Below are 56,882 nucleotides of genomic sequence, written 5' to 3'. Positions count from 1 at the left end.
CCGCGTGCGCACGCCTGGTGGACCTGGTCAAACAGCGCCTACCCATGTGGAAGCACCAGCTCTTCGCCGACGGCACCGACGAATGGGTCAACTGCCCCTGACCTCGCGCCGCGCCGCGCGATGGGCGTTGCGCTGGGCGTCGCGCGCTGGGCGTCGCGCGCTGGGCGTTCGTGCAGTTTCGGGGAAACTGCACGAATCTTGGGCCGGATTACCGCAGTTTCCCCGAAACTGCACGTAAAATCGCGCCCCACCCGGTTGACCGAGTGGGGCGCGATTCATGTCTTGCGGGCCGTCAGCGGTTGGCGGTGGCGGCTTCGCGGGTCGGGACCGGGGCGGCCTGGCGGGTCTGCGGGATGCGGACCGCCACGTGCCCGAAGGCGGGTTCGGCGCCGGGCCGCGACGGCAGTGCCGCCACCAGCACGATCAGCGCGATCGCCAGCGAGTTCTCGGCCAGCATGCCGAACAGGCCGTCGGCGTAGTGGGAGACCGCCGGGAGCTGGTGCTCGTACGGCCAGATCGGAGAGATCAGGAACAGCAGGTAGAGCGCGATCGCGGCGGCCGCGTGGCGGGCACCGGTCAGCCACGGGAACCAGATCGGCTCACGCAGGCCGGGGGTGACCCGGGCGCGGGCCAGCAGGCCCCGGCTGGCGGCGCGGCGGCGCAGCGCCTGGTCGCCCAGCGCGATGATCGCCGGGACGACCCAGACCAGGTGGTGTGACCACGAGATCGGGCTGATCACGTTGGCGGTGAGGCCGACCAGCGTGAACGCGGTCAGCTCGTCGCCCTCGGTGTGCGCGGCGGTGGCTCGGGACAGGCCGACCGCGAGCAGCACCAGCGTGAACGCGATCCACAGCAGGCTGGGCGCGGTGGCGGTGTCGTACAGGCGGGACAGGAGGCCGGCCAGGGACTGGTTGGGGGTCATGTCCGCGACGCCGACGCGTTCGGTCTGCCAGATGACACTGCCGAAGTACATGGTCGACTCGTGCGGCACCACCAGGTACGCCGCGGCGGTCGCCGCGATGGTGGCGCCGGTCGCGGTCAGCGCCGCCCGCCACTGCCTGCTGACCAGGAAGTAGACGATGAACAGGGCCGGGGTCAGCTTGATCGCGGTGGCCAGGCCGATGCCCACGCCCGCCCAGCGCCAGCCGCGGCGCAGCGCCACCATGTCCGCCATGATCAGCGCGAACAGGATCAGGTTGACCTGGCCGAAGCCGAGCGTCTCGCGCACCGGTTCGATCGCGGCGAACAACGGCAGCGCGATCGCCACCGTCAGCCAGCGCGACCAGCCGCAGCGGTCGGCGACCGGGACCAGCAGCACGGTCAGCACCAGGCCGAGCGCGAGCACGCCGATGCCGATGTTGATCCATCCGGCGACGGTGCTGCCGACGGCGGCCATGGGCAGCATCAGCAACGCGGCGAACGGCGGGTACGTGAAGCCGAGCGTGGTGTTCGGTGCGATGTAGTCGTACAGCTCGCCGCCGCCGGCCCACCACTCCACCGCACCGTGATAGATCTTCATATCGAAGAAGTCGTACCACCGTCCGAAGTTCTGCTCGGTCGCCCAGGCGACGTAGCAGACGGCGGCGACGATGCCGACGCGGACGAGGGTCCAGCGGTCCCAGCGGAGGGGTCGCCGGTCACGGAGATTGCGGTGGCGCTCGGTGAGGCGGGGCAGACTGCGCACGCCGAGTGACGGCATGGCGTCGCCACCTCCTTCAAGGTCCCGGGGTTCGGTCTCCCGTTCGTGTCTGCTCAGCAGCCTAGAACGGCGCGGCACTCCAGTACCTCCCGTGTTACCCGACCGTGTCCGATCCCACACGCCTTTGCGACATTTCTATCTGGTTAACGTGTGGTGCGTAGTTCGAGTGATTGGCGTCACACCAGAGCTGTGAGCAGCACTGACGCGCCTTTCACAGGGGCCAACTACCCGGACCGGGACGGGGAAACGCGCCTGAAGGTCTCAGTTTGAATGCAACTGGCCGACGGCCTTCTTCTGCGCCTTCCGGATCGACTTCTGTGCGTCGTGGATGGCCCGATTTGCCCGCCAGCCGAGGCTGGGCGAACCGGCCGTGTCGGCGGCGGCGAGCAGCAGCCCGCCGAGCAGGCCGAGGTTCTTGGCGAACTGCACCAACTCGTCGCTGCGCTGCTGGGAGTCCTTGGCCAGCCAGAACGGGTGATTGACGACGGTCGCCGGGATGAGCGTCCCGGCCAGCAGCGCCGCGGCTGGTCGCGGGGCCGTGCCGGTGGCCAGCAGCAGGCCACCGACGAGCTGGGCCGCGCCGTTGACGCGGACCAGGGACTTCGTCTCGGAGGGCAGGCGCGGATCGACCCGCTCCAGCAGCGGGGCTACCTGCTCCGCCAATGGCGCGGCCTGTTCGGCGTACCGGTCGGGCCTAAGCAGCGCGTGCGCGCCGGCGGCGGCGAAGATTCCGCCGAGCAGGGCGCGCGCGACCCCTCGTACTGGTCTCATATCCCCATTATCAGGGGCGTTTACCCATGCAAAGGACGAAATCCAAACCAGCCAGCTCGCTGTCGAAGAAGTAGTGGTAGCGATACCCCTGCACGCCCTTGCACTCCCTGGTGTCGCTCGTCGCGTCGAACCGGGCCAGGACCTGCAGCGCGCCCGACTCACAGGGGGCCATCACCAGGTCCGGGTCTTCCTCGGTCCCGGTGTTGGCCACACAGTCGCCCGGCTGGGCGAAGCGGGCGGTGCGCGGTGCGGCCGACGGGGTCACCGTGGTCACCGGCAGCGGCTCGGCCGCCGACTCGAACGGGTCGGGCAGCACGCGCAACACGATGAGCACCGCAGCGAAGGCGATCACGCAGACGCCGAGGAGGGCGAGGCCGATGATCGCCGGGCCGCGCCCGCCCATCCGGGGGCGCGGTGGCGCCTGCACGATGGGCAGCATCTCGGTGATGCGGTGGACCGCCGGCGTGGGGTCGTCCGGCTCGTTGCCGGTGCGGCGGTGGGTCGGGGTGTGCCGAGAACGCGCCGCGGGGTCGTCGTCGTGGGTGTACAAACCAAGCTCCGCGAGGGACGAATGAGGGGTGCCTGCCAAGGTACCGTGCCCGCCATGCCCCTGGATTCCACCGTCACGCTGATCTCCGCCGCCGCAGGTGCCGTCTGTGGGGCATTGACACCGAGGATTGCGTACCGGCTGGCCGTCGCCTGGGACGAGCCGCGGCGCGCCGGCTGCGGCGCCTGCGCGGCCGCGTTCCCGCCCGGTCGCGCGGGCTGGTTGAGCGTGGCCGCGCGCTGCCCCGCCTGCGGTGCCGCGACCGGGCCCAGTCCCTGGTGGACCGTGCCGGTCGGCGCCGTCGCCGCGGGCGGGCTAGGAGCGAGCCTGCACGGATGGGTGCTGGTCGCGGCGCTGGTGGTCAGCGTCGCGGGGGTGCTGCTGGCCGCGATCGACCTCGCGGTGCACCGGCTGCCGGACGCGATCACCGCGCCCCTGGCGCTCGCGGTGGTGATGCTGCTGGGGATCGGCGCGGCGACGGGCGGTGAGTGGGCGGCGTACGGCTCGGCCTTCGTCGGCGGGGTTGCGCTGCTGCTGGCGTTCGGTCTGCTCAGCGTGGTCTCCGGGGGTCAGCTCGGGCTGGGGGACGCCAAGCTGGCCGCCGTGTTGGGGCTGGTGCTCGGCTGGTTCGGCTGGCCGATGGCGGTGGCGGGGGCGGCGCTCGGCGTGCTGGTCAACGGGCTGGTCGCGATCGTCGCGTTGATCATGCGCCGGGTCGGTTGGCGGGGTTCGCTGCCGATGGGCCCGGCCCTGCTCGTCGGGGCCTGGCTGGCGCTCGTCCTCACGGCGGCAGCTCCGCTGATCTTCAATCGCTGACCTGATCTTCGGCGGCTGATCCGGGTCGATCTTCGGCGGCTGATCCGAGTCGCCGGATCGGTGGTCGCCGGTCGGTCGCCAACCGCGCAAGTCACCCGGCGTTTCAATGATCGACCAAAGTCGATGGAAACTGTTGTCACTCGGCCGGGTGACGGACTCATCCCGCCGGGTCGCGATGTCGTCCGTCCGGCGGACCGCTGTCGTGAAGCTGACTCGCGGCTCGCGCCGCGGCATTCGCGCCGGAATCCCGCCGGACCACTCAGTGGCGGCATATCCGAATTGTCATTAATTGTGTTTTTAGCGTATCGGCCGATCAAACTAGTCGATGTCACGCCTCACGCGTCGCCGGCGGAGGGGGTCGTTCGAGCCGATCACACATCGAGGGCAGCCCGTCGAAGCACCGCGTGACGTAGATCGCGGTCGGGACTCGACGTGACCGTCGAGTGACGGCGGGTAGGTCACGTGGGCAGGCTCCCTGACGTCGGCCACTCGGCCGGCGATCGTCGTGGACCGGTCGCAACAGACATGCGCCGGCCGTCATTGGGGGTGCTCCCGCACATGCTCAAGCTCATCACCAAGGCTCAGGCTGCCTGGATGACCCGCGACCGGGGCGCCACCGCCGCCGAGTACGCGCTGCTCATCACCTTCATCGCGATCGCCCTCATCGCCGGGGCCACCGTGTTCGGCAACGGGCTGAGCGCGATGTTCAAGACCGCCTGCGCGAAGGTCACCGGCGCGGCCTGCTAGTCGCCGCTCTCCGCGCGAAGTTAGGAGACAGATCGATGGCGAGCAGGCGAGACCGTGGTGCGGCTGCGGCGGAGCTGGCGATGGTGCTGCCACTCCTCATGCTGATCCTGTTCGGGATCATCGACTTCGGCCTACTTCTGAAAGCGCAGATCAGTGTCACCGAGGCGGCTCGGGAGGGGGCCCGAGCCGCCACCATTGACACCACCAGGCCGAACGCCGCGGCAGACCGGGTCGCGTTGGTAGACCCCGCCTACAAGGCGGTCGTCACCGCGGCGTGCGGCAGCAGCCCCACCGCGGGCAGCAATGCCACGGTGGTCGTCACGTACACACACAAGTGGGTCACGCCGGTGGGCGCGTTCATCGCGCTCTTCGGCGGCGGCAGCCTGGGCAGCGGCGTGAACGTGTCGAGCACGGGGGTCATGCCATGCCGAGCCTGAGGATCCCCGCCCCTCGTCGCGAGGTCGGTGGTGTCGCCGCGATCGTCGCGATCCTGCTCGCGGGCGGCGTGCTGATGGGTATGACGGCCGTGGTGATCGACGTCGGGCAGCTCTACGCCGAGCGCGAGCAGCTGCAGTCAGGCGCGGACTCGGCCGCGATGAAGGTCGCCCTCAACTGCGCCAAGCGGAGGGCCACCTGCGGTACGGCCGGGCTCGCCGGCGCCGAAGCGGTGGCGGATGCGAACGCCAAAGACGGCCGTTCGGACGTGCTGGAGCTGTGCGGCCGCGACGTTGGCAGCCGCCTGCCCCTGTGCACGCTGCCTAAACCGGGCGGACTGGTCGACTGCCTGGGCTCCGTGCCCAGCTCCGGCAACTATGTCCAGGTGCGCACCCGCACCGAGGTGGCCGACAAGGACTACGTGCTGTCCTTCAGCTTCGCGCAGACCCTGACCGGGATCGGCAGAGGGACGACCGTCGGGGCATGCGCCCGCGTCGCCTACGGTCCGCCCAGGTCGGGCGTTGCCGTGACGGTCTCGCGCGAGGAGTACGAGTGCGCCATGGCCGACGCGGGCACGGTTACGCCTCCGCCGTGGCCGCCGAACCCGTCCGCGACCAAGGAGGTCGCGCTCGGCGTGCACGGCGGGGCGGCGCGCAGGTGCAACCCCGACGGCCCGCCGTCAGGCTGGGACGTGCCCGGTGGCTTCGGTTGGCTGGACGAGGACGGCGGTCCGTGCACCTTCCTGGTCCAGGACGACCTCAGCTACGGCGGCGATCCTGGTTCGCCCGCCTCGAAGGACTGCAAAGACCAGCTCGCCGAGCTGCGCGACACCCACCGGGTGATCGCACTACCGATCTACGACGGCGAGAACAAGAACGGCTCGAAGGCCGACTACCACCTCTACCGTCTGGCCGCGTTCGTGATCACCGGCTACGCCCTGCCCGGCCTGTCCGCCCCGTCCAACGTCAACCCTTCCTTCGACCCGTGCGACAGCACCGGCAAGGGCATGGGCTCGGACAAGTGCGTCTACGGCTACTTCGTCGACGTCGCGTTCCTGCCCGGCGACGTGGGGCCGGATCCCGGCACTGATCTCGGCCTCGCGGCTGTCAAGACCATCGGCTGACCTCGTACAACGAATAAGGATCCCTCATGACCCGGCGCATTCTCGGCGTGGTGCTCGCCATCGTCCTGGCGGTGGTCGGCACCGCCGCCGTGCTCCTCTACGTCAGCCGCACCCGCGACTCGGTCGCCGAAGGGCAGACCGCGGTCACCGTGCTCGTCGCGAAGCAGCGCATCTCGGCGGGAACCACCGGCGCCGCGCTCAAGGAGCGGGAGCTCTTCGACGAGGTCGTGATGCCGGCCGCCACACTGCCGGACGACACCCTGACCTCGGTGCCCGGGGAGCTGGACGACCTGGTGCTCACCCATGACGTCCAGCCGCGGCAGCTGCTGCTCAAGGGCATGTTCGGCGCGGCCACCAAGCTGTCGGGCGGCATCGCGGTGCCCGACAAGATGATGGCGGTCAGCGTGAAGCTCACGGCCGAGGAAGAGGTCGGCGGCTTCGTCCGGCCCGGCTCGGAGATCGCGGTCTTCTGGTCGTACAAGGTGCTCGACCCGCAGTTCAAGAAGGCCGCCGGCGAGGACAACCACGGCACCCGACTGCTCCTGCCGCGCGTCGAGGTGCTGGCCGTGGGCGCGTACGGCGAGGACGGGGTGACCTCCGCCCGGCAGGACACCGAGAACGAGCAGACCGGCAAGGTGACGCTGCTGGTCACCGTGGCGGTCACGCAGGCCGACGCCGAACGGCTGATCCACGCGGTTCGCAACGCCGAGCTGTACCTCGCGCTGCTGACCGACTCTTCCGAGGTCCGTCCCGGCGCCGGGGTGGACAACAGCACCATCCTGCACTGAGCCGGGCCACGGACATGACGATCATCTACGAGCGGGAGCAGGTTCTCGCCAGCCACCTCAGGACGCTGCTGGGCGATGCCGCTGTGGTGACGTCGGCCGACGCCCTGATCGAGAGAATCAACGCCGACCGGGCCGAGCAGTTGGTGCTGTTCGGCCCGGGGGCTCCGCTGGAGGAGGCCCTGGGCTTCGCCGAGCAGAGCCGCCGCCGACGTCCGCAGCTCGGCGTACTGCTGCTGCGCGGCGATCTGAGCGCGGTCGACCGGGCTCAGGCACTGGAGTCCGGCGTACGCGACGTCGCCGATCCGGCGGACCATGCGGCCGTGCTCCAGGCCGTGGCCAAGTCGCTGGACCTGTCCCGCCGCCAGCTGGCGGACGCGAGCGCGGCGGAGCGACCCACCGGCCGCGCGGCCGTGCGCACTCCCGGCCGAGCCGAGCCGGTCGGCAGCGACGGCGAGCCGCGTGACGGCCAGGTGGTCACGGTCTTCTCCGCGAAGGGCGGCTGCGGCAAGTCGACCGTGGCGATCAACCTGGCGCTGGCGCTGGCGCACGGAACCAAGGCGACTGGGCCGCGCAAAGTCTGCTTGATCGACCTGGATCTGGCGTTCGGCGACGTTGCGATCATGATGCAGCTCTCGCCCGCGCAGACCATCGCCGACGCGGTGCCGGTGGCGGACCGGATCGACGAGACCGGCCTGCGCGCGCTGCTCACCAGGTATGCCCCGAGCGGGTCGGCCGCCCTCGACGTGCTGCTGGCGCCAGTGCAGCCGGCGCTGGCCGAGGAGGTCACCCGCGACCTCGTCACCGAGGTCGTCCATCTGGCTCGGGGATGCTTCGACTTCGTGGTGCTCGACACCGCGAGCGCCTTCACCGAGCAGATGCTGGCCGCGCTGGACGCGACGCATCAGTACGTGCTCGTCACCACGCCCGAGCTGCCGTCGCTGAAGAACCTGCGCGTGGTGCTGGACATGTTCGACCTGCTGGACTATCGCCGGGAAGCCCGCACCGTGCTGCTCAACCGGGCCGACTCCAAGGTCGGCCTGTCGCTGGGCGACATCGAGCGGGTGGTCCGGATGCCCATCGCCGCGTTCGTGCCGAGCAGCCGTGACGTGCCGGTGTCGGCGAACCGGGGCGTGCCCCTGATGACCTCCCATCCGCAGCACCCGGTGAGCGCGGCGATCCGGGAACTGGCCGTGAACCGGTTCCTCGGCACGGCCGAGTCCGCCAAGCGCGGGCTGTTCGCACGAAAGAAGGGCTGAACAGATGTCGTTGCAGGATCGTCTCGGCCAGCGGACCGCGGCCGTCAACGGCGCGGGTGTGCTCACCGAACGTATCGCCAGCATCAACGAGGCGTCCGGCGCCGCATCCCAGCCGGTGTCGGCTGTGCCGGTCAGTGCGATCCAGTACGGGCGGCGCAGCACTCGCCGCGCCTACGATCCGCTCGCCGCGGTGCGCAAGCGCGTCCACCAGGCGCTGCTGGAGCAATTGGGTCCGCAGCTCTACGACACCGTCTCCGATGACGCCGAGCTGGAGCGCCGCGTGCGTGACACGCTGCCCGAGGTGCTGGCGAAGGAGGAGGCCAACCTCACCGCGGCGGACCGGGCGACGGCATACCGGCAGATTCTGGACGAGATTCTGGGCCACGGCCCGATCGAGCCCCTGCTGCGCGACTCGGAGATAACCGAGATCATGGTCAACGCGTGGGACCGGATCTACGTGGAGCGGTTCGGCCGGATCCACGCCGTCGACGCCACGTTCATGGACGAGACGCATCTGCGCCGGGTCATCGACAAGATCGTGTCACGGGTCGGGCGCCGGGTCGACGAGTCGTCACCCATGGTGGACGCGCGCCTGCCCGACGGCAGCCGGGTGAACGCGGTGGTTCCGCCGATCTCGGTGGACGGCGCCGCGCTCACGATTCGCAAGTTCTCCGCCGAACCGTTCGGGGTGGAGGATCTGATCCGGTTCGGGACGATGAGCGAACGCGTCGCCGAGGTGCTGCGCGCCTGCGTGCAGGGCAGGCTCGACGTCCTCATCTCCGGTGGCACCGGCAGCGGCAAGACGACCCTGCTCAACGTGGTCTCCTCCTTCCTGCCGTCCGACGAGCGCATCATCACCATCGAGGACTCCGCCGAGCTGCGCTTGGCGCAGGAGCACGTGCTACGGCTGGAGTACCGTCCGCCGAACATCGAGGGCCGGGGCGAGGTGACCATCCGCGACCTGGTCCGCAACGCGCTGCGGATGCGGCCTGACCGGATCGTCGTCGGCGAGGTGCGCGACGGTGCGGCACTGGACATGCTCCAGGCCATGAACACCGGTCACGACGGCTCGCTGACCACTGTCCACGCCAACTCGCCCCGGGACTCGCTCGCCCGGTTGGAGACGATGGTGCTGATGGCAGGCATGGACCTGCCCGTGCGCGCGATCCGGGAGCAGGTCGCCAGTGCCGTGGACATCGTGGTGCAGCTGACCCGTCTTCGTGACGGCACCCGGCGGATCACGCAGATCACCGAGGTCACCGGCATGGAGGGTGACGTCGTCACCATGCAGGACCTGTTCACCTTCGACTTCCGGGCGGGCCAGGACCAGTACGGCCGGCATCAGGGTGCGCTCGTCAGCACCGGGCTGCGCCCGCGGTTCCTCGATCAGCTCGCCGACCACGGCATCTCGTTGCCGCTCGAGACCTTCGGCAGGGGTATGTGATGCGTCCAAGGATCCTGGCGGGTGTCCTCACCGCGATGCTGCTGGCGCTGGCCCCGGGTCAGGTCGCCGCGGCCGCGGCTCCCACCCTCACCGTCTCCGGGCTGCGGCAGGAACCGGGGCTGATCGAGTTCTACCTGTCGGCCCGGGACCTTCCCGGAGGTTCGCGGCTCGACCAGGTCGGCGTCGCGGCCGACGCGCAGGTCCTGGTGACCGAGGTCGAGCCGGTGTCGGCGGTGAAGTCCGCGAGCGTCCCACGCCGGGCCGTCTTCCTCGTGCTCGACACCTCGGGGTCGATGGCTGGGGCGCCGATTCAGGCTGCCCGGGTCGCCGCCGCCCGATATCTGGCGCAGATGCCCGGTGACGTGCAGGTCGGCCTGGTGAGCGCGGGAGCGCCCGCGACCGTGGTGCTGCGGCCGACCGGGGACCGGGCTGCGGCGACGCGGGCTCTGGCGGACCTGACGGCCAAGGGCGGCACGGCCCTCTACGACGGCATCAAACTCGCCACGGCGGCGCTGTCCGGCGGGGACTGGGCGCAGCGACGTATCGTCGCACTGTCCGACGGAGCCGACACGGCGTCCAAGGCGACGGCAGCCGCGGTCGAGTCGGCTGCCATCGCGGCCGCGGTCGCGGTGGACACGATCGCGTTCCGCACCGCCGACGCCAGCGTCGGGCAGCTGGCCCAGCTCTCGTCCGGCACGCACGGCACCGCCTACACCGCCGCCGACGCGGCGGCGCTGGCCGAGGCCTTCGCGACCGCGAGCGGCTCGCTGACGGTTCAGCTGCTGGTACGGGTAAACGTGCCGCCGTCGATGGCGGGACGTCAGGTGAGGCTGACCATCACCGCTGCCGGCGTCTCGACCGAGGTGCCGCTGTCCCTGGCCGTCGACACGGCGGTGAGCGAACCCCTGACCGGTGCCCCGGCGAATCCGCCCAGCAACACCCTGCTGCTGGTGTCCATGGCGCTGGTGTTCCTGGCCCTGCTCGGCGGTGCACTGCTGCTGATCTCACCGGCCTACTCGGCTGCCGACCGGCGGCGAAGGCTCGCCCAGGTGGAGCAGTTCGTCGCCGCGCCACGGCGCTCGGCGCAGCCGGCACCCGAGAACTCGAGCCAGGTCACCGCGGCCGCGCTCGCGCTGTCTGCCCAGGTGGTCAGGTCCGCCAACGTGGAGAGTCGGCTGGCGCAGCAGCTCGACCGGGCCGGTATGCGCCTTCGCCCGCACGAGTGGCTGCTCATCCGGGCGCTGGTCTGCCTGGGTGCCGCGGCCCTGCTCGCGATGACGCTCGGCGTGGTCGGCGGCGTGGTACTCGGGCCGCTCCTGGGCTGGGCGTTGACCGCGCTGGTGCACCGCAACCGGGCGTCGAAGCGGACCCGCGCCTTCCGTGAGGCGCTCCCCGATGCGCTGCAGCTGGTGGTCGGTTCGCTGCGGTCCGGCTTCTCGCTCGCGCAGGCACTCGACGCCATGGCCCGGGAGATGCCCGATCCGCTGTCGACCGAATTCGGGCGGGCGCTGGGCGAGCACCGGCTGGGCGTGGATCTGGAAGACGCCGTCGAGCGGGTGGCGACCCGCATGCAGAGCAAGGAACTGGCCTGGGTGGTCGTCGCGATCCGCGTACAGCGTGAGGTCGGCGGAAACCTGGCCGAGGTGCTGGCGACCACGATCGAGACGATCAGGGAGCGCGAGACGCTGCACCGGGAGGTGCGGTCGCTGTCCGCTGAGGGACGGATCAGCGCGTGGGTGCTGCTGGCGCTGCCCGTCGTCGTCGGTGCGCTGATGTTCGCCATCCGCAGCGAGTACATCGAGACGCTCTTCACGACCGCGATCGGCCTGCTGATGAGCGGCATCGCGGTGACCCTTGTCGCCGTCGGCGGCTTCTGGCTCTCCCGTCTGACCAAGATCGAGGTGTGATGATGAGCGAGCAGCTCATTCTCAACATTGGTGTGATCGCCATCTTCGCCGCCATCGTGCTGGCAGTGATCACTCTTGTGTCGGGCAGCGTAGGACGTGCCGGAGTGGCGAAGGCCCTGGAGAGCATCGACCATCAGTACGCGCCCGGTAGCGCGGCTCCGTCCGAGGAGAGCCTGTTCCACCGACTCCGACCGGCCTCCCGGCAGTTCTCCTCGGTCGGCCAGCTGGTCGCGCCGAAGGGTACGACCGCGCGGGTGCAGCGGCACCTCGACCTGGCCGGAAACCCGGCAGGTTGGCCGCCGGAGCGGGTCGTTGAGATTCAGGGCCTGGCGCTGCTGCTGCTCGGTCTGGCCGGCGCCGGGCTCGGCCTGCTGCTCGGTCTCTCCGGCGGCGGAATCCTGTTGACGACTCTGATCGCCGCGGCGCTCGGCTTCGGCCTGCCCATGTTCGTCGTGTACGACCTCGGCCTACGTCGCCAGCAGACGATCCGGCACCAGTTGCCCGAGGCGCTGGACCTGCTGACGCTGTCGGTGGAGGCGGGTCTCGGCTTCGACGCGGCGCTGGTGAACGTCGCCTCGACGATGCCCGGTCCGCTCGCCCGTGAGTTCGCGCGCGTGCTGCACGAGATGCAGATGGGGCAGCGCCGCGTCGACGCGCTGCGGGCGCTCGGCACGCGCACGTCGGTCGGCGAGCTCAAGACCTTCTCGACCGCACTGGCGCAGGCAGGCGAGCTCGGTATCCCCATCGCCGGGGTGCTCCGCGCGCAGGCCAAGCAGATGCGGGTCAAGCGTCGTCAGCTTGCCGAGGAGGCCGCGCGCAAGCTGCCGGTGAAGGTCCTGTTCCCGCTGGTCCTGTGCCTGCTGCCCGCACTGTTCATCGTCGTGATCGGACCCGGGGCCATCAACATCATGAACACGTTCTTCGACCGCTGACGCGCGTCAGCGGCGAGTGGCCGCCAGGGCCTGCTCGCGGCTGTGCACGCCGAGCTTGTCGTACAGGCGGCTCACGTAGGTGCGGACCGTCGACTCGGCCAGGCGCATGCGCAGCGCGATCGCGGCGAGGCTGCCCCCGGCGTGCAGCTCCCGCAGGATCTCCTCCTCGCGGGGGCTGAGCTGCTGGGTCGAGCTGCGGCGGCGGGCCAGCACGGCCGCCAGATCCGGGGCGGTGAACGAGGCGGGCGCGACGGCGGCGTGGCGTACGGCGGCCATCAGCAGCTCGACCGGGCCGGTGCGCGGCAGATAGGCCGACAGCCCGGACTGCAGCGAGCGCAGCAGCAGGCTGTCCTCGGCCGGACCGGTGAGCACCACGCCCAGCCGCGGCCGTTCCTCACGCAGCCCGGCGGCCAGGGGCAGGGCGCCGGGCACGGCCGCGTCGACGGTGATGACGTCCGGTTCGCACCCGTGGACCAGCTCGCGCAACCGGACCTCACCGGCGGCCTGGCCGACCAGTTCGATCCCCGGATCGGCGGCGCAGGCGGCCGCGTATCCGACCTGGACCATGGTCACTGGATCCACCGTCACCAGCTTGATCGACATCGGCCACCCCTCGACGCTGCGTAACCTCTTCCTACGTAGCGTCTCGCGAGGGTGCGGTGTCACTGCCGCGACAACGAGGCCACCTCGACAGGTGGCGACCCGGTCCGTTCGTCGTCCGGCGGCAGCCGATCAGATCAAGCGCAACTGCTGATCACGGGGGCGGCGCGGCCCCTGCTCGTTCAGCTGCTCGAGCAAGCCCGCGTCGATGGGCTGCAGAAACGGGGTCGGGCGGGAGTCGCGCTCGCTGCCGAAGCGGGCCCGGCGCGCCGCGTGGCTGACATACAGCCTGCGCTGCGCCCGGGTCAGGCCCACGAAGAACAGGCGCCGCTCCTCGGCGACGTCGGCTTCGGTCGGGGTGTTGCCCGGCATCCGCAGTGGCAGCAGACCGTCTTCGCATCCGGCCAGGAACACCACCGGGAACTCCAGGCCCTTGGCCGCGTGCAGGGTCAGCAGCGTCACCGCCTCGGCGCGCGGATCCAGCGCGTCCACCTCGGCGCCGGTGGTCACGTCGGCCAGGAACCTGGCCAGGTCCGCCCCGCACCGCTGCGCCAGCGGCATGAGCAGGTCCACCGCCGACCACACCTCGTCGGGCTCGGGCGTGGCCCGGCCGAGCGCGGGGCGTTCGATCAGCACCTTGGCGGTCAGCGTCAGCCGGGCCGCGACCGACCCGTTCAGGCCGGTGGCCAGGCGCATCTCGCTGACCAGGGCGTTGACCCCGGCGCGGTCGCGCAGCCGGTCGTGCGAGCGCTTCTGCACCGGCACCCCCGCTCGCGACAGGGCGTCGACGATCGCGGCGGCCTGCGCGTCGGTGCGGTACAGCACCGCGATGTCGTTGAACGAGACCGTCGTCCCCGTCAGGCCCCGGACGTCCGCCCGGGTCCGGTGCGACACCCCGCCGACCAGCTCGTCGACCTTGCGCGCGATGAACGCGGCCTCGTCGGCGGGACTGTCCGCGGCGTACCGGCCGATCAGCGGGGCGTCCGGGTCGACCCGGGCCGGGTCCAGGCGGCGGCCCGGCACCAGCGACGTCGGCGCGATCGCCTGCACCGCCGCGGCCAGGATCGGCGCGGCCGAGCGGTAGTTGCGGGTCAGCCGCACCACCCGCGCGTCCACGAAGTCGCGGGAGAACTGCAGGAAGAACGCGACGTCCGCGCCCCGGAACGAGTAGATCGCCTGGTCGGGGTCGCCGATCGCGCACAGGTTGCCGTCGCTGGGCACGAGCAGACGCAGCAGCGCGTACTGGTCGGGGTCGACGTCCTGGTACTCGTCGACGAACACCCACGGCCAGCGGGCCCGCAGCTTGTCGGCCAGCGACGGCTGGGCCCGCAGCAGCGCGACCAGTCGCGGCACCAGTTCGTCGAGCAGGATGCCGTCGGGGCAGCCGGGCTCGTCGACGACGGTCAGGTTCGGCTCCTGCTCGCGTAGCACCGACAGGGCCAGCGCGTGGAACGTCGACACGGTCACGTCGTCGGCGACCGGGCCGAGCAGTGAGGCGAGCCGGTGGCGCAGCTCGTCGGCGGCCCGGCGGGTGAACGTGATGGCCAGACACTCCTCCGGGTACACGTTCATCTCGGCGCACAGGTACGCCAGCCGGTGCGTCAGCGTGCGGGTCTTGCCCGTGCCCGGACCGGCCACGATCAGCAGCGGTCCGCCCGGGGCGGACGCGGCGACGCGCTGCATCGCGTCGAGCCGGTCCAGCAGACCCGTGCCGACCTCCTCCATCCCGGCCAGCATCGGCTCGAACGGTTCGTGCGGCGACGGCTCCGGCGGCAGTGGCGGCGCGCTGACCGGGCGGCGCGGCGCGGACCGCCGCACCACCGGCTTGGCCGGCGCGGGCGCCTTCGGCTTGCGCGGGGCGGGCACCGGCGCGGCGGGCAGGTCGAACAGGGTGTCCGGGGCGGTGGTATGCGGGCGCAGCTCGTCGGGCTCGAACAGGCGGATCACGCCGTACTCGCCGTCGTAGCCGGGGACGCGGTGCACGGCACCGGCGCGCAGGCGGCGTACCGACTCGCCCAGCAGTTCGCCGCCGACCGCCGCGACCTCGTCCAGCGGCACCTCGGTCAGGATCGAGAGCTCCGAGCCCAGGGCCGCGACCAGCGCGTTCACCCTGCCCTCGACGGTGCGGGTCTTCGGGCCGACACCCTCGATCTCGCCGACGATCTCGGGCAGCTGCACCAGATGCGTCACCGGCTTGGCATGCGTGGGCGCGACCCCGTCGGGCCGGTCGGCCAGCGCCTCGACCCGGGCCAGCACGCCGATGGTCAGCGGTCGCCCGCACACCGGGCACAGGCCGCCGGTCTCGCGCGACTGCGCGGGCGTCCAGTTGACGCCGCAGTCGCGGTGCCCGTCCCCGTGGTACTTGCCCTCCTCCGGGAAGAACTCGATCGTCCCGGCCAGGCCAGGTGCTCCGGCCAGCGCGTTCTTGACCGCGTAGTAGTCCAGCGCGCAGTCGAAGCGGGTCGCCTCGCGGGCCAGGGCCTGCGGCGAGTGAGCGTCGGAATTGGACACCAGGGTGTACGCGTCCAGGCTGGACACCCGGTGGTTCATCGCCGGGTCGCTGGACAGGCCGGTCTCCACCGCGGTGATGTGCCCGGCCAGGTCGGCGTAGCAGTCGGCGATGGCGTCGAAGCCCGACTTCGAGCCCAGCGCGGAGAACCAGGGCGTCCAGATGTGCGCGGGCACCAGGTACGCGTCCGGGCTGGCGTCGAGGGTGATCTCCAACAGGTCGCGGGAGTCCAGGCCCAGGATCGGGCGGCCGTCGCTGGCCAGGTTGCCCACCCGGCCCAGGCGCTCGCGGAACCGTTGCGCCGCGTCCAGATCGGGCAGGTAGATGAGGTGATGCACCTTTCGGGTACGGTCGCCCCGCTTGTAGATCGTGGAGATCTCGACACTCAGCATGAACCGGGCCGGATCCCCTGAAGCCAGGCGCGGCGGCAGTTTCTGCGCCACCTCCCGCTCGGTCTCCGGGCTCAGCCGGTAAAGACCGGGCTCGGCCTCGCGCAGATGAGTGCGCAGATGCTCGAACCAGGCCGGATGAGTCACATCACCGGTGCCCAGCAGTGCGATGCCCTTGCGCCTGGCCCACCAGGCGAGCGTGGGCAGCTCAAGGTCCTTGCTGCACGCACGCGAGTACCGCGAGTGGATATGCAGATCAGCAGTCCAGACGGGGGGCACACGGAATCCTGACACGCCCGCTGCTCCCGTCCCCACCCGCCACGCACATCCGTGACAGTTCTAACGGAAAACCCTGACAATTACGGGGCGCGCAACTCCACGAGGGTGACGTCCGGCGGGGCGCCGACGCGGACCGGCGGACCCCAGTAGCCGGCGCCGTTGGTGACGTAAACGGTCGTGCCGTCGACCTCGCCGAGACCGGAGATCACCGGCTGCTGCAGGGCCGCGATCAGGTTGAACGGCACCAACTGTCCGCCGTGGGTGTGCCCGGACAGTTGCAGGTCGACGCCGTGCTTCGCGGCCTCGTGGGCCTGCACCGGCTGGTGGGCCAGCAGCACGACCGGTCGGCTGGGGTCCCGGCCGTCCAGCGTACGGGCGAAATCAGGCCCCTTGCCCGGTCCTTCGCTCTCGCCCGTCACATCGTTGACCCCGGCCAGGTCCAGCCCGTGGATGGCGAGCCGCTCGTTGCGCAGCGCCCGCAGCCCCAGCCGCTCCACCTCGGCCACCCACTCCTCGGCGCCGGAGAAGTACTCGTGGTTGCCGGTGACGAAGTAGGCGCCGTTGCGCGAGCGCAGGTCACGCAGCGGCGCGGCCTCGTCGGCGAGCTCGGCGACGCTGCCGTCGACCAGGTCGCCGACGATCGCGACGAGGTCGGCGTCCATGCCGTTGAGGGCGGCCACGATGCGGCGGGTGTGCTCGATGCCGGTCAGCGGCCCGAGGTGGATGTCGCTGGCCAGGGCGATCCGGTAGCCGTCCATGCTGCGCGGGAGCTTGGCCAGCGGGATCTGGATCCGCTTGACGACCGGCCCGGACAGCGCGGTCTTCGCGCCGTACGCGGTGATCCCGGTCGCGGTGAGCCCCGCGAAGATCGCCGCCCCCCGCGCGAGGAACAGCCGCCGGCTCTCCGCCTCCCGCTCACCCGCGCCTCCGCTCGCGCCCTCACCCGTGCTCGCGCTTGATCGTCCAACTTGCCTGGCACTCGGGGGTATGACAGCCCCACTTTCGCCCGATTGCCCGGCAACTTCGCCAGCCCCGGCCTCGCCGGGCTCGACGGGCACGGCGGCCGCTCCGGGTACGGCGGCCGCTCCAGCCACGGCGGCCACGGCGGTCATGGTGGCCTCTCCGGTCACGGTGGACTCGTTGGTCACTCCGGTCACGGTGGACTCGGTGGTCACTCGGGCCAGGTCGGCCTGGGCCGTGTTGGGCGCCTTGGTGACGGTGGCGGGCGTGCTTGATCGTTCGAGTTGCCCGGCAATCGGGGCAATGGTGGCCCCGATTTCGCCCGATTGCCCGGCAACTTCGGTGATCTTCGCGCGGCGGCGGAGGGCGCGGTTGGCCAGGGCGCGGGGGATCTCCAGGACCAGCAGGACCAGCAGCAGGTAGAACAGGACCGCGAGCCACAGGTACCCGGCCAGGGGGATGACCGTGCTCGCCTTGGCGCCGATCGCGCGGGGCAGGATGAACGCGCCGAGCAGCAGCGCGACCAGGCCGAACAGGATCGCGGTGCCGATCTTGCGGGCCCGGCCGGGCCGGGTCGTGTCGCGGACCATCCGCTTCCACAGGTACCAGTGGATCGGGCCGACGACGAGCAGCACGATGCTGAAGAAGACCAGCGCCTGGAGCACGGAAGTCCTTTGGGTCGGGGGTCAGCCGCCGGCGAACGGCGGGAGGACGTCCACTGTCGCACCGGCGGGGATCGGCGCGCGGCGGTCGTGCCACGCTAGCCCGTCAACCAGGAAGCTGGCTGAAAGAAGCACCCGGGCGAGACCGTCGCCACGGTCGGCGCCAATCTCCTTGATCAGCTGGGTGAGGTCCAGCCCGGCCGGGTACGACTCCTCCGACACCCCGGCCGCGGCTCGGGCTCCGGCGAAGAAGCGCACTGTGATCACGTCATCCTCCGATGGCGGACATGGGGCGGGCCGGCTGCAGGAAATCCGGGTTGTCGATGCCGTGGCCGGGCAGCTTGCCCCACATCGCGTCGCGCCAGCGCTGCGCGATCTCCTCGTCCCCGGCTCCGCCGCGCAGCAGACCCCGCAGGTCGGTCTCGCCGCGCGCGAACAGGCAGTTGCGCACCTGCCCGTCGGCGGTCAGCCGGGTCCGGTCGCAGTCGCCGCAGAACGGCCTGCTGACCGAGGCGATCACGCCGACCTTCGCCGGGCCGCCGTCGACCAGCCAGGTCTCGGCGGGAGCGCCCGCGCGCTCGGCCGGGTCGGGCGACAGCTCGAACTCGGCCCGCAGCGCGGCCAGGATCTCCTCGGCGGTGACCATGTCGGTACGGCTCCAGCCGTGCTGGGCGTCCAGCGGCATCTGCTCGATGAAGCGCAGTTCGTACCCGTGCTTGAGGGCGAAGCGCAGCAGGGCAGGGGCCTCGTCGTCGTTGACGCCGCGCAGCAGCACCGTGTTCAGCTTCACCGGGGTCAGCCCCGCCTCGGCCGCGGCGGCCAGCCCCGCGACGACGTCGTCGAAGCGGCGGCGGTGCGCGATGGTGGCGAAGCGGTCCGGGTCGAGGGTGTCCAGTGAGACGTTGACCCGGTCCAGCCCCGCCTCGCGCAGCGGCGCGGCCAGCCGGGCCAGGCCGATGGCGTTCGTGGTGACCGACAGTTTGGGCCGGGGGTTCAGCGCGGCCGCCCCGGCGACGATGCCGACCAGGCCGGGGCGCAGCAGCGGCTCGCCGCCGGTGAAGCGCACCTCGGTGACGCCGAGCCGGGTCACCGCGAGCTCGACCAGTCGCAGCACCTCGGCGTCGGTCAGCACCTCGGCGTTGGGCAGCCAGGGCAGGCCTTCCGGGGGCATACAGTACGAACAGCGCAGATTACACCGATCGGTCAGCGAGACCCGCAGATCGACGGCGCGCCGCCCGAAGCGGTCGACAAGGCCCGATCGTGTGGAGGTCACTTCACGACGGTAGCGCGCTTAACCGGAATGCGTGCGCGCCGGTCTACCTGGCAAGATGCCTCGTCGTGCTGCTGACCGTCTCCACCACCCACAGCCCGGCGACAGATCTTGGCTATCTGCTGGTCAAGCACCCGGAGCGGGTGCACACCTTCGACCTGAGCACGGGCACCGCGACCGTGCTCTACCCGCGGGCCGACGAGCAGCGCTGCACCATGGCGCTGCTGCTGGAGGTCGACCCGCGGCGGCTGGTCGACGGCAAGGCGGACGGGCAGCTCAACCAGTACGTCAACGACCGCCCGTACGCCGCGTCGAGCCTGCTCGCCGCCGCGCTGAACCGGGTGTTCCGCACCGCGGCCCGGGGCGTGTCCAAGGACCGGCCGGAGCTGGCCGCCACCGCGATCCCGCTGGAGATCCGGGTGCCGGTGCTGCGCGCCAAGGGCGGCCTCGCGCTGGCTGAGCGGCTGTTCACCCCGCTGGGCTGGACCGTGACCGGCAGCGTGCTGCCACTCGACGAGGCCCGGCCCGAATGGGGCGACAGCCGCTACCTGGACCTGACCATCTCCGGCGAGGTGCGCCTGGCCGACGCGCTCAACCACCTCTACGTCCTGCTGCCCGTGCTCGACGACGCGAAGCACTACTGGGTCGCGCCCGACGAGATCGAGAAGCTGCTGCGCGCGGGCGAGGGCTGGCTGGCCGGGCACCCGGAGCGGCCGCTGATCATCCGGCGCTACCTGGCGCACAGCCGCGCGCTGGCCGAACGCGCCGATGAGCAGTTGGCACCGCTGGCCGAGACGGCACCCGACGACTCCGTCGCCGAGCACACCGCCGAGAAGCCCAAACCCCTGAATCTGGTACGCCGGACGGCGGTGCTCGCCGCGCTGGCCGAGACCGGCGCGTCCCGAGTCCTCGACCTGGGCTGCGGCGGCGGGGCGCTGCTCGGCGACCTGATGAAGGACCGCCGCTACACCGAGATCCTCGGCGCGGACGTGTCGCCCCGGACGTTGGAGATCGCCGAGCGGCGGCTGCGCCTGCACCGGCTGCCCGACCGGCAGCGCGCCCGGATCAAGCTGGTCCAGTCCGCGCTCACCTACGTCGACGAGCGGCTGCGCGGGTACGACGCCGCCGTGCTGATGGAGGTCATCGAGCACCTGGACCTGCCCCGGCTGCCCGCCCTGTGCGCGGCGGTCTTCGGCGACGCCCGACCGGGCGCGGTCATCGTGACCACTCCCAACGTCGAGTACAACGTCCGCTACGAGAACCTGCCCGAGGGCGAGCACCGGCACGACGACCACCGGTTCGAGTGGACCCGGGCGGAGTTCGCCCAGTGGTGCGACACCGTCGCCGCCGAGTACGGCTACACCGTGGCCGTACGCGGCGTCGGCGACCCTGACCCCGAGGTGGGGACGCCCACCCAGCTCGCCCTGTTCACCAGGACCACGACCGCGACGGAGGTGGCGGCATGACGACCCTCGACATCCCCGAGCTGGCCCTGGTGGCCCTGGTCGGCATCTCCGGCTCCGGCAAGTCCACCTTCGCCCGGCGGCATTTCACGCCCTCGCAGGTGCTGTCCAGCGACACCTTCCGGGCCATGGTCCGCGACGACGAGAACGACCAGTCCGCCACCGCCGACGCCTTCGACGTGCTGCACTACGTGGCGGCCAAGCGGCTGCGCGCCGGGCGGTTGACCGTCGTCGACGCCACCAACGTGCAGTCGCACGCCCGTGCCGCGCTGGTGGCGACCGCGCGCGAGCACGACGTGCTGCCCGTCGCGATCGTGCTGGACACCCCGGAGTCGGTCTGCTGGGAGCGGACGCAGGCGCGGCCGGACCGGACGTTCGGCCGGGAGGTGCTGCGCCGCCAGCACCGCGACCTGCAGCGGTCGCTGCGGCACCTGGCCCGTGAGGGTTTCCGCAAGGTGCACGTCGTCACCGACCCTGAGGCCGTCGAGCTGCGCTACGAGCGGCTGTTCAACGACCGCACCGACCTGACCGGGCCGTTCGACATCGTCGGTGACGTGCACGGCTGCCGTGCCGAGCTGGAGTCGCTGCTGCTCACGCTGGGCTGGGAGCTGGTCCGCGACGGCAGCGGCAAGGCCGTGGACGCGAGCCACCCGCAGGGGCGTACCGCCGTGTTCGTCGGCGACCTGGTGGACCGCGGCCCGGACACGCCCGGTGTGCTGCGCCTGGCCATGAACATGATCGCGGGTGGCCGGGCACTGTGCGTGTCGGGCAACCACGAGAACAAGCTGCTGCGCCATCTGCGCGGCCGGAAGGTGCAGCTGACGCACGGGCTGCCCGAGTCGGTCGCACAGCTGGCCGCCGACCCGGTCGACGGGCTGGACCGCTTCCTCGACGGCCTGGTCAGCCACTACGTGCTCGACGGCGGCAAGCTGGTCGTGGCGCACGCCGGGCTCAAGGAGGAGTACCACGGCCGGGCCTCCGGCCGGGTCCGCGCCTTCGCCATGTACGGCGACACCACCGGCGAGACCGACGAGTACGGCCTGCCCGTGCGCTACCCGTGGGCGCAGGAGTACCGGGGTCGCGCCATGGTCGTCTACGGCCACACCCCGACCGTCACCCCGGAATGGGTCAACAACACCATCTGCCTCGACACCGGCGCCGTCTTCGGCGGCCGCCTCACCGCCCTGCGCTACCCCGAGCGGGAGCTGATCGCGGTCGAGGCCGAAGCCGAGCACTACGCGCCCGCCCGGCCGCTGAACCCGGCCCCCGCCACCGACCGGGCCGCCGGTCAGTTGCGGCTGTCCGAGGTCACCGGGCGGCGGCACGTGCAGACGCCGTACGGCACGGTCACCGTGCCCGCCGAGCACTCGGCCGCCGCGCTGGAGGTGATGAGCCGGTTCGCGGTCGACCCGCGCTGGCTGCTGTGGCTGCCGCCGACGATGGCACCCGCCTCCACCTCGGCGCAGGACGGCTACCTGGAGCACCCGGTCGAGGCCCTGGCCGACCTGCGCGCGGTCGGGGTCGACCGGGTGGTGTGCGAGGAGAAGCACATGGGCTCGCGCGCGGTGGTGCTGGTCTGCCGCGACGCCGCCACCGCGGCCAAGCGGTTCGTCGACGACGGCAGCACCGGCGTGATCTACACGCGGACCGGGCGGCTGTTCTTCGCACCCGAGCGCACCGAGCAGCTGCTGGCCCGGGTCCGCGCCGCGGTCACCGCGGCCGGGCTGTGGGAGGAGCTGGACACCGACTGGCTGCTGCTCGACTGTGAACTGCTGCCCTGGTCGGCCAAGGCCCGCACGCTGATCGAGCAGTACGCCGCCGTCGGCACCGCCGGTCGCACCGTGCTGCCCGCCGCGCTCGACGTGCTCACCGCGGCCGCCGGGCGCGGGCTGGACGTGGCCGCGCTGCGCGAGCGTCTCGACGGCGGGCTGCGCGACGTGCGCGCCTTCACCGACGCCTACCGCCGGTACGCGCCCGCCGAAGGCCTGGACGCGGTGACGTTGGCGCCCTTTGCGGTGCTGGCGGCGCAGGGCCGCGGTTTCACCGACGCCGACCACGGCTGGCACCTGGGCATCGCCGACCGGCTCGTCGCCGCCGACCCGGCCGGGTTCACCCCGACCCGGCGGCTGGTGCTCGACCTGTCCGAACCGGACGCCGCCGAGCGGGCCACCGCCTGGTGGCTGGAGCTGACCGAGGCGGGCGGCGAGGGCATGGTGGTGAAGCCGTACGCCGGGCTGGAGGTGCGCGACGGCAAGGGTCGGCTGGTGCAGCCGGGCGTCAAGTGTCGTGGTCGGGAGTATCTGCGGATCATCTACGGGCCGTCGTACACCGAGCCGGGGCAGCTGGCCGGGCTGCGGGACCGGCGCCTGGGCCGCAAGCGGTCACTGGCGCTGCGCGAGCACGGCCTCGGCCTGGCCGCGCTGCGGGAGGCGGCCGACGGCGGTGCACTCTGGCGCGTGCACGAGCTGGTCTTCGCCATCCTCGCCAGCGAGTCCGAGCCGGTGGACCCGCGCCTGTAGCCGGTGCCGCCGCCCGTCGCCCGTCCCGCGGGCCGGGGCGGCAAGATCGCCGTCTCCGGTCCGAACCTGTCGGCTGACCGCAGGTTCGGACCGGGGACAGCGGTCAACCTTGCGAACTCAACCGCAGGCAGGCCGTGGTGGTCTCCCGTACGCCGGGGGCGAAGGCGGCGCCGAACAGGGCCGTGTGCAGCAGGTACATCGAGAGCTGGTGCAGCGGGACACGCTCGCGCCAGCCCTCGGCCAACGGCCACGCCTCGGCGTACGCGGCGAGGACGCGGTCCAGGTACGGCGCCCCGCCCCACAGGCCCAGGTAGGCGAGGTCGGTCTCCCGGTGGCCGCCGTGCGCGGCCGGGTCGACCAGCCAGCAGCGGCCGTCGACGTCCCACAGCAGGTTGCCGGTCCACAGGTCACCGTGGATGCGCGCGGGCGGCTCGTCCCCGCCGACCCGGTCCAGGCCCGCGAGCACCCGCTCCACTCGGGCGGTGTCGGCGGGCTCCAGCGCGCCCCGGTCCACCGACAGCTTCAGGTACGCCGCGAGCCGCCGCTCGCCGTACCATTCGTGCCAGGCGCCCTCGACCTGCGTGTTGTCCATCGGCGCCGACCCGTGGAAGCCCGGCCACGGGGCACCGAACGCCGGTGCCCCGGCCCGGTGCAGCCCGGCCAGTCCGCGCCCGAACTCCTCCGCGCCGAGCGCGGTCGGCGAACCGTGCTCGACCCAGGCCATGCCCAGCAGCTCCGGCGTCTCCACCAGCACCTCCGGCACCGGCACCGTGCCCGGCTCGGCCAGCCACCGCAGCCCGTTCGCCTCGGCGGCGAAAAAGCCCGCCGGTGCCTTGCCGTCGCCCTCGGGCCACGACTTGGTGAAGACGGACTCGCCGTCGTCGAACGTCAACCGGGTGGTGTGGCAGATCGAGCCGCCGTCCACCGGCGTCTCCCTGATGCGCTGGTGGTGCAGGAACGTCGGCAGCAGATGCGGGTGTGCCCGCAGGTAGGCCAGATCCATGCCCCGATTGTCCGACCCGAGCCGCCTCGCTGCGGTGCTGGGGTGGCCACGTTAAGAAGGGGCCCTTCCGCACGGAATGCGATAAGAATGGGCCCTTCCTTACCTGCGGGTGCGGTGGCGGTGGGGTAGGGGTGGGGTGGTCGGGTCGGCGGGCCAGGGGCTGATCGTGTGCGGGGGCAGGCCCTGGGCGAGCGCGCCGGACAGCAGGTGGGCGAGGCTGTAGTCGGCATCGGCGCGCAGGGCGCGCTCCAGGGCCGCCCCGGCGAGCACGCCGTTGCCGCCGCGCCAGGCGCACCAGCCGAGCAGCGTGGCGATCGGGGCGACCAGGCCCGGCTCGCACCGGCGGGTCAGGTCGAGCCAGAAGTCGAGCTGCCAGTCCGCGTCGTCGGTACGCGACCAGGCGTGGTCCCGGCAGGGCAGGTGGTGCAGCACGAGGCTCAGCCAGGCCGCCTCGTCGTCGTCGAGTCGCCCGCCCGCCGCGAACGCGTCCATCGCCCGGTCGATCGCGGCGGTCCCGGCCGTACGCAGTGCCTCTTGCTGATCGTCGGCCGTGGACAACAGCGTCAGCAGCCGCAGTTCGGCCCGGTCCACAGCCTGCGTCATCGCGATCGCGGCCAGGTTGCCGATCGGCTCCACCAGCCGTAGCACGGACTCGCGGTCGGGCAGCACGGTCATGCCCTCGAACGTCGCCGCGGCGGCCGCCGCCGTGGTGCTGAGGTCGAACAGTTCGCCCTCGGGCGGGGTGCAGTCGGCGCAGCGCAGGCAGTGATATCGGTCGCCGTCGCGGTGCAGTGACTCGGCGACGTGATATCCGCGCTGTTCCAGGCCCTGCGCCAGCTCGTGGGTCCGTGTCGCGGCCTCGGCGTGCGGGCCGTACCCGATGAGCATGGCGGTGGTGACCGGGGCGCCCCGGCGCCCGGCGCGGGTGAGCAGCCGGGCGAAGTCCCGCAGTGTCTGCGCCGCCGGGGTGGCCACATCGGCGCGGGCGCCCACGCTGATGCGCCGCCCGCGCAGTCCGATCACGACGACGCTGTCGGCGGGATGGAAGCCCAGCATGTATGGCACGTACGCGATGAGGTCGGCGCGGTCGGTGAAGGTGTAGGTGGGCATCGAGGCGCTCATACGGCCAGCGTCGTGGCGTCGCCGTGCGGGAGCCAGCGATGATCGTTAACCTGTGGACGACACGCTGAGTCGTCCACAGGCGGGAGGGTGCGGACTTGCTGCCGTACGCGGCGTTGGTGCTGGCCGGAGGCGCGGCCCGCCGGATGGGCGGGGCGCCCAAACCGCTGTTGCCCGTCGGCGGTGTGCCGTTGCTGACGCGGGTGCTCGCCGCGCTGCGCGGGGCCGACCCGATCGTGGTCGTCGGCCCGCCCGAGCTGGACCCGCTGCTGCCGCCCGGTGTCCTGCGCACCCGCGAGCAGCCGCCCGGCGGCGGGCCGGTCGCCGCGATCGCGGCCGGGCTGGCCCTGTGCCCACCCACCGGCCGGGTGGCCGTGGTCGGCGCCGACCTGCCGTTCCTGACCGCGGACGGGATCGCGGAACTGCTGTCGGTCGACGCGCCCGTGGTCATGTACGCCGACGAGCAGGGCCGGACGCAGTACATGCCGGCGCTGTGGCGAGTCGAGGCGCTGCGCGCGGCCTTACCCGATGAGCCCGCCGGGGCGTCCCTGCGCGGCCTGCTGCGCGAAATCGCCCCCCACCTCGCCGCCTGGCCTGGCACTGGCCCCCCGCCGTGGTATGACTGCGACACCGTGCCCGACCTGCGCGCGGCGAACGATCTGAGCGAAGCGGAGGCGCCCGATGGCCGTGGACCTGCCTGAGTTCACCGCGGCGGCCTGCGCCGAACTGGGCCTGCCCGCCGACGCCGTCGACACCGGCCTGGTGCTGGACCTGGCCCGTGAGGTGGCCCACAACGCGGTGCGTCCGGGTGCGCCGGTCAGCGCCTATCTGCTGGGCTTGGCGGTAGGTCGGGGCGGCGATCCGGACGAGCTCGCGGCACGCCTGATCGCGCTCGCGCAACGGCTCGGACAGTCCAATCCCTGACTACGCGAATACGGCTCCGGTCGGTAATGTCTGCGTGACGGAGGAACCGGGGCTTCCCCGACGTATGCCGCGGCAGCGGTGGCTTGCCTGCACGGGGGCCACGCCCCTGGAGGAGGCGAACGATGACGGAACTGTCGAAACCCGGCCTGGCCGAGGCCGAGCTGCTGGACGAGCCCACCACGGCCGACCTGCACGAGAAGGTCACCGAGGCGTGGCGCGAGTTCGCCCGCGCCCTGGCGACCGCCCTGCCTGATCTGCCGCCCGGCAGTGAGCTGGAGCTGGCCCTGGACCCGACGGCCTCGGGCACCGGCAACGCCGTGTACGGCGTGAGCGTGGAGCGCCTGGACGACGGCGCCCTGCAGGCCCGCGCGGTCAGTAATGCGAACCTGCCCGAAGGCTTCCGGCTGGAGCGCACCGCGATCGCGGCCATGGTCGCGCTCGGCTGGTCGCCGCCCGGTGTCATCGCCGGGGCCAAGGAGAACTTCGGCCTGTCGGCGCAGCCCGAGGCGCTGGCCACGATCATCACGCGCACGCTGCGCGACGTCTACGGCGCCCCGCACCCGGCCTTCCTCGTGTACGAGGCACATGACCGCGAGGAGGAGCCGGTCGCCGTCGCCCCGCTGGGCACCGCCCGGCACGAGTCCACCATGGACGGCTTCCTGCCCGCGATCGACTCACTCGACGCCAGCGGGCTGGACCTCGCCGACCGGGTGCGCATCGTGGTCGCCGCGCTGCTCAAATCCGATCCGGACGAGCTGCAGGTCGACGGCGACGGTGACATCGGCATCCGGGCCGGTTCGGCGATGGTGTTCGTACGGGTGCGGGAGAACCCGCCGCTGATCGACGTGTTCTCGCCGGTGCTGACCGACATCGAGCCGACCGAGAAGCTGTTCGTGAAGTTGTCCGAGCTGACCAACCGGATGCCGATCGGCCGCCTCTACTGCACCTCCGGCACGGTGTGGGCGTCGATCCCGGTGTTCGGCCGCGACTTCCAGGCCAGCCACCTGGCGCTGGCCATCCAGGTCATGACGGGCCTGGCCGACGAGCTGGACGACCGCCTGCACGGCGAGTTCGGCGGCAAGCGCTTCTTCGGCGAGGGCGACAAGCCCGCCCCGATCGAGGAAACCCGCATCGGCCAGTATTTGTAGGCCCAGCCATCGCGCGGCTTCCGTCCGCCGACGGTTGCCGCAAAGGAGCGTGGCATCGCGCAGCGATGTAGCGACGCGCGGCTGCCATCGGCTGCTGGGACGGAAGCCCGCGCCCGCGAAGGCGGGCGCCGACAGCTCAGTCGACGAGGCGGGACAGGACGATCATGCTGCGGGTCGAGGTGATGAAGGGCTCGGCCCGCAGCCGCTCCAGGGCCTGCTCGAGGTGCGAGATGTCGGCGGCGCGCAGGTGGACCAGCGCGTCCGCCTCGCCGGAGACGGTGTAGGCGCCGACCACCTCGGGGTGGCGCCGGGTGACCTGGGTGATCTGGGCCGGAGTGGTGCGGCCGGTGCAGAAGAGTTCGACGAAGGCCTCGGTGCCGCCCCCCACCGCCGCGGGATCGACCACGGCGGTGAAGCCCTTGATCACGCCACCGGAGCGCAGCCGGTCGACGCGACGCTTCACCGCCGGGGCCGACAGCGACACCGCCGTGCCGATCTCGGCGTACGTGGTGCGCGCGTCGGACAGCAGCGCTGCGATTATCCGCTGGTCAACGTCGTCCAACTTCACGAACCGAGCGTAGCGAGGTCACTGATCAACACGTTCGACGGGATGGGGCCGTCCATGGCGACGCGGCGCAGGTACCACTTCTGCTGCGGGGCGCGGCTCTGGGTGAACTGCCAGTTGCCGCGCGGGCTGATGATCTGACCGACGCTGGCGAGCGCGAGGTTGATCTTGGCGGGCGTGGTGGAGCTCTCTCCGGACAGCGTGAGCGCCTGGTCCAGCACCGCCGCCGCGTCGTACGAGGCGACCGCGTACGCCGTGGGCGTGCGCTGGTACTGCGACTGGAACACCGACGAGAACGTGTGGTTGGACAGGTTGCTCAGGTCCGCCGAGTACTGCATGGCCGTGTAGAGGCCCATGGCGTTCTTGCCGAGCTGGTCCAGGGCCTGTCCCTCGGACGCCACGCCGGGAGCGTAGACGGCGCCCTTGTAGCCGTGCTGGACCAGCGCCGCCATGAACGGCCCGATGTGCGCGGTGGGCAGGTTGCAGAAGACGGCGCCCGGGTTGCGGTTGGCCACCTGCGACGCGTACAGCGCGTACGCGTCGGTGCTGGCCTTGGTGCCGACGGGCACGCCGATCGGGTCGTTGGCGCCGGCGCCGTACTCACTGATGAACGAGTCCATCAGCTCGCCGGTGGTGGCGTTGTCGATGCCGACCAGGGCGACCTTGTTCGTCGATCGGCGACGCAGGTACGACGCGATGGCCTTGGCGGGCTCGTCGCTGAGGTACGCGGTGCGCCAGATGTAGATCGCGCTGGGCATCTTGGCGGGGGCGGTGTGCGTTGCCAGCAGCGGGACCTTGGCCTCCTCGACCGCGTCCCGAATGTGCGGCAGCAGGTCCGGATTGGCCACACCCACGACGGCGAGCACCTGCTTGTCGTGCAGCCGCTTGAGGGCGTCCAGGCCGCTCTTGGGGGTGTCGCCCTCGTCCTCGGTGACGATCTCCACGGGGTGCCCGTCGAGGGCGTTGCCGTGCAGCTGGAGGTAGAGCTTGAAGCCGATCTCGAGGTCGACGCCGATGGCCTTGTTGGCGCCCGTCTGGGGCGTCAGCAGACCGATCCGAACGGCGCTCTTGGGGCTGTCGGTGGGCGTGGTCGTGCAGCCGGAGAGTGCGCCGGTGAGACCTGCAACGCCCGTGCCGGTCAGCAGCCCGAGCAGCCTACGACGGTCGAGGCCGTCCAATGTGTCCTCCAGAGTGATCCTGCCGACGTTCGTGGAACGCCCTGGCGTCGCCGATGTGCGTTGCAGCTACGCGGTCTTTCGACCCACTGTGGCGTTCTACCGCTTCCCGCCACGTACGTCAATGATCAACATTGGTCGGGCTCTCAGGATCTAGGATGGGTGGGTTCCTGACTGAGGAGGTCGGTGTGACCCAGCAGCACCCGGACGAGAAGAGTGTGGTGGTCGTGGGCCCGGACGGGCGCCCGATCGGCACGGTGGAAGTCGGCGCTGACGGACCTGCCGTCAATGTCGGCGAGGAAGACCCGGGACGCCTGATCGAACAGCCCGCGAAGGTGATGCGCATCGGCAGCATGATCAAGCAGCTGCTGGAGGAGGTACGCGCCGCGCCGCTGGACGAGGCGGGCCGCCAGCGCCTGGTCGAGATCCACCGCCGGTCGATCGTCGAGCTGGAGGACGGGCTGTCGCCCGAACTGCGGGACGAGCTGGAACGCATCTCGGTGGACTTCACCGAGGGCGCCACGCCCTCGGAGTCGGAGCTGCGTATCGCGCAAGCCCAGCTGGTCGGGTGGTTGGAGGGTCTGTTCCACGGCATCCAGGCCGCGCTGGTGGCCCAGCAGATGGCCGCCCGGATGCAGCTGGAGCAGATGCGCAACATCCCCGCCCTGCCGCCCGGCGCGACGGGCACCGACCCCGGCAAACCCGGCCGCGGTGGCCTGGGCCAGTACCTCTGACGCCTTCTAGCCCTACAGCTTCGGGGAAACTGCGGTAATCCGACCTCGGATTGCAGCACTTTCCCCGAAACTGCACGCAAACCCGACGCGGCGAGCGCCGCGCGGAATGCCGGCTCAGCGGGCGCGTTTGAGGAGTTCGTCGAGGTAGACGGCGACGCCGTCGCGGTCGTTGGAGAGCGTGGTCTCGTCGGCCAGCGCGATCACCTCGGGATGGGCGTTGGCCACCGCGACCCGGTGCCCGGCCCACTCGAACATCGGGATGTCGTTGGGCATGTCCCCGAAGACCAGCACCTCGGCCGGGTCGATGTCCAGTTCCTTGGCCACGATCGCCAGGCCGCTGGCCTTGTCCACGTTCGGCGGGGTGATCTCCACCCAGCCCAGGCCCGAGTGGGTGAACGCGGCCGTCTCCGGCCCCACCAGGCCCCGCGCGGTACGCAGCAGCGCGTCTGAGTCGTCGTCGCCGCCGACCCGGACGAACGCCTTGATGATGTCGTGCGACAACGACTCCGCCCGGTCCTGCACCTGCAGGTCGTCCGGGTACGGCCAGTCCGTCACGTCATCGCCCCAGATCGGGGAACTCGGCGTGTCCAGCGCCTCGACCAGCAGCTTGACCGGCCCCAACCGCTCCTCCAGCGCGTTCACCAGCGCGGCCAGGGTCGAGCCGGGCAACCGGGCGTCGCGCAGCACGCGCGGCGCACCCGGGTCGCGCAGGTCGAGCACCCGGCCGCCGCCGCCCAGCACCAGCAGGTCGGCGTGCGGCAGGTCGATGCGGCTCAGCTCCTCCAACCGCGGGCCACGGCCGGTCGCGCCGACGATGGGGATCCCGGCCGCACGCACCCGGTCGAAGACCGAGTGCGTGAAGCCGCTGACCGTGGCGTCGGACCGGACGACAGTGCCGTCCAGGTCCGTCGCGACGAGTTTCGGTAGGCCTTGCCGCAGCACGCGCTCAGGACCCTGCCTTGACGGGCTCCAGCACGTCACGACCGCCGACGAAGGGCTGCAGTGCCTTGGGTACACGCACCGAGCCGTCCGGCTGCTGGTGCTGCTCCAACAGCGCCACCATCATGCGGGTGGTGGCCAGGGTGCCGTTGAGCGTCGCCACGGTCTGCGGCTTGCCGTCGGCGTCGCGGTAGCGGGTGTTCAGGCGGCGGGCCTGGAAGGTGGTGCAGTTCGAGGTCGAGGTGACCTCCATGTACCGGTTCTGCGTGGGCAGCCAGGCCTCGCAGTCGAACTTGCGCGCGGCCGACGAACCCAGGTCGCCCGCGGCCACGTCGATGACCCGGTAGGCGAGCTCGAGCTTGCCGAGCATCTCCTCCTCCCACGCCAGCAGCCGCAGGTGCTCCTGCGTGGCCTCCTCCGGCGGGCAGTACGAGAACATCTCGACCTTGTCGAACTGGTGCACCCGGATGATGCCCCGGGTGTCCTTGCCGTACGACCCCGCCTCGCGCCGGAAGCAGCTCGACCAGCCCGCGTACCGCATCGGCCCGTTCAGGGCCAGGATCTCGTCCTTGTGGTACGCCGCCAGCGGCACCTCGCTCGTGCCGACCAGGTACAGGTCGTCGGCGGGCAGGTGGTAGACCTCGGCGGCGTGCGAGCCGAGGAAGCCGGTGCCCTCCATCGACTCCGGCTTGACCAGCACCGGCGGGATGACCGGGGTGAACCCGGCCTCGACCGCCTGCCACAGGCCCAGCTGCAGCAGCCCGAGCTGCAGCAGCGCGCCCACGCCGGTCAGGTAGTAGAACCGGGCGCCCGACACCTTCGCGCCACGCTCGGTGTCGATCGCGCCGAGCAGCTCGCCCAGGGCCAGATGGTCGCGGGGGTCGGTCAGTTCGGGGCGCTCGCCGACCTCGCGCAGCACGACATAGTCGTCCTCGCCGCCGCCGGGCGCGCCGTCCTGCACCACGTTCGCGATGGCGAACTGCGCCGCGCGCAGCACCCGCTCCGCCTCGGTGACCGCGGCCTCGGCCGCCTTCACCTCTGCGGACAGCTCCTTGGTGCGGGCCAGCAGGGCCGTCTTCTCGTCTCCGGTGGCCCTCGGCACCAGCTTGCCGAGCTTGTTCTGCTCGGCCCGCAGCGCCTCGAAGGCGGCCACGGCCGAGCGGCGGGACTCGTCGGCCCGGATCAGGTCGTCCACGGCATCGACAGCGTCTCCGCGCAGCCGCTGGCTGGCGCGTACCGCCTCGGGGTCCTCCCGGACCAGGCGCAGATCAATCACGTCGAAAAGCGTACCGGCCGGGGGTGGGGCTTCTCGCGTCAGTATTGCCGCACGAACGGCGCGGCGGTGGAGACCGTCAATTCGATCTCCCCCGGCTCGGTCTCCTCCGGTCGCGCGGTCGGGACGGTCGCGGTCTCCTGCTCGCGCTCGAGCGTGCCGCGCAGGTGCGCGCTCAGGAAGGCCAGACCCAGCAGCAGCGGGGTGGCCAGCGCCGTCCACAGGCCCCGGCCGAGCGACACGGTGACCTTGACCGTGCTCTCCGGCGGGAACAGGGCCAGCTGCGGCACACCGGACAGGTCCCTCATCTTGTACGCCGCCGCGCCGAGCAGCACCAGCAGCGCCGCACACAGGCCCAGGCCTGCCACGCGTGCCGCCGGGCGGGCCGTTGCCGGGGCGGCGAGCACCAGCGCGACCAACGCGCCCAGGAGTCCCAGCGAGACCAGGTAGGTGTCACCCACTCCGCTGGACCACACGTCGTTGACCACCGACTCGACGCCGTAGAACGAGGACTCCATGGGCTCGGGAGGTGCGCCGGCGAGCTGCCACTCGCCGAACAGGGAGGCCACAGCCGCCGTCCCGCCCAGCACCAGCAGGGTGGCCGCGGTACGGGGATCAGCGACGTGGTGCCGCCAGCTTCGGGCGGGCAGCTCCAGCTCGTCCGGGTCCAGGCCGTCGAGTTCCACCACGTCGAGGTCGTCGTCCATGGGCGGCATCATCCCACGCGCCTGCTACGCGCGAACCCCCCACGAGTTGAGACGTCGCAGGGGGTTCGCTGAGAAGGCTGAGTCGCGGATCAGCCGCCGAGCAGGCCGCCGAGCAGGCCGCCCTGCTGCTGGTTGCCGCCGGAGCCGCCGGCCACGGCGCCGCCCGGGAACTCCTCCGACGGCTGCACGACCACGAAGCCCTGGCCGGCGAAGCTCATCGTGAACGCCTCACCGGTGGTGCGGCCCAGCAGCGTGCCGATGCCGAGCTGGTCGGCGCGGTGGTAGCCAGTCTGCAGGTTGGCCGACCAGCAGATGGCCGCCTGCGGGTCGGCGTAGGTGGGCTGGTCCACCGTCAGCACGACCGGCGTGCCCTTGGTGGTGATGGCCAGCCGGCCCTGGCCGCTGAAGACGCAGTTGAACATGCCCGCCGCGGAGAACATGCCCATGCCCTGGACCATCTTGATGTCGTAGTTCAGCGTCGACTCGAAGGCCAGCACGTTGGAGCCGTTCACGCTCAGCGAGTCACCGGGGGCCAGGTCGACCAGGTGCACGTCGGCGGCCCGGTCGGCAAGGAACACGTCACCACGGCCGGAGAGCTTCATCAGCGGCACACCCTCGCCGGTGAGCTTGCTCTTGAGCCACTTGGCCGCACCGCCCGAGCCGAGCGCCTGGAACTGCACCTGGCCCTGGTAGGCGACCATGGCGCCGGTACGCGCCATGACCTCGCCGTTGAGCTCGATCTTCAGCATCTTGGAGTTCTGCAGCCGCAGGCCCGGAGTGGCGGACTCCTTCTCCAGGTTCTCGGCGGCGAAGAGGGCACTCTGCATGTCGTCATCCTTCGGAGGGGGACGGGGCACCTTAAACGCTAGAAGCGTAGGTGAGCTGCACAAGTTTGGGCGTCGGCTTGCCGACTCTTTGCCTATGGCGCCCGCCTTCGCGGGCGCGGGCTTCCGTCCCGGAAGCCGATGGCAGCCGCGCGTCGCTACATCGCCGCGCGATGTCACGCTCCTTTGCGGCAACCATCGGCGGACGGAAGCCGGTCTGTAGTCGCGGTCAGCCCCAGCCGAGGTCGTGTAGGCGGTGGTCGTCGATGCCGAAGTGGTGGGCGATCTCGTGCACGACGGTGACGGCGACCTCCTCGACCACGTCGTCCTCGGTGTCGCAGACGCGCAGGATCGGGTGCCGGTAGATGGTGATCCGGTCGGGCAGCACGCCGGCGTAGTCCCAGCCCCGGTCGGTGAGGGCGTAGCCCTCGTATAGGCCGAGCAGTTCCGGTTCACCGGGGGGTGAGTCGTCCTCGACCAGGATGACGACGTTGCGCATCAGGTCGAGCAGTTCCTGCGGCACCTCGTCGAGCGCGTCGGAGACCAGCTCCTCGAACCGCTCGCGGCTCATCTCGACCGGCATGCTCAGGACAGTTCGCCGCGCCGGAGCCGCCCGAGCCACGCCAGCGAATCGGCGTAGTCCGGATCGGACAGCCCGGCCGGTGGGGGCACCGGCCGTTCCGGCACCCCGCCGGGCAGGCCCGCCCGGGGGTACGACCCGAGGAAGCGCACACCCGCGCACAGCCGCCGCAGCCCCTGCAGCGCCTCGCCGACCCGAGCCTCGGCGACGTGGCCGGTGCAGTCGAGGAAGAAGACGTAGCGGCCCAGGCGCTCACCGGTGGGGCGCGACTCGATCCGGGTCAGGTTGACCCCGCGCACCGCCAGTTCGGTGAGCACGGCGAGCAGTGCGCCGACCCGGTCGTGCGAGATCCAGACGGCCAGCGAGGTGACGTCGTTGCCGGTCGGCTCGGGCGGCAGGCCGGGGCGCGACAGCAGCACGAAGCGGGTGGCCGCGTCGGGGTGGTCGGCGATCTTGTCGGCGAGCCGCTGCAGTCCGAACCGCTGGACGGCGATCGGGGCGCAGATGGCGGCGTCGAACTCGCCCGCGGCGGCCGCCGCGGCGGCGGCACCGTTGGACAGCACATCGGACACGGTCGCGTCCGCCGCGTACGTACGCAGCCAGGCGCGGCACTGGATGGACGCCTGCGGGTGCGCCGCGACGGTGCGCACCCGGTCCAGGGTCATCTCCTGCCGGGCGGCCAGCACGAACTCGACCGGGATGACCACCTCCCGGGTGATGACCAGCGGTTCGCCGTCGACGAGCTCGTCGAAGGTGACGCCGACCGCCCCGCCGATCGAGTTCTCCCACGGCACCAGGGCCGCGTCGGCGTCGCCGGTGCGCACCGCCTCCAGCGCCTCGGGCACGCTGCGCGCCGGGGTGCGGATGCCCTTGAGCGCGGCGGGCAGGGTCAGCAGCGCCTGCTCGGCGAAGGTGCTCTCCGGGCCCAGGTAGACGAACCGGGTGGGCGGGACTCCAGGCATGCGATCAGCGTACGCCGGGGCCGGTTCAGCAGCCCGCGGTGAGGCGGATGCCGGCCGGGGCGAAGTTGCGCACCTCGATCGTGCAGATGTCGGTGCCCGCGGTGACCACCGTCAGCTTGCCCGGGGCGCCCTTGGTCACCACCTGCAGGGGTTCCCGGCCGGTCACCGACAGCACTGTGTACTGCCAGGTCCCGGCGCACATCGGCTGGGTTACCACGGTGACCGTGCCACTGCCGGGCAGGATGCTCGTGGTGTGCCGCAGCGTCGAGATGACCTGGTCGGCGCTGGGGCGGCCCTGGCACAGGGTCGCCGTGATCTCGGAGAACGTGGCCGACGGCCCGGTGCTGGGGGGCACGGTCGGCGGCATGCTGAATCCCGGCGGCAGCCCTGTCGAGGTGGCCGGAGTGGACGGTTGCGGCACCGGTGCGCCGGGCTTGGGCTGCAACTCGGGCGGCACTCCGCAGCCGCCGAGCAGAACCGTCCCGGTCAGCCCGGCGGCAGCGAGCGCGGCAAGGAATCGCGTCGGACGCAGGGGCATGGGGATGGAGACTAGCGCGAATCGTGCCGTTCGGCTCACACGGCGGCGAAGAAGCTCAGTGATCCGACGACGGCGCCGCCCTGCCACAGCGGGGTGGCGACAGCGTCGAGGGTGCGACTGGCCGCACCGTCCTCGGTGCGTACGCGCATGAGACCGCGGGCGGGGCGCTTGGAGGTGAGCGCGAGCAGAGGGGGGATCTGCTCGCGCTCGGCTTCACCGAGCTCCTTGCCGGCCGCGGTGAAATCGATGAGGCAGAGCACGGATGGGTCGAGCACGTGCAGGCCCGTGAGTTCACTGGGCCTGGCGGCGACCACCAGTCGGGTCCACGGTGCGGACGCGGCGACGATGAGGCCGTCGGCATTGATGACCAGACACGACTCCTCCGCCGAGGCGACCGGCGCCGACCACGTGGCGAGCGGATCGGCTGCGATCGGCTCCAGGGGGGAGAGCGAGAGCTCGATGTGGGTCATCGCTGCTCACGTTACCCGCGCTGGCTGCCCTTGTCACCGGGTGCGCTGCCGTCCGGATGCCAGGTGTACGCGCTGGCTCCGGGGTAGGGCTGGTTGATCCAGATCGCTGGGTTACGGGCCACTTGGGACAGTTTCGCGGCGGTGGTGTGGCTGATCCGGCTCCCGGTCGACTCCAGCACCCGGTCCAGCTCGCGGAACGAGGTGACGATGCACTCCTTGGGCAGCCCGTTCACGCTGATGGGTCCGCTGCCGAGGAAGGCGAGCACCGCGAACACCTTGACGTCCTGGCCGATCGCGGCCGAGATCGCCTTGGCCACCCGCTTGGCGTCGCGCCGGGCCTGCGAGATGTACGGCGGCCGACGGCCGCCGATCTGCACCACGTCCCCGGCGATGAGCACCCGGCTGCGGCCGTGCTGGGCCAGCGAGACGCTGAAGATGCCGCCGGGGCCGATGGCCATGAAGCCCATCGCGGGCGGCTGCTTGGGCTTGCCCGGGTCACCGGCGGCGGTGCGGGCCAGTTCGGGCAGCTGCGGCCACTCGATGACGTGCCAGTCGCGGCCGAGACGGTGCATGGCGCGGTCCTCGGTGGCGGACACCAGGCGCAGCGCGCGGTCGGCGCGGCGCTGACGGGCCCAGGCGAGCGGGGAGACGCGGGGCGCGGGGACGACTTCCGAAGCTGGAGACACCGGCAGAGGCACACCGGGACGGCCGAAGGTCGGACGTCCGAGCGGTGCACGATCGGGGTAGACGGTCATGGTGTGCCTCCGTGAGGGGCGGGACGCCACGCATTGAGTTAGGTGTCCCTTACCGTACGTGTCCAAACGTCGATGCGTTAAGGGGTGAGGGCGGGATTGTGCGCGAGTGAATTGATGAATGTCCGTTTCAACTTCACTCTCGCGCATCACCGCTTCGGTACGCGGGACATCCTCGCACGATGCCCCGACTCCCTTCATCTTCGTCGATGCCGACGTGAATCGGGAGCCGGGGCGGCGGCACTCAGCGGAGGTTGAGCTGGCGGCCCAGCAGGCCCTGCTTGGCGCGGCGCTGCTCGGCGGTGAGCGGCTCGTCGACCGCCTTCGCGGCGGCGTACCGGGCGGCCACGGCGGCCAGCGGCTCCTCCCAGACGGCAGCCTCGTCGCCGTGCGGCAGGTCCCACACGGGAACCAGCAGCCCGTGCGCGCGGAACATACCCGCGAACTTGGTCTGCTCGGTGAGCTTCAGCTCGCCCGCGGCGCTCAGTCGGGCGAGCGCGTTCATCGCCACGTCCTCGGCGTCCGGCAGCACCCAGCGCACGTGGGCCTTCTCCGGCACCCGGCACCAGTACGCCGCGCTCGCCGCGCTCAGCGCCACCGTCGGGTACACCGAGGAGTTGGCCGCCTCCAGCGAGGCGTTGACCTCGGCGTCGCGCTCCTGGTCGGGATCGAGCCAGAAGTCGAAGCCGTCGTGCACCGTGATCTCCAGCGGTGCGTCGACCAGGATGTCGCCCAGGCGCGGACCCTCGCCGGGCAGCGGCGGCACCGCCACCGGGGCACCGGGCTCGGCCTCCAGTGCCGACAGCAGCGCCACCGCGAGGTCGCGGTTGACGTCGCCGGAGCGCTCGTGCCGCTGCAGGCCGAGCAGCACCCGGCCGTCGGTCTTGGTCAGCGCGGGCCACGCCATGGGCAGGATGGTGGCGAGCGTGACCTGGCGGTCGCCGTACTTCTCGGCGTACTCCGGGGCCAGGGTCAGCGGCGCGGTCGCGGCCGGCACCAGCTCGCGCAGCGCCACCCACTCGGCCTCGTCGGCCAGCCCTTCGAACGGGCGGGCGACGAAGATGTCGCGGACCTTGGGCTGCTTGGGCTCCTTGCGGCTCTCCAGCCGACTCTTCTTACTCACGCGGTCAGCTTAGTTCTGCCCAAACGCTCTGCCCGAGACCGTCCCGCTCGACACCCCACCGGATGGCGAGCGCGTCGACGATGGTCAGGCCACGGCCGTCCGGGTCCTCGACCCCGGCCACGCGCGGGCGCGGCACCTGGGTCGCCCCGCCGTCGGTGACCCGCACCTCGATCACGGCACTGCCGTCGATCGAGCGCAACCGCCAGGCCAGGCGGACGACGCCACCGGGCAGCGGGTCGGCGTGTCGGACCGCGTTGCCGACCAGTTCGGCCGCGACCGAGACCACGTCGTCGAGCAGAGCTGCGGGGACGGCGTCGGCCAGGGCGGCGGCGAGGCGGTGCCGGGCCTGCTGAGCACCGCGGGCATGGTGCGGAACCACCACGCACCAGGCCCGCTCAGCGACAGCCATCGACACGATCATGCCTCCCCGGATGCGGCCGCATCCCTCTTTCCGTCACCTCGCGGCAGCCGTACCTCTGCGACCGTACCTCCCCCATCCCGGGGACGTAAGGACACCCAACCGTTTTGTCGCTCAATAGTCTTTCGGACGAGATAAAGACCCAGTCCGGCACCACCGTACCGCCGACCGTCGCCACTGTCCGCCTGCCAGAACCGATCGAACACCCGATGGGATTGGTCCGGCGGGACACCGATGCCACGATCGAGCACCCGGAACAGCACGGTACGTCCCTCTTCGGCAGCGGTGATCACCACCGGTTCCGACCCGGGTGAGTACTTCTCGGCGTTGGTGACCAGCTCGGTGAGCACGGTCGCGATGGTGGTCCGGTCGCCGTGCGCGGGTGCCAGCGTGCTCGGCAGCTCCAGCCACAGTCGGCGCCGCAGGTCCGCGGGCAGCCCGGCGGCCGCCTGGCGCAGCGCGGTGAGCAGATCGAAGGGGGCGGGCCGCAGCATGCCGACAGCGGTGCCGGTGCTCGCCGCGAGCAGCCGGTCGACCAGCCGGGCCAACTCGTCGGTGCGCTGGCCGATGACGCGGGCGGCCTCGCGGCGCGCCTCCTCGTCCAACTGGTCCCAGTGATCGCGCAGCGTGTCCGCGTACCCCTTGATCACGGTGACGGGGGTGCGCAGCTCATGGCTGGTCACCGCGATGAACAGATCCCGGTCGGCCAGCTCCGGGGCCTCCACCGCGGACTGCACCGGCAGCCCGGCGCCTTCCCGGTAGAACTGCGCCACCGTTGTGCCGAGCAGCGTCATCACGGCGAGCCGGTCCGGGTCGGCCGAGCCGTCCACGGTGAAGAACGCCGCCAGCAGCGCCACCGGTGCACCCGCCACGTCGACCCGGTGCACCAGGACCCAGGGGGTGCCCACCGCGGCGAGCTGATCGGCCGTGTCGGGATCGACCTCGTTGAGCTCCAGCCGGTAGTTGGCCGCGCCGGTGCGGCACGCGGTGGTGACCACGTGCGGCCGCAGCGGCCGCCCGATGGCCCACGCGGCGGTGCCGGCGGCCGCGATGATCCGGCCGCCCTCGCCGTGCAACTCGGCCAGGGCCATTCCGGGGACGCCGAGAGCGTACTGGCCGAGGTGGACCAGGCGGTCGACGGCGGCCAGGCCACCGGACCGCGTCTCGGGGTCGTCGTAGAGCGCGGCGATGCCCAGCGTCAGCTCGCGGTACGCCACCTCCACAAGCAGGAATCCTGCCTGTTGGAAGTTTCCCGCGCCAGAGGCTGGTCGTGCCGATAGTTGCCGGCTCACCGACCGAGGTGGGACAGCACCTCCGCAGGCCGGTCGGTGATCAGCCCGTCGACGCCCAGTTTCAGCAGTAGATCGACATCGTCGAGCTCGTTGACGGTCCAGACGTACACCTGCTGGCCGCCGGCCTTGAGCCGCCGGACCAGATCGGGACGTCGGCGCACCAGCTCAAGACCGGGCCCGGCGATGCGGGTGCCGAACGGCAGCCGTCGAATGCGCAGACCGGGCGGGAGCAGGTCCATCAGCTGCACCGTGGGCAGCGACGGCAGCAGCTCCCGGGACCGGCGCACCGCCAGCGGGGAGAACGACATCACCGTCACCCGCAGCCGCTGCTCCGCACCACTGGTCAGTCCGTGCCGGTTGAGCAGCGCGCGCAGCCGGTACTCGACGGCCTTGCCGTACCGGTTGGGGTGTTTGGTCTCGACCAGCAGTCGCACCGGGCGGCCCGCCCCGCGCAGCGTGTCGAGCAGGTCGTCCAGGGTCAGCACACCGGCCCGCGACCCGCCCGGATGCCAGGACCCGAAGTCGTAGGCACGCAGCTGGGCCAGGGTCAGCCCGGCCATCGGCCCCCGGCCGTCGCTGACCCGGTCGAGCCGACGGTCGTGCAGGCAGACCAGGTGGCCGTCGCGGGTGAGCCGCACGTCGCACTCGACGCCGTCGGCACCGTCGCGCAGCGCCTGCTCGTACGCGGCCAGCGTGTGTTCGGGCAGCGCGAAGGAGGCGCCGCGGTGCGCGAACACCAGCGGCGCCGGATCGGGGTTGCGGATCATGCTCAGACGATCTGCGGCCGGCCGTTGTCGGCGACCACCGGGCGTCCCGCCGCGGCCCAGCCCATCATGCCGCCGTCGAGGTTGGTGACGTTGTCCCAGCCCTGCTGGCGCAGGTATGCCACGACCTGGCCGGACCGGCCGCCCACCCGGCACACCACCACGACCTCGCGGTCCTGCGGGACCTCGGTCATCCGGGCCGGGATCTGCATCATCGGCAGGTGTACGGCGCCGGGGGCGTGTCCGGCGTCCCACTCGTCGTCCTCGCGGACGTCGAGGAGGTAGGCGTCGGTGGGCACTTCGGCAACGGTCACGGTGGGGATCTGCGCAGCGAACACGCCTGCCAGTGTAGAGGTCAGATCGAATTCACCCATCGCGGATGTTCCTTGGCCCAGTTCGCGACCATCCCGTCGCGCATCGCCTGGAACAGGCCGTCTGACTGGTCGTCGAGCACCACGTACGACACTCCGTCGATGTTGGTGATGTGCGAGGGCACCCTGACCCCGACCAGGCCGTCGGGTCGAATGTTGCGCAGGGCCAGGGCCAGCTCGGTGATGCTGGCCGCGCCGGTGTCGACGGTGAGCGACTGGCCGATGCCCCGGATCAGCAGGTCCAGCTTGATGGGATTTCGGGCCACCCCGCTGGCCAGCGCCTTGTCCAGCACCGACTTGACGAGCTGCTGCTGGTGGCGCTGACGGTCGTAGTCGCCGTTGGGCAGGCCGTATCGCTGGCGGGAGAAGTCCAGCGCCTCGGCGCCGGTCATGTTCCGGCAGCCGACGGCGAACACCCGGCCGGTATGGATCGAGGTGACCGGGGTGTCCACGCACAGCTTGACCCCGCCGAGCGTGTCGATCACCTTCACGAAGCCGCCGAAGTCGATCACTGCGGCGCCGTCGAACCTGATCCCGGTCAGCTCGGTGAGGGTCGCCGAGAGCAGCTGCACGCCCCCGTTGCCGCCCCCGCCGAACTCGAACGCCGCATTGATCTTGTCTTTGGCGCCCCGGTAGCCGGTGAGCGGGAAGGCGGGTATCTCCACCCGCAGGTCGCGCGGGATGGAGATCAGATGCGCCTGGGTGAGGGCGGCGTTGACCTGGACGATCAGGATCGTGTCGGAGCGCTGCCCGGCGTCAGGGTTGGCCGCCCGCAGGTCCGAACCGATGAGCAGGTAGTTCAGCGGTCCAGCGACGTTGCGCCAGCCGACGAAGGAGTCGACGTCGCGAGCGCGCTCGTCGAGCAGGACGTCGTGGCCGACGGCCGACTCGTACCGGTGCAGCAGGGCCCGCCCGGCCAGGACGCCGCCGCCGACCAGCAGCACCAGCACCACCATGAACACCGCGGTGATCTGCCGCCAGTTCCGGCCGCCGCGACGCACCGGCACGGGCGTCCCCGGGCCGGGGGTGGCGGGGCCGGTGCGGGTCGCCACCGGAGGCGGTTGCGCCGAGTGTGCGTCGGGCCAGCCCAGGCCGGACCCGGCTGGACCGGATCGGCCGGGTGCCGCGCCCGGCCAGCCGACGCCGCTGGGCCGCGTCCCGCTCGCACCGGCGCCAGACTGTCCTTGGCGCCATGTGGGCATGGACATGACGCCCTCCTCGGAAGCGAGAAACCCTCACTGCCCAGGGTATTGAGCGCCGCCCGCCGTTTCCCGGCAATGGGAAACTATTTCTCGTTATTGACCAGTTCTGGGGTCATGAGAACGAACTGTCCGAGGGTGTCGGTTTTGGCGGCCTGGAACATCTGCATCGTGAGTTGGTCCAGCCCCTCGCCGCCCTCGGCGCTGTTGTAGTTTCCGCCGTTGGTCTTGAGCAGCACCAGATCGGCGCCGGCGAGATCCTTCATGGTGAACAGGAAGTCGATCGGCTCGCTGGCCCCGGTGTCCAGCAGCATCGACTTGCCGACCGCCTTGATCAGGTTGTTGACCTTGCCGAAGTCGCGGAGCATCTCGGCGGAGGCCGCCTTCTTGGCCATCGCCTTGATGAGCTGCTGCTGGTGGCGCTGACGGGCGTAGTCACCGGTGCCGTCGGCCGCGTGCTTGCGGATGCGGGAGAAGTCCAGCGCCTCCCAGCCCGACATGTTGCGGCAGCCCTTCTTGTGCACGAACTCCTTGCCCAGCAGGCCGCGGTCCTTCTCGACCTTCAGGTTGTCGTTGCCGGAGCCCGCCACGTACTGCGGCTTGCCGTCGATCATGAAGTAGTGCGAGGACTTGGTGTCGGCCTCGACGCAGAGATAGACCGAGCCCAGGGCCTCGATGACCTGCTTGAACCCGGCGAAGTCGATGACCGCGGCGCCGTCGAACTGGATGCCGGTCAGGTTGCGCACGGTCTCGTAGGTCAGCTTCAGGCCGCCCACCCAGCCGCCGCCCTTCTGCGCCCCGAAGAAGAAGGCCGCATTGGCCTTGTCGCGGTGTCCGCCGTATCCGTTGCCCGCCGCCGGGATGTCCACCAGCGCGTCGCGGGGGATGGACATCAGGTACGCCTGGTCGTGGGTGGCCGGGATGTGCAGCAGCATGATGGTGTCGGCCCTGGCGTCGTCGGCGCGCTGGCCCGCCCGGGTGTCGATGCCCAGCAGCAGCATGTCGATCGCGCCCTTGAGCGCCTCGCCCTCGGGCGCGGTCGCGTCCTCGATCACGTTGGTGGTCTGCAGGTTGTCCTCGACGCTGCCCACGAACGAGTGGACCCCGACGATCGCCCCGCCCGCCGCCAGCATCAGCAGGGCACCGAAGGTGACGGCGAACTTGGACCACAGTGGCGCGCGGCCGCGCCTGCCCCGTTTGCGGGAGGCGGCGGTGCCGCCCCCACCCGCCGGCCGCGTGCGCTGCCTCGGCACGCCGCCCGTCGTCTTGCTGCCCTTCGGTGCCTTCTTCGCCACGCGACCTCCTAGGTCCGTGCGGTGCCGGTCAGCGGGGATGAGCTATTTCTCGTTGTTGACGAACTCCGGGTTGAGCAGGGTGAACTGGCCGAGCGTGTCGGTCTTGGCGGCGTTGAACATCTGCATGGTGCCCTCGTTCAGCGCCTCGCCGCCCGAGCCGGTGCTGTTGAACCAGCCCGCGTTCGTCTTGAGCAGCACCAGGTCGGCGCTCGCGAGGTCCTTCAGCGAGAACAGGAAGTCGATCAGCGGGCGGCCCTTGGTGTCCAGGATCATCGACTCGCCGACAGCACTGGTCAGCGCGGAGATCTTGTTGACATCGGTCAGCACGCCGCTGCTGGCGGCCTTCTTGGCCATCGCCTTGATCAGCTGCTGCTGGTGGCGCTGGCGGCCGTAGTCGCCGTCGTCGAGCGACTTGCGGATGCGCGAGTAGTCCAGGGCCTCCCAGCCCTGCATCTCCCGGCAGCCCTTCTTGTGCACGTACGCCTTGAGTCCCTGGTTGTGGGCCTTCTGCTCGTTGACGTAGGTGACCTTGCCGTTGACGTGGTAGTAGTGCAGCGACTCGGCGTCGCTCTCCACGCAGATGTTCACGGTGCCCAGCGCGTTGATGACCTTCGAGAAACCGCCGAAGTCGATGACCGCGGCGCCGTCGAACTGGATGCCGGTCAGCTTGCTGACGGTCTTGGCGGTCAGCGCCATGCCGCCCTTCCAGCCGCCGCCGTTCTGCGCGCCGAAGTAGAAGGCCGCGTTGATGCGGTCGGTGGCGCCGCTGTAGCGGGTCGCCGGGTTCGCGGGGATCTGCACCATCGAGTCGCGCGGGATCGACATCAGGTATGCCTGGTCGTGGCTCGCGGGGACGTGCAGCAGCAGGATCGTGTCGGCGCGGGCGTTGTCGCGCTCCTGGGTGGCGCGCACGTCGATGCCCAGCAGCAGGATGTCGATCGCGCCGGTGAGGTCGGCGCCCTGCGGGCCGGTGTCCTTGCCCGCCTCGTCGAGCACGTTGACGACCTGGACACTGTCCTCGAGCTTGCCGACGAACGACTTGACCCCGACGATGGCGCCACCGGCGACCATCATCAGCAGCGCGCCGAAGGTGAGCGTCAACTTGGCCCACAGGGGGCTGCGCTCACGCTTCTTCTTCTTGCCGGAGCCCTTCTTCTTGCCGCTGGGCTTCTTCAGCGAGTGGCTGGCGCCGCGCGGGGCGGGGTCGTCGTACTCGTCGTAGGGGTCGGGGGCCTGCCCCCGGCTGCGCTGCTTGGGAACAGCGTTTTTCGCACCGCCTCGCCGAGCCTTGTTCGCCACCAGATCCCCCGGTCCCTATGCCGTAGACCGGGCCACTGTAATAGGTGCACCTGCGAAGCGGCGAGGGCCCATAGAGCAATCTGAATCGATATGCCCTATTTGTGGAGAAACTTGTTGCGTCAACCCCTACCTGGCGCCGCAGGTGACGGACTCGTGTGAGCTGCGACCCATTCCTTGACCTTGTCGTTGGCGACCGCCTGGTAGAGCTCGATCGCCTTGGTGCGGTCGGAGACCACCACGCTTTCACCGTTGACCATCTGGCTGCCCAGATGCGGGCTGGTCATGAACGTCAGGTCCGCGCTGCGGATGCCGCGGAACTGGATCGCCATGTCGACCAGGCGGAAGTCGTTGTCCACGGTCACCGCGCTGGTCATCGCCTCGAGGAAGCCGTGCAGCTTGCTGGGGTTGGTCAGGGTGCCGCCACTGGCGGCCTTGTCCAGCAACGCCTTCAGCAGCTGCTGCTGGTGGCGCATGCGGGCGAAGTCGCCGTCGGGGAACTGCTTTCGCTGCCGTGCGTAGTCGAGCGCTTCCTCTCCGTTGAGGTGCATCATGCCCTTGGTGAAGGTGCGCTTCGGCTTGTGGATCGAGGTGATGGTCCGCTCGATGTCCATGTCGACGCCGCCCAGGGCGTCGACCACCTCCTTGAAGCCGCCGAAGTCGATCAGCATGACGTGGTCCATGCGCACCGAGGTGAAGCACTCGACCGTCTTGACCAGCAACGGCATGCCGCCCCAGGCGTACGCGGCGTTGATCTTCGCCTTGCGGTTGCCACACTCGACGTCGGTGGCCTGGTGCGGGATGTACACGTGCAGGTCGCGCGGCATGGAGATGAGGTACGCGTGGTCCTGGCTGGCCGGCACGTGCATCAGGATGATCGTGTCGGTGCGCCATTCGCCGCCCCGGTCGGTGGGCGCGTCCGGGTCGCGCGAGTCGCTGCCCACCAGCAGGATGTTCATCGCCCCGTCGGCCTTCTTGGCCGGGCGGCCGCCGGTCAGCGCCGAGAACGGGTCGGTGCGGGACAGGTCGCCCTCGACACTCTTGGCATACAGCCACGCGCCGCCCAGGCCCAGGCCGCCGCAGAGCGCCAGCGCGATCACGGCCACCAGCGCGATCCGGCCCCAGCGCGGCTTGACCTTCTTCTTGGCCGCGCCGTACGTGTTCCCGCCGCCCGCCACCGGCACCCGGGCCGAGCCCGACCGGCCGCGACCCGACGCCGAACCGCCCGGCCGCGACGAGGCGGAGCCGCCCGGCCGCGACGACGCCGAGGCACGCCCCGGCACCGCGGCCATGCCGCGCGGGGTGCCCTCGTTCCAGGGTCGCGACGTGCCCGACGCGCCGTTGCGACCGGAGCCGCCGGTCACGCGCGGCGTGCCCTCGGGGGGCGTCGAGCCGCCCACGGAGGCCCGGCCCACCGAAGCGCGGCCGGTCGGGCGCTGCGGCGGCTTGTCCGCGGCGTCCTTGGGCGTGCCGTCCTCGGGCTGGTCAGGTGTATCCGTAGACATGAGAACCAGCCTACGAGGCGGTTGCGACAACGCCAGGAAGCGGCAACCTGTGGCGTGCCCAGCTCAGCGGCGCTACGTGAAGATTTTGCCCCGATGTTGATCGTGAGCTGATTTCACGACAGTGTCGCGTACCTGCCACGGTGGTGCAGCAGCGGCGGGTCGGCCGGACCGAGCGTGATGTCGACCAGGGTCGCCTCCACCAGCAGCCCCCACCCGAACGGCCGGGCCCCGTCGAGCCGACACCCGACCCAGGTCCCCGATCCCGCCGGCACCGGCCCGTACGCCGTCTCCTGCCAGGGCTCCTGCCGGAACAGACCGCCCGGGGCGGGCATCAGCCCGGCGAACCGGTCGGCCAGCTGCCGGTGCGACGGCCCGAGCGGCGTCACCGCGAACACGCCCGCGGCCTCGATCGCGGGCCACAGCTCCGACTCGTCGTCGATCAGCCCGAGCAGGCGGCCCGGCTCCCCGTCCGCGATCAGGGTGGACGAGACGGTCAGCCCGGCCGGGCCGGGCGCCGTCCACAGGCTCACGGTCATCGCGAAGCGACCCCGGAGCCGGCGCACAGGGTTGCGCGCCGACTCCGGGGTCGCGAACGGATCACTGTCGTGGATCACGTGGCTCGCCGGTGACCGCTCAGGTCCAGGCCAGCATGGCCGCCTCGGGGTCGGTGAGGAAGGCGCCGATGTCCCGCAGGAACTTCGAGCCCAGCTCGCCGTCGACGATGCGGTGGTCGAAGGACAGCCCCAGCGTGGTGATCTGGCGCAGCTTGACCTTGCCCTTGTGCGCCCAGGGCTGCTCGCGTACGACGCCGAAGGCCAGGATCGCCGTCTCGCCCGGGGGCAGGATCGGCGTACCCGTGTCGACGCCGAAGACGCCCACGTTCGTGATGGTGAACGTGCCGCCGGTCATCGCCGACGGCGGGGTCTTGCCCGACTTCGCGACGTTGACCAGGTCGGTCATCGCGTCGGCGAGCTCGCGCAGGGACAGGCGCCCCGCGTCGGCGATGTTCGGCACGATCAGGCCGCGCTCGGTCGCCGCCGCGATGCCCAGGTTCACGTAGTCCTTGACCACGATCTCCTGCGCCGCCTCGTCCCAGGTCGAGTTGACCATCGGGTGCCGCTTGGCGGCCAGCAGCACGGCCTTGGCGACCAGCAGCAGTGGCGAGACGCGCACGTCACGCCACTCGCGGTCGGCCCGCAGACGCTCCAGGGCCTTCATCGACCGGGTCATGTCGACCGTGAGGAACTCGGTCACGTGGGGCGCGGTGAAGGCCGAGGCGACCATGTTGGTCGCGGTCAGCTTCCGCACCCCCTTGATCGGGATCCGGGTCTCGCGCGCACCCGGCACCGACGGCACCGCCGCGACCACGGCGGGAGCGGCCTGCGCGGTCTGTACGTCGTCGCGGGTGATCGAGCCCTGCGGCCCGGTGCCCGTGATCGAGGTCAGGTCGACGCCGAGCTGGCGAGCCAGCATCCGCACCGGCGGCTTGGCCAGCACAGCACCGGCGCGGTGCGTCCCGTTGACCGGGGCCGGAGCCACCGGGGCCGGGGCCGGAGCGACGGGAGCCGGGGCGGGTGCGACGGGAGCCGGGGCGGGTGCGACCGGAGCCGCGGCGACCGGAGCGGGCGCCGGGGTGTCGGACTTGCGGGCCCGGCGGGTGGCCGGGCCGCTGCGCGGGCCGTACCCGACCAGCACCGCGGTACGCCCGCTGGCGGTCGTCTCGCCGATCAGGCCGCCGGTGGCGACCGCCTCGGCCTGCGCCGCCGCGCCCTGGCTCATGTCGTCGGCCGGGGCCGCCGGGCCGCCGGTGTCGATGGAGATGATCGGCGCGCCGACCTCGACCACGGTGCCCTCGGGCTGGTAGATCTTCACGACCGTGCCGGCCCACTTCGCCGGGATCTCGACCGCGGCCTTGGCGGTCTCCACCTCGACGATGGGCTGGTTCAGCTCGATGACGTCGCCCTCGGCGACGAGCCACTTGAGGATCTCGCCCTCGGTCAGACCCTCACCGAGGTCGGGCAGGGGGAACTGGTTGATAGCCATGGTCCGCCCCTCACCAGCCGAACGAGCGGTCGACAGCGTCGAGCACACGGTCCAGGTCGGGCAGGAACTCCTCCTCCACCCGGGAGGCCGGGTAGGGGATGTCGTAGCCGGTCACCCGCAGCACCGGGGCCTCCAGGGAGTAGAAGCACTCCTCGGAGATCCGCGCCGCGAGCTCGGCACCCATGCCCAGGTTGCCCGCCGCCTCGTGCACGACCACGGCACGGCCGGTCCGGCGGACCGACTCGAAGACCGGGGCCATGTCCAGCGGGGACAGCGAGCGCAGGTCGATGACCTCCAGGCTGCGGCCGTCCTCGGCCGCCGCGGTGGCGGCGTCCAGGGCGGTGCGCACCATCGGGCCGTACGCGAGCACGGTGGCGTCGGTGCCCGGCCGCACCACGCGGGAGGCGTGCAGCGGGTACGCCGACGACAGCGTCGTCGAGGTGTCCACCTCGCCCTTCTCCCAGTAGCGCCGCTTGGGCTCGAAGAACACGATCGGGTCGTCGCTGGCGACGGCCTGCTGGATCATCCAGTACGCGTCGGCCGGGTTGCTGCACGCCACGACCTTGAGACCGGCGGTGTGCGCGAAGTACGCCTCGGGCGACTCGGAGTGGTGCTCGACCGCGCCGATGCCGCCGCCGAACGGAATCCGGATGACCATGGGCAGCTTGACCTTGCCCTGGGACCGGTAGTGCAGCTTGGCGACCTGGCACACGATCTGGTCGTAGGCCGGGTAGACGAAGCCGTCGAACTGGATCTCCACCACGGGGCGGTAGCCGCGCAGGGCCAGGCCGATCGCGGTGCCCACGATGCCGGCCTCGGCCAGCGGGGTGTCGATGACGCGCTCGTCGCCGAAGTCCTTCTGCAGGCCGTCGGTGATGCGGAAGACGCCGCCGAGCTTGCCGACGTCCTCGCCCATGATGAGGACCTTGTTGTCGTCCTCCATGGCGCGGCGCAGGCCCATGTTGAGGGCCTTGCCAAGGGTGAGCGTCTCCATCAGTGGCTCCCCTCGAACGAGGCGTGGTAGGCCTGGAACTGCTTCTTCTGCGCGTCGACCAGCGGCGAGCCGTTGGGGTAGACGTGGTCGAACATGGTCGCCGGGTCCGGGTCGGGCATGGACAGCACGCGCTCGCGCAGCGCCACCGCCTCGACCTTGGCCCGCTCGTCGACCTGGGCGAAGAACGTCTCGTCGGCGATGCCCTGCTTCTCCAGCAGCAGGCGCATGCGGATGATCGGGTCCTTGGCCTGCCACGCCTCGACCTCGCTGGCCACGCGGTAGCGGGTCGGGTCGTCCGAGGTGGTGTGCGCACCCATGCGGTACGTGTACGCCTCGATCAGGGTCGGGCCCTGGCCGTGGCGGGCGTTGTCGAGCGCGGCACGGGTCACCGCGTACGTCGCGAGCACGTCGTTGCCGTCGACCCGGATGCCGGGGAAGCCGAAGCCGGCCGCGCGCTGGTACAGCGGGATGCGGGTCTGGCGCTCCAGCGGCTCGGAGATCGCGTACTGGTTGTTCTGGCAGAAGAAGACGATCGGGGCGTGGTAGACGCTGCCGAAGATGAACGCCTCGTTGACGTCGCCCTGGCTGGTCGCGCCGTCGCCGAAGAAGGCGATGACGGCCTCGCTGGTCTCGTCGTCGTCGCCGACCTTGCCGTCCTTGGCGATGCCCATGGCGTAGCCGGTCGCGTGCAGCGTCTGCGCGCCGATCACGATCGTGTACGTGTTGAACCGGTTGGCCACCGGGTCCCAGCCGCCCTGGTCCACGCCGCGGAACAGGCCCAGCGGCATGATCGGGTCGATGTTGCGGCAGTAGAGGACGCCGTGCTCCCGGTACGTCGGGAAGGCCATGTCCTGCGGGCGCAGCGCCCGGCCGGAGCCGACCTGCGCCGCCTCCTGGCCCAGCAGGCTGGCCCAGATGCCGAGCTCACCCTGGCGCTGGAGCGCGGTGGCCTCGGCGTCGAGCTTGCGGACCGTGACCAGGTCGCGGTACAGGCCGCGCAGCTCGTCATCGGTGAAGTCGACGGAGTAGTCGGGGTGCTCGACTCGCTCGCCCTCGGGGGTGAGGAGCTGTACGAACTCCGGCTCGGGGGGGCCCGAGCGCTTTCCGCCGCGGCGCGGGGCCGCGCGCTCGACTCTGGTCATCCGTGTCTCCCTGTCAAGTGGTGCGTCGGCGGCGGGGTGTGCTGCCGCGCATCGGTCGGCGCCACGTCACGCTCCTCGTGGGGCGAAGACGCCTGGCTACGGCAGATTCACGAGCCCGGGGTACATGGAAGACCACGGCCACGCTGCCGCCTGGCCCCCATACTGCCGTATCCGTGGCGGCAGTCACAGGCCGGGCAGGTGATATTGGCAACCCGCGGCCGAAAAACAGGGCCTGGAGAATGCCCCAAATAACCGGATCATGGCTGTCAATCGGTCATTCTGTGCTAATTCCCCCCGTGCCCCGAGGAGCACAACGATGTCCGACGACAGCTTCCTGGACCGCGTCTTCGGCCCTCCACCGCAGGTGGCGGCCTTGAACGCACCGACACCACCAGCACCACCGGCACCATCGGCCGCCCCGCCCCGGCGGCGCGGCCGGGCACCGATCACGCCACGTCGCTACGCGCTGCTCGTGGCGGCGATGGTCGGCCTGACCGCCCTGCCCACCTGGATCGTGCTCCGAGCGGGAGTCGACGGACTCGACCCAGACTTCGGGGCCCGACTGGCCGGGCCGGTGCAGGCGTTCTCCGTGCCCGGCGAACCGCAGCGGCTGCTGCCCGCGTACCCGCAGCAGCGGCCGACCCGGCCCGCGCCGCAGTCCGACCCGGTCACCGGGCGCCCCGCGGCGCCGCTGGTCATCGCGGTGGGACCGCCGCGCGAGGTCAAGGGCGCCGAGCCGGTGCTGGAACGCCGCGACACCGCCAAGCCGCCCGCGCCGCGCCCGGTCTGGCATCCGGCCAAACCTGCCAAACCGGCGAAGCCGACCAGGCCCACCGGCCCCGTCGGCCGCCCCAGCGGCGACCATGCCGGGCCACGAAACTGCCCGCAGCGGCCGACTCGGCAGCACCCGCATCGCCATCGGCCCGCGACCTGGCCCGCGACCTGGCCCGGCTCCTGGCTCCCGGGCGGTGGGCCCGGTCCATGGGGCGGCTCCGCCCAGGCGGGCCAACACCCGGTCCGGCATCCCTCACGGGGGCACGCGCAGCCGATCCGGCCGTCCTGGGGGCACGCGCAGCCGATCCGGCCGTCCTGGGGGCACGCGCAGCCGATCCGGCTTCCCCGCCCCAAGCATCCGCGACCGCACAACTCGACCCCGAACCCAGCCCGCCCACACCTCCGGCGCCTCCAGACCCACGTCACGCAGCCGCACGTCACGCAGCCGCACGTCAAGCACGTGCAGGTCAAGCACGTGCAGGTCAAGCACGCGCACGTTAAGCACGCGCACGTTAAGCACGTGCAGGTCAAGCACGCGCACGTCAAGCACGTGCAGGTCAAGCGTGTGCACGTCGCGCAGGCGCACGTCAAGCGGGTGAAGGTGCAGCGGCCGCACGTGCGGCCCTCCGGCCACCCCCGCGGCTGACGCCGCCGGGTCCGCCGCGCCCGTGGAGCCCGCCGAGCCCGCCAAGGTCAACAAAATTGCCGGGCAGTCGGGCGTATCGGGGATACCGATACGCCCGGTTGCCCGGCAACTTGGACGATCTTGAAGGCTCGGCGGTGGGCCGGGCGGGTGGGGTGGTCAGTTCAGGGTGGTGCGGGCGCGTTCGTACGCGGCCAGCACGCGACGCACCGGCTCCACGACGTACCGCAGGGCGACCTTGTCGATCTCGGCGCGGCGCAGCGTCTCGCCCCGGGCGTCGGCGCGCTTCTTGCCGCCCGGCAGCCACATCCGGCGCGGGCGCTGCGCGTCGGCCGAGGCCAGTGCCTGCCCGAGCGCCGTGGGCAGCTCGCCCAGCCGCGACACCGAAGCTCGGCGCACCGCCTCCGGCCACGGACCGCCCAGCCCCACCGAAGCGCTCGCCGAGTACGCCTGGATCGCCTGCTCGATGCGGGCCGGATCGGTGCCCGCCGACACGAGTCCGCGCACCAGCGGCGCCACCGACGGCGGGCTGGCCGGGCCACCGACCAGCTTGGTCAGGTCGGACAGGGCCACGTTGAGGTCGCGGTCGATCGACTGACGCACGATGGCGCCCTGGGCGATCATCGGTTCGAGCACGGCGCGAAGGTGGGCCACGCCCTGGTGTCCCCCGGCGGCCTGCTCGGTGGTGAACGGGCTGGGCTTCGGCTTCACCGGCTTGTGCTTGGTGGCGGGCAGCACCGGCACCGTGGCGGTGGCGGAGGTGGCCACCAGCGGCACGTCGGTGAGGCCACCCTCGTCGAGCAACTGGCGCAGGTCCGCGCCGACCTTGGGCAGCTGGATCGGCTGCAGCCGGTCGGTCTGGTTGAGCGCCACGACCAGGCCCGACCGCTGGCTGGCGAGCTGGCGCAGATAGCCCTCGTGCACGAGCTGGTCGGCGTACTTCTGCGGGTCGCAGATCCACACCACCACGTCGACCAGGTGCAGCAGGCGGTCGACCTCGACGCGGTGACGCGGCTCCATGGAGTCCACGTCGGGCAGGTCGAGCAGGATCATGCCGCGCAGGCCGACCTCGTCGTTGGCGTCCAGCGCCGACTCGCGGGTGAACCGTCGCCGCGAGGAGACGCCGAGCCAGTCCAGCAGCTCGTCGGCCTGGCTGAGGCTCCCCCACACGCAGGCGTACGGCTCGGAGGTGGTGGGCCGCAGGATGCCCGCGGGCGACCGGTCGATGGTCGTGAACGCGTTGAACATGCTGGACTTGCCGCTGCCTGTGGTGCCCGCCAGCGCGATCGTGGTGAACGCGGTGGGCAGGCGCAACCGGTCGGCCGACCGCTCGGCCACGGCCCGCGCGTACGCGAGCACCGGCTCGTCGGTCAGGTGCTCCGAGGCCAGGTCCACGAACTGCTGGAGCCGGTCGAGCCTGGTGGCGACGGACTCACCGCTGGGGGTGGGGCCGGTCACGGGTCCCTCCTCACGCTCTCTTCAGCCGACTCCGCGCCGACCCTTGACTCGGCAAGTTTCGCACTCGCTGTCTTGTGGAGGAACTCCCAGATGGGGGTGACCACCCGCTCGGCCAGCATCCCCTGGCTGTCCAGCGCGGATTCGGCGACGACGAACAGCGGCACCGGCTCGCCCAGCAGCTGGGTGAGGTGCGGCAGGATCGCGTCGGCCGAGTGGTTCGGCACCCGGTTGAGCACCACCGCGAGATCGACCCGCCGCCGCTGTGCCGCGCGCAGGTGTCGCCACGCCTCGGCGTCAGCGTACCGGGCGGCGGTGGTCATGAAGATCCAGAGGTCGGCCTGGTCGAACAGGCTCTCGGTGAGCTCACGGCTGCCCTGGTCGATGGAGTTGAGGTCGGGGGCGTCCACGAGCGCGAGGTTCGGCGGCAGTGCCGGGGACGCGATCGGGTGCAGGTCGTGCCGGGGCGCGTTGGCCCAGCTGCGGGTGTGGCAGACAAGGACGGGGCGCCGGGTGGTGGGACGCAGGAAGCCGGTGGCACTGACGGGAGCGCGCACCAGGCTGTTCACCAGCGTGGACTTGCCCGCGCCGGTGGGGCCGCCGACGATCGCGAGCAGTGGACCGCCCGCCCCAGCGCTCGGGAGGGGGCCATGTGGGCCCGGTCCGGCGGGCGCAGTGTGGTCATACACAGCAGAAGCCTAAGCGTAAATGGGACACCTCACCAGGACAGCACCGAAGTTGAGTGTGACCCACTCAACCACGCGCTTGACACCGAGCCGTCTCGTGTCAGTATTGAGCCATCTGGACTCAACTTGACTCCGGGCAGTTTTGATCTTGGAGGAACACGAACATGGCACGTGCGGTCGGCATCGACCTGGGTACGACCAACTCCTGTATGGCCGTGCTCGAGGGTGGCGAACCCACCGTCATCGCGAACGCCGAGGGCTCCCGCACGACGCCCTCGATCGTGGCGTTCGCCAAGAACGGTGAGGTGCTTGTTGGTGAGGTGGCCAAGCGCCAGGCCGTCACCAACCCGGACCGGACCATCCGCTCGGTGAAGCGTGAGGTCGGCACGAACTGGTCCGTCGACATCGACGGCAAGAAGTACACCCCGCAGGAGATCTCCGCGCGGGTGCTCCAGAAGCTCAAGCGCGACGCCGAGGCCTACCTCGGTGAGACCGTCACCGACGTCGTCATCACCGTCCCGGCGTACTTCAACGACGCCCAGCGCACCGCGACCAAGGAGGCCGGCGAGATCGCGGGCTTCAACGTGCTGCGCATCGTCAACGAGCCCACCGCCGCCGCGCTGGCGTACGGGCTGGACAAGGGCAGCAAGGAGCAGACCGTCCTGGTCTTCGACCTCGGCGGCGGCACCTTCGACGTGTCCCTGCTGGAGCTCGCCGACGGCGTCGTCGAGGTCAAGTCGACCTCCGGCGACAACCACCTCGGTGGCGACGACTGGGACGAGCGCATCATCGAGCACCTGGTGAAGACGTTCCGCGGCCAGTACGGCGTGGATCTGTCCGCCGACAAGATGGCCATGCAGCGCCTCCGGGAGGCCGCGGAGAAGGCCAAGATCGAGCTGTCGGCCGCCAACACCACCGGCATCAACCTGCCGTACATCACCGCCGGCGCCGAGGGCCCGCTGCACCTGGACGTGACCCTGACCCGGGCCGAGTTCCAGCGGATGACCCAGGACCTGCTGGACCGCTGCAAGGGCCCGTTCGAGTCGGCCATCCGCGACGCGGGCGTCAAGCTCGCCGACATCGAGCACGTCATCCTGGTCGGCGGTTCCACCCGCATGCCCGCCGTGACCGAGCTGGTCAAGCAGCTCACCGGCAAGGAGCCGAACAAGGGCGTCAACCCGGACGAGGTCGTGGCCGTCGGTGCCGCGCTGCAGGCCGGTGTGCTCAAGGGCGAGGTCAAGGACGTCCTGCTGCTGGACGTGACCCCGCTGAGTCTCGGCATCGAGACCAAGGGCGGCATCATGCACCGCCTGGTCGAGCGCAACACCACCATCCCGACCAAGCGGTCCGAGGTGTACACCACCGCCGACGACAACCAGCCGTCCGTGCTCATCCAGGTGTTCCAGGGCGAGCGCGAGATGGCGGCGTACAACAAGAAGCTCGGCACCTTCGAGCTGACCGGCATCGCGCCCGCGCCGCGTGGCGTGCCGAAGATCGAGGTCACCTTCGACATCGACGCCAACGGCATCGTGCACGTCAGCGCGAAGGACCTCGGCACCGGCAAGGAGCAGTCGATGACCATCACCGGCGGCTCGTCGCTGCCGAAGGAGGACATCGAGCGGATGCGCCGCGACGCCGAGGACCACGCGGAGGAGGACCGCCGCCGCCGCGAGGAGGCCGAGACCCGCAACGTGGCCGAGGCGCTGCAGTGGCAGACGGAGAAGTTCCTCGCCGAGAGCGGCGAGAAGCTGCCCGCCGACTCCCGCGAGAGCATCAACGAGGCGCTCACCGACCTGCGCAGCGCGCTGGCCGGCAGCGACATCGAGCGCATCAAGTCCGCCCACGAGAAGCTCGCCCAGGTCTCGCAGGCGGCCGGGTCCGCCCTGTACGGCCAGGCCGGTGCCACCAACGCCGCCGGCGCGGGCCCCGAGGGGGCGACCGGCGCGCGGGCTGGCGATGACGACGTCGTCGATGCGGAGATCATCGACGACGAGGGCAAGAAGTGACCGGAGCACAGGACTCGCCGGCGGCCGACGACCAGTCGACCGCCGGCGAGGGCATCGTCATCAGGAACAAGCGGAAGATCACCCCGAGCGGAGCGACCATGTCCGAGCAGCCGGAGACCCCGGCCGCCCCGGCGGCGGCCGACCCCGTGCAGGAAGCCCCTGCCCAGGCCGCCCCTGACCAGCCCGAGACGACGTCCACGACCGGCGATGAGCAGGTGGCCGCCGAGACCGTGACGGTCGAGGCGACCGCCGACGCGGAGACCGTCGAGCCCACCGCGGCCGAGGTCGAGGCCGAGTCGGCGGAAGCCGCCGAGCCGGTCGAGGGTGAGCTGGTCGAACCGGCCGCGGCCCCGGGTGAGCCGGTCGGCGGGCTGGGGGCGGAGCTGGCGCAGGCCCGTACCGCGCTCGAGGAGCGCACCGTGGACCTGCAGCGGGTGACCGCCGAGTACGCCAACTACCGCAAGCGGGTGGAGCGGGACCGTACGGTCGCCGCCGAGCTCGCGACCGGCCAGGTGCTGGCGTCGCTGCTGCCGATCCTCGACGACCTGGACCGGGCCCGTGACCACGGCGACCTGTCCGGCCCGTTCGGGGCGGTGGCCGAGCAGCTCAACACGGCGGTGACGAAGTTCGGGCTGGTCGCGTTCGGCGAGAAGGGTGACCCCTTCGACCCCAACCGGCACGAGGCGGTGGCTCACCTGACCTCGGCCGACGTGACCGAGCCGACGTGCATCGACGTGATGCGCCGGGGCTACCTGCTGGGCGAGCGCCTGCTCCGCCCGGCCATGGTGGCCGTAGCCGCGCCGGAATGACACCATGACGGAGCTCCCTCGCCTTCCCCTCGGGGACGGCGCGGGAGCTCCGATCACGACAGGGGGAGGGGGTACCGGATGAGCTCGAAAGACTGGCTGGAGAAGGACTTCTACGCCGTGCTCGGTGTGGCGAAGGACGCCCCCGCCGCCGAGGTGAAGAAGGCGTACCGCAGGCTCGCCCGCGAGCTGCATCCGGACCACAACCCCGGCAACGCCGCCGCGGAGGAGCGCTTCAAGG

Annotated in this window: 55 protein-coding genes and 1 pseudogene (2 of these 56 only partly in view); 20 read left to right on the top strand and 36 right to left on the bottom strand. The window is 71.3% G+C overall.

Annotation, left to right across the window (positions count from 1 at the left end; genetic code table 11):
• On the top strand, positions 1–101 hold the 3' end of the coding sequence (locus tag KUA19_RS18755; RefSeq protein WP_217397283.1) for a molybdenum cofactor biosynthesis protein MoaE. The gene continues 325 nt to the left of window position 1, outside the view; only the last 101 of its 426 coding nucleotides appear in the window; the start codon falls outside the window, past its left edge; it ends in the stop codon at positions 99–101.
• A gap of 191 nt (positions 102–292) precedes the next feature.
• Here the strand turns inward: KUA19_RS18755 and KUA19_RS18750 are convergent, their stop codons facing one another.
• The 3 genes from KUA19_RS18750 to KUA19_RS18740 all read right to left on the bottom strand — a co-directional run bounded on the left by KUA19_RS18750 (position 293) and on the right by KUA19_RS18740 (position 3,020).
• The gene (locus KUA19_RS18750) at positions 293–1,699 is read right to left on the bottom strand and encodes a glycosyltransferase 87 family protein (protein WP_217397282.1); all 1,407 of its coding nucleotides are present in this window, start codon (positions 1,697–1,699) and stop codon (positions 293–295) included.
• A gap of 261 nt (positions 1,700–1,960) precedes the next feature.
• Entirely contained in the window at positions 1,961–2,470 is a 510-nt protein-coding gene (locus KUA19_RS18745) for a DoxX family membrane protein (RefSeq protein ID WP_217397281.1), read from the bottom strand.
• A 10-nt stretch (positions 2,471–2,480) separates the two neighbouring features.
• On the bottom strand, positions 2,481–3,020 hold the full coding sequence (locus KUA19_RS18740) for an LppU/SCO3897 family protein (RefSeq protein ID WP_217397280.1): 540 nt from the start codon (positions 3,018–3,020) through the stop codon (positions 2,481–2,483).
• Positions 3,021–3,074: 54 nt separating this feature from the next.
• On the opposite strand from KUA19_RS18740, the gene KUA19_RS18735 reads away from it, so the two are divergent.
• From KUA19_RS18735 to KUA19_RS18695, 9 genes are all read left to right on the top strand, one after another.
• Complete coding sequence (locus tag KUA19_RS18735) at positions 3,075–3,833, top strand: prepilin peptidase (RefSeq protein WP_217397279.1); 759 nt, start codon at positions 3,075–3,077, stop codon at positions 3,831–3,833.
• A 558-nt stretch (positions 3,834–4,391) separates the two neighbouring features.
• Positions 4,392–4,580, top strand: coding sequence for a Flp family type IVb pilin (locus KUA19_RS18730; RefSeq protein WP_217397278.1), 189 nt, complete (start codon positions 4,392–4,394; stop codon positions 4,578–4,580).
• Between the two features lie 35 nt (positions 4,581–4,615).
• A complete protein-coding gene (locus KUA19_RS18725) occupies positions 4,616–5,017 on the top strand; it encodes a TadE/TadG family type IV pilus assembly protein (protein ID WP_217397277.1) in 402 nt (133 codons plus the stop codon).
• Positions 5,005–6,138: a pilus assembly protein TadG-related protein gene (locus tag KUA19_RS18720; protein WP_217397276.1), complete on the top strand. Its 1,134-nt coding sequence runs from the start codon at positions 5,005–5,007 to the stop codon at positions 6,136–6,138. The genes KUA19_RS18725 and KUA19_RS18720 overlap by 13 nt, the downstream gene beginning before the upstream one ends.
• A 26-nt stretch (positions 6,139–6,164) precedes the next feature.
• Positions 6,165–6,926 carry a Flp pilus assembly protein CpaB gene (gene cpaB / locus KUA19_RS18715; protein ID WP_217397275.1) on the top strand — a complete coding sequence of 254 codons (762 nt, stop codon included), beginning with the start codon at positions 6,165–6,167 and terminating at the stop codon, positions 6,924–6,926.
• A gap of 14 nt (positions 6,927–6,940) precedes the next feature.
• On the top strand, positions 6,941–8,182 hold the full coding sequence (locus tag KUA19_RS18710) for a CpaE/TadZ family protein (protein ID WP_217397274.1): 1,242 nt from the start codon (positions 6,941–6,943) through the stop codon (positions 8,180–8,182).
• A 4-nt stretch (positions 8,183–8,186) separates the two neighbouring features.
• Complete coding sequence (locus tag KUA19_RS18705) at positions 8,187–9,626, top strand: TadA family conjugal transfer-associated ATPase (RefSeq protein ID WP_217397273.1); 1,440 nt, start codon at positions 8,187–8,189, stop codon at positions 9,624–9,626.
• A complete protein-coding gene (locus tag KUA19_RS18700; RefSeq protein WP_217397272.1) occupies positions 9,626–11,533 on the top strand; it encodes a VWA domain-containing protein in 1,908 nt (635 codons plus the stop codon). Before KUA19_RS18705 ends, KUA19_RS18700 begins: the two co-directional genes overlap by 1 nt.
• Before the next feature lie 2 nt (positions 11,534–11,535).
• Positions 11,536–12,465 carry a type II secretion system F family protein gene (locus KUA19_RS18695; protein WP_217397271.1) on the top strand — a complete coding sequence of 310 codons (930 nt, stop codon included), beginning with the start codon at positions 11,536–11,538 and terminating at the stop codon, positions 12,463–12,465.
• 6 nt (positions 12,466–12,471) lie between these two features.
• On the opposite strand, the gene KUA19_RS18690 is transcribed toward KUA19_RS18695, so the two are convergent.
• The 5 genes from KUA19_RS18690 to moaA form a co-directional block, all read right to left on the bottom strand.
• Positions 12,472–13,068 (bottom strand): LuxR C-terminal-related transcriptional regulator, encoded by a 597-nt coding sequence (locus KUA19_RS18690; RefSeq protein WP_217397270.1) that lies wholly within the window; start codon positions 13,066–13,068, stop codon positions 12,472–12,474.
• 129 nt (positions 13,069–13,197) lie between these two features.
• Positions 13,198–16,242 carry a UvrD-helicase domain-containing protein gene (locus KUA19_RS18685; protein WP_308167503.1) on the bottom strand — a complete coding sequence of 1,015 codons (3,045 nt, stop codon included), beginning with the start codon at positions 16,240–16,242 and terminating at the stop codon, positions 13,198–13,200.
• A gap of 80 nt (positions 16,243–16,322) precedes the next feature.
• Positions 16,323–17,867 (bottom strand): metallophosphoesterase, encoded by a 1,545-nt coding sequence (locus KUA19_RS18680; protein WP_308167502.1) that lies wholly within the window; start codon positions 17,865–17,867, stop codon positions 16,323–16,325.
• 21 nt (positions 17,868–17,888) lie between these two features.
• The gene (locus KUA19_RS18675) at positions 17,889–18,131 is read right to left on the bottom strand and encodes a ubiquitin family protein (protein WP_217397268.1); all 243 of its coding nucleotides are present in this window, start codon (positions 18,129–18,131) and stop codon (positions 17,889–17,891) included.
• A gap of 1 nt (position 18,132) precedes the next feature.
• Positions 18,133–19,137, bottom strand: coding sequence for a GTP 3',8-cyclase MoaA (gene moaA, locus KUA19_RS18670; protein ID WP_217397267.1), 1,005 nt, complete (start codon positions 19,135–19,137; stop codon positions 18,133–18,135).
• A 65-nt stretch (positions 19,138–19,202) separates the two neighbouring features.
• On the opposite strand from moaA, the gene KUA19_RS18665 reads away from it, so the two are divergent.
• On the top strand, positions 19,203–20,600 hold the full coding sequence (locus KUA19_RS18665) for a 3' terminal RNA ribose 2'-O-methyltransferase Hen1 (RefSeq protein ID WP_217397266.1): 1,398 nt from the start codon (positions 19,203–19,205) through the stop codon (positions 20,598–20,600).
• The gene (locus tag KUA19_RS18660; RefSeq protein ID WP_217397265.1) at positions 20,597–23,116 is read left to right on the top strand and encodes a polynucleotide kinase-phosphatase; all 2,520 of its coding nucleotides are present in this window, start codon (positions 20,597–20,599) and stop codon (positions 23,114–23,116) included. The genes KUA19_RS18665 and KUA19_RS18660 overlap by 4 nt, the downstream gene beginning before the upstream one ends.
• Positions 23,117–23,219: 103 nt before the next feature.
• Here KUA19_RS18660 and KUA19_RS18655 read toward each other — a convergent pair whose 3' ends face one another.
• Positions 23,220–24,119, bottom strand: coding sequence for a fructosamine kinase family protein (locus tag KUA19_RS18655; protein WP_217397264.1), 900 nt, complete (start codon positions 24,117–24,119; stop codon positions 23,220–23,222).
• 99 nt (positions 24,120–24,218) lie between these two features.
• Entirely contained in the window at positions 24,219–25,241 is a 1,023-nt protein-coding gene (locus KUA19_RS18650; RefSeq protein WP_217397263.1) for a DUF4192 domain-containing protein, read from the bottom strand.
• Positions 25,242–25,354: 113 nt separating this feature from the next.
• Between KUA19_RS18650 and mobA the strand changes: the two genes are divergently transcribed.
• From mobA to KUA19_RS18635, 3 genes are all read left to right on the top strand, one after another.
• Entirely contained in the window at positions 25,355–25,939 is a 585-nt protein-coding gene (gene mobA, locus KUA19_RS18645) for a molybdenum cofactor guanylyltransferase (protein WP_217397379.1), read from the top strand.
• A complete protein-coding gene (locus KUA19_RS18640; RefSeq protein ID WP_217397262.1) occupies positions 25,920–26,162 on the top strand; it encodes a DUF6457 domain-containing protein in 243 nt (80 codons plus the stop codon). The genes mobA and KUA19_RS18640 overlap by 20 nt, the downstream gene beginning before the upstream one ends.
• A 122-nt stretch (positions 26,163–26,284) precedes the next feature.
• Positions 26,285–27,310 (top strand): T3SS (YopN, CesT) and YbjN peptide-binding chaperone 1, encoded by a 1,026-nt coding sequence (locus KUA19_RS18635; RefSeq protein WP_217397261.1) that lies wholly within the window; start codon positions 26,285–26,287, stop codon positions 27,308–27,310.
• Positions 27,311–27,446: 136 nt separating this feature from the next.
• Here KUA19_RS18635 and KUA19_RS18630 read toward each other — a convergent pair whose 3' ends face one another.
• Positions 27,447–27,878, bottom strand: coding sequence for an Lrp/AsnC family transcriptional regulator (locus KUA19_RS18630; RefSeq protein WP_212828626.1), 432 nt, complete (start codon positions 27,876–27,878; stop codon positions 27,447–27,449).
• A complete protein-coding gene (locus KUA19_RS18625; protein WP_217397260.1) occupies positions 27,875–29,053 on the bottom strand; it encodes an ABC transporter substrate-binding protein in 1,179 nt (392 codons plus the stop codon). The genes KUA19_RS18630 and KUA19_RS18625 overlap by 4 nt, the downstream gene beginning before the upstream one ends.
• A gap of 155 nt (positions 29,054–29,208) precedes the next feature.
• On the opposite strand from KUA19_RS18625, the gene KUA19_RS18620 reads away from it, so the two are divergent.
• Positions 29,209–29,784, top strand: a complete 576-nt coding sequence (locus KUA19_RS18620; protein ID WP_217397259.1) for a bacterial proteasome activator family protein — start codon at positions 29,209–29,211, stop codon at positions 29,782–29,784.
• 114 nt (positions 29,785–29,898) lie between these two features.
• Here the strand turns inward: KUA19_RS18620 and KUA19_RS18615 are convergent, their stop codons facing one another.
• From KUA19_RS18615 to pdhA, 22 genes and pseudogenes are all read right to left on the bottom strand, one after another.
• Complete coding sequence (locus KUA19_RS18615; RefSeq protein ID WP_217397258.1) at positions 29,899–30,726, bottom strand: HAD family hydrolase; 828 nt, start codon at positions 30,724–30,726, stop codon at positions 29,899–29,901.
• Between the two features lie 4 nt (positions 30,727–30,730).
• Positions 30,731–31,999 (bottom strand): serine--tRNA ligase, encoded by a 1,269-nt coding sequence (serS, locus tag KUA19_RS18610; RefSeq protein WP_217397257.1) that lies wholly within the window; start codon positions 31,997–31,999, stop codon positions 30,731–30,733.
• 38 nt (positions 32,000–32,037) lie between these two features.
• Positions 32,038–32,703, bottom strand: coding sequence for a hypothetical protein (locus KUA19_RS18605; protein WP_217397256.1), 666 nt, complete (start codon positions 32,701–32,703; stop codon positions 32,038–32,040).
• Between the two features lie 89 nt (positions 32,704–32,792).
• Positions 32,793–33,530 carry an AIM24 family protein gene (locus tag KUA19_RS18600; RefSeq protein WP_212828633.1) on the bottom strand — a complete coding sequence of 246 codons (738 nt, stop codon included), beginning with the start codon at positions 33,528–33,530 and terminating at the stop codon, positions 32,793–32,795.
• A 226-nt stretch (positions 33,531–33,756) separates the two neighbouring features.
• Positions 33,757–34,110, bottom strand: coding sequence for a metallopeptidase family protein (locus KUA19_RS18595; protein ID WP_217397255.1), 354 nt, complete (start codon positions 34,108–34,110; stop codon positions 33,757–33,759).
• A gap of 2 nt (positions 34,111–34,112) precedes the next feature.
• Positions 34,113–35,069, bottom strand: a complete 957-nt coding sequence (pheA, locus tag KUA19_RS18590) for a prephenate dehydratase (RefSeq protein WP_217397254.1) — start codon at positions 35,067–35,069, stop codon at positions 34,113–34,115.
• 25 nt (positions 35,070–35,094) lie between these two features.
• Positions 35,095–35,607 carry a hypothetical protein gene (locus tag KUA19_RS18585; protein ID WP_217397253.1) on the bottom strand — a complete coding sequence of 171 codons (513 nt, stop codon included), beginning with the start codon at positions 35,605–35,607 and terminating at the stop codon, positions 35,095–35,097.
• A 35-nt stretch (positions 35,608–35,642) separates the two neighbouring features.
• Positions 35,643–36,077 (bottom strand): hypothetical protein, encoded by a 435-nt coding sequence (locus tag KUA19_RS18580; protein WP_217397252.1) that lies wholly within the window; start codon positions 36,075–36,077, stop codon positions 35,643–35,645.
• Between the two features lie 11 nt (positions 36,078–36,088).
• Positions 36,089–36,832, bottom strand: coding sequence for a hypothetical protein (locus KUA19_RS18575; RefSeq protein WP_217397251.1), 744 nt, complete (start codon positions 36,830–36,832; stop codon positions 36,089–36,091).
• Positions 36,833–37,073: 241 nt separating this feature from the next.
• Positions 37,074–37,952: a DUF5926 family protein gene (locus KUA19_RS18570; RefSeq protein ID WP_217397250.1), complete on the bottom strand. Its 879-nt coding sequence runs from the start codon at positions 37,950–37,952 to the stop codon at positions 37,074–37,076.
• A 4-nt stretch (positions 37,953–37,956) separates the two neighbouring features.
• Positions 37,957–38,373, bottom strand: coding sequence for an ATP-binding protein (locus tag KUA19_RS18565; protein ID WP_217397249.1), 417 nt, complete (start codon positions 38,371–38,373; stop codon positions 37,957–37,959).
• Positions 38,370–39,593: a sensor histidine kinase gene (locus KUA19_RS18560; protein ID WP_308167500.1), complete on the bottom strand. Its 1,224-nt coding sequence runs from the start codon at positions 39,591–39,593 to the stop codon at positions 38,370–38,372. The genes KUA19_RS18565 and KUA19_RS18560 overlap by 4 nt, the downstream gene beginning before the upstream one ends.
• Positions 39,594–39,658: 65 nt before the next feature.
• Positions 39,659–40,429 (bottom strand): glycerophosphodiester phosphodiesterase, encoded by a 771-nt coding sequence (locus KUA19_RS18555; RefSeq protein ID WP_217397248.1) that lies wholly within the window; start codon positions 40,427–40,429, stop codon positions 39,659–39,661.
• Between the two features lie 2 nt (positions 40,430–40,431).
• Positions 40,432–40,764 (bottom strand): rhodanese-like domain-containing protein, encoded by a 333-nt coding sequence (locus KUA19_RS18550; RefSeq protein ID WP_217397247.1) that lies wholly within the window; start codon positions 40,762–40,764, stop codon positions 40,432–40,434.
• 17 nt (positions 40,765–40,781) lie between these two features.
• A complete protein-coding gene (locus tag KUA19_RS18545) occupies positions 40,782–41,849 on the bottom strand; it encodes an LCP family protein (RefSeq protein WP_443623176.1) in 1,068 nt (355 codons plus the stop codon).
• 233 nt (positions 41,850–42,082) lie between these two features.
• On the bottom strand, positions 42,083–43,291 hold the full coding sequence (locus KUA19_RS18540) for an LCP family protein (protein ID WP_308167499.1): 1,209 nt from the start codon (positions 43,289–43,291) through the stop codon (positions 42,083–42,085).
• Positions 43,292–43,333: 42 nt separating this feature from the next.
• Positions 43,334–44,590, bottom strand: a complete 1,257-nt coding sequence (locus KUA19_RS42900) for an LCP family protein (protein WP_217397246.1) — start codon at positions 44,588–44,590, stop codon at positions 43,334–43,336.
• 119 nt (positions 44,591–44,709) lie between these two features.
• Complete coding sequence (locus tag KUA19_RS18530; RefSeq protein WP_443623177.1) at positions 44,710–45,879, bottom strand: LCP family protein; 1,170 nt, start codon at positions 45,877–45,879, stop codon at positions 44,710–44,712.
• Positions 45,880–46,205: 326 nt separating this feature from the next.
• A pseudogene (locus KUA19_RS18525) lies at positions 46,206–46,703 on the bottom strand (flavin reductase family protein); the annotation flags it as partial.
• A gap of 22 nt (positions 46,704–46,725) precedes the next feature.
• On the bottom strand, positions 46,726–48,135 hold the full coding sequence (locus tag KUA19_RS18520) for a dihydrolipoamide acetyltransferase family protein (RefSeq protein ID WP_217397243.1): 1,410 nt from the start codon (positions 48,133–48,135) through the stop codon (positions 46,726–46,728).
• A gap of 10 nt (positions 48,136–48,145) precedes the next feature.
• Entirely contained in the window at positions 48,146–49,129 is a 984-nt protein-coding gene (locus KUA19_RS18515) for an alpha-ketoacid dehydrogenase subunit beta (protein ID WP_217397242.1), read from the bottom strand.
• On the bottom strand, positions 49,129–50,271 hold the full coding sequence (gene pdhA / locus KUA19_RS18510; RefSeq protein ID WP_217397241.1) for a pyruvate dehydrogenase (acetyl-transferring) E1 component subunit alpha: 1,143 nt from the start codon (positions 50,269–50,271) through the stop codon (positions 49,129–49,131). Before pdhA ends, KUA19_RS18515 begins: the two co-directional genes overlap by 1 nt.
• Positions 50,272–50,587: 316 nt before the next feature.
• On the opposite strand from pdhA, the gene KUA19_RS18505 reads away from it, so the two are divergent.
• Positions 50,588–51,691: a hypothetical protein gene (locus KUA19_RS18505; protein WP_217397240.1), complete on the top strand. Its 1,104-nt coding sequence runs from the start codon at positions 50,588–50,590 to the stop codon at positions 51,689–51,691.
• Between the two features lie 156 nt (positions 51,692–51,847).
• Here KUA19_RS18505 and KUA19_RS18500 read toward each other — a convergent pair whose 3' ends face one another.
• Together KUA19_RS18500 and KUA19_RS18495 are read right to left on the bottom strand one after the other, a co-directional pair.
• Positions 51,848–53,146, bottom strand: a complete 1,299-nt coding sequence (locus tag KUA19_RS18500) for a P-loop NTPase family protein (protein WP_217397239.1) — start codon at positions 53,144–53,146, stop codon at positions 51,848–51,850.
• Positions 53,143–53,832: a GTPase domain-containing protein gene (locus KUA19_RS18495; protein WP_217397238.1), complete on the bottom strand. Its 690-nt coding sequence runs from the start codon at positions 53,830–53,832 to the stop codon at positions 53,143–53,145. Before KUA19_RS18495 ends, KUA19_RS18500 begins: the two co-directional genes overlap by 4 nt.
• Positions 53,833–53,993: 161 nt before the next feature.
• Between KUA19_RS18495 and dnaK the strand changes: the two genes are divergently transcribed.
• The 3 genes from dnaK to dnaJ all read left to right on the top strand — a co-directional run.
• A complete protein-coding gene (gene dnaK, locus KUA19_RS18490; protein WP_217397237.1) occupies positions 53,994–55,835 on the top strand; it encodes a molecular chaperone DnaK in 1,842 nt (613 codons plus the stop codon).
• Entirely contained in the window at positions 55,832–56,644 is an 813-nt protein-coding gene (gene grpE / locus KUA19_RS18485; protein ID WP_308167498.1) for a nucleotide exchange factor GrpE, read from the top strand. Before dnaK ends, grpE begins: the two co-directional genes overlap by 4 nt.
• 78 nt (positions 56,645–56,722) lie before the next feature.
• Positions 56,723–56,882, top strand: partial view of a molecular chaperone DnaJ gene (gene dnaJ, locus KUA19_RS18480; RefSeq protein ID WP_217397236.1) — the 5' portion only. Its footprint extends 998 nt past the window's final position; the window shows 160 of its 1,158 coding nt (coding positions 1–160); its start codon is at positions 56,723–56,725; the stop codon falls past the right edge of the window.

It is taken from the genome of Catellatospora tritici, from assembly GCF_019083965.1.
Lineage (GTDB): Bacteria > Actinomycetota > Actinomycetes > Mycobacteriales > Micromonosporaceae > Catellatospora > Catellatospora tritici.
Note: the sequence above shows the minus strand (reverse complement) of the source record. Positions and strands in the feature narration are given on the sequence as shown.

Excerpts from the sequence above, each read along its gene's own strand:
- KUA19_RS18750 (WP_217397282.1), bottom strand. The coding sequence starts at position 1,699 with ATGCCGTCACTCGGCGTGCGCAGTCTGCCCCGCCTCACCGAGCGCCAC.
- KUA19_RS18745 (WP_217397281.1), bottom strand. The coding sequence starts at position 2,470 with ATGAGACCAGTACGAGGGGTCGCGCGCGCCCTGCTCGGCGGAATCTTC.
- KUA19_RS18735 (WP_217397279.1), top strand. The coding sequence starts at position 3,075 with ATGCCCCTGGATTCCACCGTCACGCTGATCTCCGCCGCCGCAGGTGCC.
- KUA19_RS18730 (WP_217397278.1), top strand. The coding sequence starts at position 4,392 with ATGCTCAAGCTCATCACCAAGGCTCAGGCTGCCTGGATGACCCGCGAC.
- KUA19_RS18725 (WP_217397277.1), top strand. The coding sequence starts at position 4,616 with ATGGCGAGCAGGCGAGACCGTGGTGCGGCTGCGGCGGAGCTGGCGATG.
- KUA19_RS18720 (WP_217397276.1), top strand. The coding sequence starts at position 5,005 with ATGCCGAGCCTGAGGATCCCCGCCCCTCGTCGCGAGGTCGGTGGTGTC.
- cpaB (WP_217397275.1), top strand. The coding sequence starts at position 6,165 with ATGACCCGGCGCATTCTCGGCGTGGTGCTCGCCATCGTCCTGGCGGTG.
- KUA19_RS18710 (WP_217397274.1), top strand. The coding sequence starts at position 6,941 with ATGACGATCATCTACGAGCGGGAGCAGGTTCTCGCCAGCCACCTCAGG.
- KUA19_RS18705 (WP_217397273.1), top strand. The coding sequence starts at position 8,187 with ATGTCGTTGCAGGATCGTCTCGGCCAGCGGACCGCGGCCGTCAACGGC.
- KUA19_RS18700 (WP_217397272.1), top strand. The coding sequence starts at position 9,626 with ATGCGTCCAAGGATCCTGGCGGGTGTCCTCACCGCGATGCTGCTGGCG.
- KUA19_RS18695 (WP_217397271.1), top strand. The coding sequence starts at position 11,536 with ATGAGCGAGCAGCTCATTCTCAACATTGGTGTGATCGCCATCTTCGCC.
- KUA19_RS18690 (WP_217397270.1), bottom strand. The coding sequence starts at position 13,068 with ATGTCGATCAAGCTGGTGACGGTGGATCCAGTGACCATGGTCCAGGTC.
- KUA19_RS18660 (WP_217397265.1), top strand. The coding sequence starts at position 20,597 with ATGACGACCCTCGACATCCCCGAGCTGGCCCTGGTGGCCCTGGTCGGC.
- KUA19_RS18655 (WP_217397264.1), bottom strand. The coding sequence starts at position 24,119 with ATGGATCTGGCCTACCTGCGGGCACACCCGCATCTGCTGCCGACGTTC.
- KUA19_RS18650 (WP_217397263.1), bottom strand. The coding sequence starts at position 25,241 with ATGAGCGCCTCGATGCCCACCTACACCTTCACCGACCGCGCCGACCTC.
- KUA19_RS18640 (WP_217397262.1), top strand. The coding sequence starts at position 25,920 with ATGGCCGTGGACCTGCCTGAGTTCACCGCGGCGGCCTGCGCCGAACTG.
- KUA19_RS18635 (WP_217397261.1), top strand. The coding sequence starts at position 26,285 with ATGACGGAACTGTCGAAACCCGGCCTGGCCGAGGCCGAGCTGCTGGAC.
- KUA19_RS18620 (WP_217397259.1), top strand. The coding sequence starts at position 29,209 with ATGGGTGGGTTCCTGACTGAGGAGGTCGGTGTGACCCAGCAGCACCCG.
- KUA19_RS18605 (WP_217397256.1), bottom strand. The coding sequence starts at position 32,703 with ATGGACGACGACCTCGACGTGGTGGAACTCGACGGCCTGGACCCGGAC.
- KUA19_RS18600 (WP_212828633.1), bottom strand. The coding sequence starts at position 33,530 with ATGCAGAGTGCCCTCTTCGCCGCCGAGAACCTGGAGAAGGAGTCCGCC.
- KUA19_RS18595 (WP_217397255.1), bottom strand. The coding sequence starts at position 34,110 with ATGCCGGTCGAGATGAGCCGCGAGCGGTTCGAGGAGCTGGTCTCCGAC.
- pheA (WP_217397254.1), bottom strand. The coding sequence starts at position 35,069 with ATGCCTGGAGTCCCGCCCACCCGGTTCGTCTACCTGGGCCCGGAGAGC.
- KUA19_RS18585 (WP_217397253.1), bottom strand. The coding sequence starts at position 35,607 with ATGCCCCTGCGTCCGACGCGATTCCTTGCCGCGCTCGCTGCCGCCGGG.
- KUA19_RS18580 (WP_217397252.1), bottom strand. The coding sequence starts at position 36,077 with ATGACCCACATCGAGCTCTCGCTCTCCCCCCTGGAGCCGATCGCAGCC.
- KUA19_RS18575 (WP_217397251.1), bottom strand. The coding sequence starts at position 36,832 with ATGACCGTCTACCCCGATCGTGCACCGCTCGGACGTCCGACCTTCGGC.
- KUA19_RS18565 (WP_217397249.1), bottom strand. The coding sequence starts at position 38,373 with ATGATCGTGTCGATGGCTGTCGCTGAGCGGGCCTGGTGCGTGGTGGTT.
- KUA19_RS18555 (WP_217397248.1), bottom strand. The coding sequence starts at position 40,429 with ATGATCCGCAACCCCGATCCGGCGCCGCTGGTGTTCGCGCACCGCGGC.
- KUA19_RS18530 (WP_443623177.1), bottom strand. The coding sequence starts at position 45,879 with ATGGCCGCGGTGCCGGGGCGTGCCTCGGCGTCGTCGCGGCCGGGCGGC.
- KUA19_RS18520 (WP_217397243.1), bottom strand. The coding sequence starts at position 48,135 with ATGGCTATCAACCAGTTCCCCCTGCCCGACCTCGGTGAGGGTCTGACC.
- KUA19_RS18515 (WP_217397242.1), bottom strand. The coding sequence starts at position 49,129 with ATGGAGACGCTCACCCTTGGCAAGGCCCTCAACATGGGCCTGCGCCGC.
- pdhA (WP_217397241.1), bottom strand. The coding sequence starts at position 50,271 with ATGACCAGAGTCGAGCGCGCGGCCCCGCGCCGCGGCGGAAAGCGCTCG.
- KUA19_RS18505 (WP_217397240.1), top strand. The coding sequence starts at position 50,588 with ATGTCCGACGACAGCTTCCTGGACCGCGTCTTCGGCCCTCCACCGCAG.
- dnaK (WP_217397237.1), top strand. The coding sequence starts at position 53,994 with ATGGCACGTGCGGTCGGCATCGACCTGGGTACGACCAACTCCTGTATG.